At 65.3% G+C, this 55,091-nt stretch carries 57 protein-coding genes, 1 tRNA gene and 1 pseudogene (1 of these 59 running past the window's edge); 21 read left to right on the top strand and 38 right to left on the bottom strand.

Annotation, left to right across the window (positions count from 1 at the left end; all coding sequences use genetic code 11):
- Nucleotides 1–252 precede the first annotated feature (252 nt).
- On the bottom strand, nt 253–465 hold the full coding sequence (locus EAE28_RS08075; protein WP_127105349.1) for a hypothetical protein: 213 nt from the start codon (nt 463–465) through the stop codon (nt 253–255).
- A 368-nt stretch (nt 466–833) separates the two neighbouring features.
- Nucleotides 834–1,046, bottom strand: coding sequence for a hypothetical protein (locus EAE28_RS08080; protein WP_127105350.1), 213 nt, complete (start codon nt 1,044–1,046; stop codon nt 834–836).
- 464 nt (nt 1,047–1,510) lie between these two features.
- Here EAE28_RS08080 and EAE28_RS08085 point away from each other — a divergent pair, with 464 nt between their 5' ends.
- Nucleotides 1,511–2,371: a lytic transglycosylase domain-containing protein gene (locus EAE28_RS08085; RefSeq protein ID WP_425466764.1), complete on the top strand. Its 861-nt coding sequence runs from the start codon at nt 1,511–1,513 to the stop codon at nt 2,369–2,371.
- A 20-nt stretch (nt 2,372–2,391) separates the two neighbouring features.
- Here EAE28_RS08085 and EAE28_RS08090 read toward each other — a convergent pair whose 3' ends face one another.
- From EAE28_RS08090 to EAE28_RS08100, 3 genes are read right to left on the bottom strand one after another with little or no spacing between them, the layout of a single operon-like run.
- Nucleotides 2,392–2,718, bottom strand: coding sequence for an ArsC/Spx/MgsR family protein (locus EAE28_RS08090; protein WP_127105351.1), 327 nt, complete (start codon nt 2,716–2,718; stop codon nt 2,392–2,394).
- Entirely contained in the window at nt 2,709–3,761 is a 1,053-nt protein-coding gene (locus EAE28_RS08095) for a quinone-dependent dihydroorotate dehydrogenase (protein WP_127105352.1), read from the bottom strand. The genes EAE28_RS08090 and EAE28_RS08095 overlap by 10 nt, the downstream gene beginning before the upstream one ends.
- Nucleotides 3,761–4,099, bottom strand: coding sequence for a DUF952 domain-containing protein (locus EAE28_RS08100; RefSeq protein WP_127105353.1), 339 nt, complete (start codon nt 4,097–4,099; stop codon nt 3,761–3,763). Before EAE28_RS08100 ends, EAE28_RS08095 begins: the two co-directional genes overlap by 1 nt.
- 179 nt (nt 4,100–4,278) lie before the next feature.
- On the opposite strand from EAE28_RS08100, the gene EAE28_RS08105 reads away from it, so the two are divergent.
- Nucleotides 4,279–5,892 carry a bifunctional metallophosphatase/5'-nucleotidase gene (locus EAE28_RS08105; protein ID WP_127105354.1) on the top strand — a complete coding sequence of 538 codons (1,614 nt, stop codon included), beginning with the start codon at nt 4,279–4,281 and terminating at the stop codon, nt 5,890–5,892.
- A gap of 120 nt (nt 5,893–6,012) precedes the next feature.
- Here the strand turns inward: EAE28_RS08105 and EAE28_RS08110 are convergent, their stop codons facing one another.
- The gene (locus EAE28_RS08110) at nt 6,013–6,480 is read right to left on the bottom strand and encodes a hypothetical protein (RefSeq protein ID WP_127105355.1); all 468 of its coding nucleotides are present in this window, start codon (nt 6,478–6,480) and stop codon (nt 6,013–6,015) included.
- Nucleotides 6,481–6,608: 128 nt separating this feature from the next.
- Here EAE28_RS08110 and EAE28_RS08115 point away from each other — a divergent pair, with 128 nt between their 5' ends.
- Together EAE28_RS08115 and EAE28_RS08120 are read left to right on the top strand one after the other, a co-directional pair.
- Nucleotides 6,609–7,025 (top strand): SufE family protein, encoded by a 417-nt coding sequence (locus EAE28_RS08115; RefSeq protein ID WP_127105356.1) that lies wholly within the window; start codon nt 6,609–6,611, stop codon nt 7,023–7,025.
- A gap of 2 nt (nt 7,026–7,027) precedes the next feature.
- Nucleotides 7,028–7,846, top strand: coding sequence for a sulfite exporter TauE/SafE family protein (locus EAE28_RS08120; protein ID WP_127105357.1), 819 nt, complete (start codon nt 7,028–7,030; stop codon nt 7,844–7,846).
- 3 nt (nt 7,847–7,849) lie between these two features.
- On the opposite strand, the gene xseA is transcribed toward EAE28_RS08120, so the two are convergent.
- Nucleotides 7,850–9,352: an exodeoxyribonuclease VII large subunit gene (xseA, locus tag EAE28_RS08125; RefSeq protein ID WP_127105358.1), complete on the bottom strand. Its 1,503-nt coding sequence runs from the start codon at nt 9,350–9,352 to the stop codon at nt 7,850–7,852.
- Nucleotides 9,353–9,419: 67 nt separating this feature from the next.
- On the opposite strand from xseA, the gene purD reads away from it, so the two are divergent.
- Nucleotides 9,420–10,682 carry a phosphoribosylamine--glycine ligase gene (gene purD, locus EAE28_RS08130; RefSeq protein WP_127105359.1) on the top strand — a complete coding sequence of 421 codons (1,263 nt, stop codon included), beginning with the start codon at nt 9,420–9,422 and terminating at the stop codon, nt 10,680–10,682.
- A 3-nt stretch (nt 10,683–10,685) separates the two neighbouring features.
- The gene (gene recO / locus EAE28_RS08135) at nt 10,686–11,408 is read left to right on the top strand and encodes a DNA repair protein RecO (protein ID WP_127105360.1); all 723 of its coding nucleotides are present in this window, start codon (nt 10,686–10,688) and stop codon (nt 11,406–11,408) included.
- A gap of 282 nt (nt 11,409–11,690) precedes the next feature.
- On the opposite strand, the gene EAE28_RS08140 is transcribed toward recO, so the two are convergent.
- Nucleotides 11,691–12,917, bottom strand: a complete 1,227-nt coding sequence (locus tag EAE28_RS08140; RefSeq protein ID WP_127105361.1) for a urate hydroxylase PuuD — start codon at nt 12,915–12,917, stop codon at nt 11,691–11,693.
- A gap of 91 nt (nt 12,918–13,008) precedes the next feature.
- On the opposite strand from EAE28_RS08140, the gene EAE28_RS08145 reads away from it, so the two are divergent.
- The 3 genes from EAE28_RS08145 to EAE28_RS08155 are packed head-to-tail and all read left to right on the top strand — an operon-like array spanning nt 13,009 to nt 15,723.
- Nucleotides 13,009–13,998 carry a LysR family transcriptional regulator gene (locus EAE28_RS08145; RefSeq protein WP_127105362.1) on the top strand — a complete coding sequence of 330 codons (990 nt, stop codon included), beginning with the start codon at nt 13,009–13,011 and terminating at the stop codon, nt 13,996–13,998.
- Nucleotides 13,958–14,929 (top strand): diacylglycerol/lipid kinase family protein, encoded by a 972-nt coding sequence (locus EAE28_RS08150; RefSeq protein ID WP_127105363.1) that lies wholly within the window; start codon nt 13,958–13,960, stop codon nt 14,927–14,929. The genes EAE28_RS08145 and EAE28_RS08150 overlap by 41 nt, the downstream gene beginning before the upstream one ends.
- Nucleotides 14,926–15,723 carry a metallophosphoesterase family protein gene (locus EAE28_RS08155; RefSeq protein WP_127105364.1) on the top strand — a complete coding sequence of 266 codons (798 nt, stop codon included), beginning with the start codon at nt 14,926–14,928 and terminating at the stop codon, nt 15,721–15,723. The genes EAE28_RS08150 and EAE28_RS08155 overlap by 4 nt, the downstream gene beginning before the upstream one ends.
- 4 nt (nt 15,724–15,727) lie before the next feature.
- On the opposite strand, the gene uraH is transcribed toward EAE28_RS08155, so the two are convergent.
- Nucleotides 15,728–16,084, bottom strand: a complete 357-nt coding sequence (uraH, locus tag EAE28_RS08160; RefSeq protein ID WP_127105365.1) for a hydroxyisourate hydrolase — start codon at nt 16,082–16,084, stop codon at nt 15,728–15,730.
- Between the two features lie 184 nt (nt 16,085–16,268).
- Here uraH and puuE point away from each other — a divergent pair, with 184 nt between their 5' ends.
- From puuE to EAE28_RS08185, 5 genes are all read left to right on the top strand, one after another.
- The gene (gene puuE, locus EAE28_RS08165) at nt 16,269–17,651 is read left to right on the top strand and encodes an allantoinase PuuE (protein WP_127105966.1); all 1,383 of its coding nucleotides are present in this window, start codon (nt 16,269–16,271) and stop codon (nt 17,649–17,651) included.
- A complete protein-coding gene (locus EAE28_RS08170; RefSeq protein WP_127105366.1) occupies nt 17,648–18,481 on the top strand; it encodes a bifunctional allantoicase/(S)-ureidoglycine aminohydrolase in 834 nt (277 codons plus the stop codon). Before puuE ends, EAE28_RS08170 begins: the two co-directional genes overlap by 4 nt.
- Before the next feature lie 93 nt (nt 18,482–18,574).
- Nucleotides 18,575–19,066: an ureidoglycolate lyase gene (locus tag EAE28_RS08175; protein ID WP_127105367.1), complete on the top strand. Its 492-nt coding sequence runs from the start codon at nt 18,575–18,577 to the stop codon at nt 19,064–19,066.
- A 137-nt stretch (nt 19,067–19,203) separates the two neighbouring features.
- A complete protein-coding gene (locus tag EAE28_RS08180; protein ID WP_127105368.1) occupies nt 19,204–20,607 on the top strand; it encodes a uracil-xanthine permease family protein in 1,404 nt (467 codons plus the stop codon).
- Between the two features lie 45 nt (nt 20,608–20,652).
- Nucleotides 20,653–21,996, top strand: a complete 1,344-nt coding sequence (locus tag EAE28_RS08185; protein ID WP_127105369.1) for an 8-oxoguanine deaminase — start codon at nt 20,653–20,655, stop codon at nt 21,994–21,996.
- Nucleotides 21,997–22,238: 242 nt separating this feature from the next.
- Here EAE28_RS08185 and EAE28_RS08190 read toward each other — a convergent pair whose 3' ends face one another.
- Nucleotides 22,239–23,393, bottom strand: a complete 1,155-nt coding sequence (locus EAE28_RS08190; RefSeq protein WP_127105370.1) for a M20 aminoacylase family protein — start codon at nt 23,391–23,393, stop codon at nt 22,239–22,241.
- 62 nt (nt 23,394–23,455) lie between these two features.
- Here EAE28_RS08190 and mazG point away from each other — a divergent pair, with 62 nt between their 5' ends.
- A complete protein-coding gene (gene mazG / locus EAE28_RS08195) occupies nt 23,456–24,274 on the top strand; it encodes a nucleoside triphosphate pyrophosphohydrolase (protein ID WP_127105371.1) in 819 nt (272 codons plus the stop codon).
- 133 nt (nt 24,275–24,407) lie between these two features.
- Entirely contained in the window at nt 24,408–25,118 is a 711-nt protein-coding gene (locus EAE28_RS08200; protein ID WP_127105968.1) for a sulfotransferase-like domain-containing protein, read from the top strand.
- Nucleotides 25,119–25,356: 238 nt separating this feature from the next.
- Here EAE28_RS08200 and EAE28_RS08205 read toward each other — a convergent pair whose 3' ends face one another.
- The 4 genes from EAE28_RS08205 to EAE28_RS08220 are packed head-to-tail and all read right to left on the bottom strand — an operon-like array spanning nt 25,357 to nt 28,667.
- The gene (locus tag EAE28_RS08205) at nt 25,357–25,545 is read right to left on the bottom strand and encodes a DUF2783 domain-containing protein (protein ID WP_127105372.1); all 189 of its coding nucleotides are present in this window, start codon (nt 25,543–25,545) and stop codon (nt 25,357–25,359) included.
- Between the two features lie 3 nt (nt 25,546–25,548).
- Nucleotides 25,549–27,180 (bottom strand): FAD-dependent oxidoreductase, encoded by a 1,632-nt coding sequence (locus EAE28_RS08210; protein WP_127105373.1) that lies wholly within the window; start codon nt 27,178–27,180, stop codon nt 25,549–25,551.
- Between the two features lie 16 nt (nt 27,181–27,196).
- Nucleotides 27,197–27,712, bottom strand: coding sequence for a DinB family protein (locus EAE28_RS08215; RefSeq protein WP_246022310.1), 516 nt, complete (start codon nt 27,710–27,712; stop codon nt 27,197–27,199).
- Between the two features lie 4 nt (nt 27,713–27,716).
- A complete protein-coding gene (locus EAE28_RS08220) occupies nt 27,717–28,667 on the bottom strand; it encodes an MBL fold metallo-hydrolase (protein WP_127105374.1) in 951 nt (316 codons plus the stop codon).
- A gap of 92 nt (nt 28,668–28,759) precedes the next feature.
- On the opposite strand from EAE28_RS08220, the gene EAE28_RS08225 reads away from it, so the two are divergent.
- Entirely contained in the window at nt 28,760–29,188 is a 429-nt protein-coding gene (locus EAE28_RS08225; protein WP_127105375.1) for a MarR family winged helix-turn-helix transcriptional regulator, read from the top strand.
- A 185-nt stretch (nt 29,189–29,373) separates the two neighbouring features.
- On the opposite strand, the gene hisD is transcribed toward EAE28_RS08225, so the two are convergent.
- From hisD to EAE28_RS08240, 3 genes are all read right to left on the bottom strand, one after another.
- Nucleotides 29,374–30,675 carry a histidinol dehydrogenase gene (gene hisD / locus EAE28_RS08230; protein ID WP_127105376.1) on the bottom strand — a complete coding sequence of 434 codons (1,302 nt, stop codon included), beginning with the start codon at nt 30,673–30,675 and terminating at the stop codon, nt 29,374–29,376.
- A gap of 83 nt (nt 30,676–30,758) precedes the next feature.
- Nucleotides 30,759–31,253 carry a DUF2948 family protein gene (locus EAE28_RS08235; protein ID WP_127105377.1) on the bottom strand — a complete coding sequence of 165 codons (495 nt, stop codon included), beginning with the start codon at nt 31,251–31,253 and terminating at the stop codon, nt 30,759–30,761.
- Nucleotides 31,250–31,441: a hypothetical protein gene (locus tag EAE28_RS08240; RefSeq protein ID WP_127105378.1), complete on the bottom strand. Its 192-nt coding sequence runs from the start codon at nt 31,439–31,441 to the stop codon at nt 31,250–31,252. The genes EAE28_RS08235 and EAE28_RS08240 overlap by 4 nt, the downstream gene beginning before the upstream one ends.
- A 221-nt stretch (nt 31,442–31,662) precedes the next feature.
- Between EAE28_RS08240 and EAE28_RS08245 the strand changes: the two genes are divergently transcribed.
- A tRNA-Thr gene (locus tag EAE28_RS08245) sits at nt 31,663–31,737 on the top strand.
- A 329-nt stretch (nt 31,738–32,066) separates the two neighbouring features.
- Here EAE28_RS08245 and EAE28_RS08250 read toward each other — a convergent pair.
- The 12 genes from EAE28_RS08250 to EAE28_RS08305 form a co-directional block, all read right to left on the bottom strand.
- On the bottom strand, nt 32,067–32,909 hold the full coding sequence (locus EAE28_RS08250; protein ID WP_246022311.1) for a DMT family transporter: 843 nt from the start codon (nt 32,907–32,909) through the stop codon (nt 32,067–32,069).
- Between the two features lie 74 nt (nt 32,910–32,983).
- Entirely contained in the window at nt 32,984–33,748 is a 765-nt protein-coding gene (locus EAE28_RS08255; RefSeq protein ID WP_127105380.1) for an ABC transporter ATP-binding protein, read from the bottom strand.
- Nucleotides 33,745–34,782, bottom strand: coding sequence for a FecCD family ABC transporter permease (locus EAE28_RS08260; RefSeq protein ID WP_127105381.1), 1,038 nt, complete (start codon nt 34,780–34,782; stop codon nt 33,745–33,747). The genes EAE28_RS08255 and EAE28_RS08260 overlap by 4 nt, the downstream gene beginning before the upstream one ends.
- A complete protein-coding gene (locus tag EAE28_RS08265; RefSeq protein WP_127105382.1) occupies nt 34,782–35,789 on the bottom strand; it encodes an ABC transporter substrate-binding protein in 1,008 nt (335 codons plus the stop codon). Before EAE28_RS08265 ends, EAE28_RS08260 begins: the two co-directional genes overlap by 1 nt.
- Nucleotides 35,790–36,083: 294 nt before the next feature.
- Entirely contained in the window at nt 36,084–36,836 is a 753-nt protein-coding gene (gene soxA / locus EAE28_RS08270) for a sulfur oxidation c-type cytochrome SoxA (protein ID WP_127105383.1), read from the bottom strand.
- Nucleotides 36,833–37,150 (bottom strand): thiosulfate oxidation carrier complex protein SoxZ, encoded by a 318-nt coding sequence (gene soxZ, locus EAE28_RS08275; RefSeq protein ID WP_127105384.1) that lies wholly within the window; start codon nt 37,148–37,150, stop codon nt 36,833–36,835. Before soxZ ends, soxA begins: the two co-directional genes overlap by 4 nt.
- Before the next feature lie 2 nt (nt 37,151–37,152).
- Nucleotides 37,153–37,599 (bottom strand): SoxY-related AACIE arm protein, encoded by a 447-nt coding sequence (locus EAE28_RS08280; RefSeq protein ID WP_127105385.1) that lies wholly within the window; start codon nt 37,597–37,599, stop codon nt 37,153–37,155.
- A complete protein-coding gene (gene soxX, locus EAE28_RS08285; protein ID WP_246022312.1) occupies nt 37,596–38,021 on the bottom strand; it encodes a sulfur oxidation c-type cytochrome SoxX in 426 nt (141 codons plus the stop codon). The genes EAE28_RS08280 and soxX overlap by 4 nt, the downstream gene beginning before the upstream one ends.
- A gap of 25 nt (nt 38,022–38,046) precedes the next feature.
- A complete protein-coding gene (locus EAE28_RS08290; protein ID WP_220443911.1) occupies nt 38,047–39,312 on the bottom strand; it encodes an NAD(P)/FAD-dependent oxidoreductase in 1,266 nt (421 codons plus the stop codon).
- On the bottom strand, nt 39,299–39,586 hold the full coding sequence (locus EAE28_RS08295) for a c-type cytochrome (RefSeq protein ID WP_220443912.1): 288 nt from the start codon (nt 39,584–39,586) through the stop codon (nt 39,299–39,301). Before EAE28_RS08295 ends, EAE28_RS08290 begins: the two co-directional genes overlap by 14 nt.
- 64 nt (nt 39,587–39,650) lie before the next feature.
- Nucleotides 39,651–41,822, bottom strand: a complete 2,172-nt coding sequence (locus EAE28_RS08300; RefSeq protein ID WP_127105387.1) for a xanthine dehydrogenase family protein molybdopterin-binding subunit — start codon at nt 41,820–41,822, stop codon at nt 39,651–39,653.
- 10 nt (nt 41,823–41,832) lie between these two features.
- Nucleotides 41,833–42,285 carry a (2Fe-2S)-binding protein gene (locus EAE28_RS08305; RefSeq protein ID WP_127105388.1) on the bottom strand — a complete coding sequence of 151 codons (453 nt, stop codon included), beginning with the start codon at nt 42,283–42,285 and terminating at the stop codon, nt 41,833–41,835.
- Nucleotides 42,286–42,710: 425 nt separating this feature from the next.
- Between EAE28_RS08305 and EAE28_RS24175 the strand changes: the two are divergent.
- Nucleotides 42,711–42,856: pseudogene (locus EAE28_RS24175) on the top strand (IS5/IS1182 family transposase); the annotation flags it as partial.
- A gap of 190 nt (nt 42,857–43,046) precedes the next feature.
- Here EAE28_RS24175 and EAE28_RS08310 read toward each other — a convergent pair.
- From EAE28_RS08310 to EAE28_RS08340, 7 genes are read right to left on the bottom strand one after another with little or no spacing between them, the layout of a single operon-like run.
- Nucleotides 43,047–44,492 (bottom strand): amidase, encoded by a 1,446-nt coding sequence (locus EAE28_RS08310; RefSeq protein WP_127105389.1) that lies wholly within the window; start codon nt 44,490–44,492, stop codon nt 43,047–43,049.
- 16 nt (nt 44,493–44,508) lie between these two features.
- Nucleotides 44,509–45,330, bottom strand: coding sequence for a sulfite exporter TauE/SafE family protein (locus EAE28_RS08315; protein ID WP_127105390.1), 822 nt, complete (start codon nt 45,328–45,330; stop codon nt 44,509–44,511).
- A gap of 57 nt (nt 45,331–45,387) precedes the next feature.
- The gene (locus EAE28_RS08320; protein WP_127105391.1) at nt 45,388–46,467 is read right to left on the bottom strand and encodes a TRAP transporter substrate-binding protein; all 1,080 of its coding nucleotides are present in this window, start codon (nt 46,465–46,467) and stop codon (nt 45,388–45,390) included.
- A gap of 29 nt (nt 46,468–46,496) precedes the next feature.
- Nucleotides 46,497–48,053, bottom strand: a complete 1,557-nt coding sequence (locus EAE28_RS08325) for a TRAP transporter large permease (protein WP_127105392.1) — start codon at nt 48,051–48,053, stop codon at nt 46,497–46,499.
- Complete coding sequence (locus EAE28_RS08330) at nt 48,050–48,535, bottom strand: TRAP transporter small permease subunit (RefSeq protein WP_164736583.1); 486 nt, start codon at nt 48,533–48,535, stop codon at nt 48,050–48,052. The genes EAE28_RS08325 and EAE28_RS08330 overlap by 4 nt, the downstream gene beginning before the upstream one ends.
- 28 nt (nt 48,536–48,563) lie before the next feature.
- Nucleotides 48,564–50,102, bottom strand: coding sequence for a gamma-glutamyltransferase family protein (locus EAE28_RS08335; RefSeq protein ID WP_127105976.1), 1,539 nt, complete (start codon nt 50,100–50,102; stop codon nt 48,564–48,566).
- 50 nt (nt 50,103–50,152) lie between these two features.
- The gene (locus EAE28_RS08340; protein WP_127105394.1) at nt 50,153–50,833 is read right to left on the bottom strand and encodes a GntR family transcriptional regulator; all 681 of its coding nucleotides are present in this window, start codon (nt 50,831–50,833) and stop codon (nt 50,153–50,155) included.
- Between the two features lie 503 nt (nt 50,834–51,336).
- Between EAE28_RS08340 and soxC the strand changes: the two genes are divergently transcribed.
- Complete coding sequence (gene soxC / locus EAE28_RS08345; protein ID WP_127105395.1) at nt 51,337–52,620, top strand: sulfite dehydrogenase; 1,284 nt, start codon at nt 51,337–51,339, stop codon at nt 52,618–52,620.
- On the top strand, nt 52,607–53,137 hold the full coding sequence (locus EAE28_RS08350; RefSeq protein WP_127105396.1) for a c-type cytochrome: 531 nt from the start codon (nt 52,607–52,609) through the stop codon (nt 53,135–53,137). Before soxC ends, EAE28_RS08350 begins: the two co-directional genes overlap by 14 nt.
- 324 nt (nt 53,138–53,461) lie before the next feature.
- On the opposite strand, the gene EAE28_RS08355 is transcribed toward EAE28_RS08350, so the two are convergent.
- Together EAE28_RS08355 and EAE28_RS08360 are read right to left on the bottom strand one after the other, a co-directional pair.
- Complete coding sequence (locus EAE28_RS08355; RefSeq protein WP_127105397.1) at nt 53,462–54,472, bottom strand: zinc-dependent alcohol dehydrogenase; 1,011 nt, start codon at nt 54,470–54,472, stop codon at nt 53,462–53,464.
- A protein-coding gene (locus tag EAE28_RS08360; protein ID WP_127105398.1) for a branched-chain amino acid ABC transporter permease crosses the window boundary here: on the bottom strand, nt 54,469–55,091 show its 3' portion. It continues 382 nt past the right edge of the window; the window shows 623 of its 1,005 coding nt (coding positions 383–1,005); its start codon lies off the right edge, out of view; its stop codon occupies nt 54,469–54,471. The genes EAE28_RS08355 and EAE28_RS08360 overlap by 4 nt, the downstream gene beginning before the upstream one ends.

Here is a 55,091-nt window from a genome sequence, read left to right on the forward strand (position 1 = left end):
AGGTGTTCCTCTCGGCCATCGCCCTCGCTGCGACCGTTCTCTTCTGGCTTTGAAAATCAATGAGTCTGGAACCTAGCGCTTGTCCGGGGTTGTCGTTTAGATCTTGGTTTCTGGACTAAATAGGGATGTGCTCAAAGGCGGTTAGCGCCGGTGAGGTTTGGCGCGGGTGAACGCGATTTGGCAGCGCTGGCGGCGAATACAAAAACGGCCGCTCCCAGGAGCGGCCGTTTATAACTGGTTACTGGCAGAGACTTACTGGCTGACGCCCAGCGTGCCAAGCGATGCAACCGAAGCCGAGCCCAGCTGATCGGAGATCTCCGTGGCCAGCGAGCCAACGCCGGTACGCACCGAGGTCACGACGGCCAGACCCAGGCCGACGATGGCGGCGGTCAGGACAACCCAATCGACGGTGACGGCACCGGATTCGTTGGCGGCAAAAGCTTTGATTTTGTTCAGGACGGTCATGGCAGTCTCCAGGATAAAAGTAACAAGGGCGATGCAGGGTCGACGTGCCGTTCAGGAGTTCGGGTTGTTGAGGGGTTTTGACCGCTCTCCGTTTCGACAAGGCTGTTATCGCGGCGCAAAGGGGCGGCAAAAGGGGCGCAAAACGGCAAAAGAAAGGCAATGTTGGTCTATTAATGTGAATTGTTTATGTTAAAGAAACGGAAGTTGTAGTTGGTGATTATTGATCCTGAAAGAGTGTTTGAATGCGGTTGGTCATCTGGTCCGGGCCGGGTGCGCGACTCACGTCCTTTGTGTTCGGCGCTGGGGATGAAATGCAAAATGGCCGCTCCAGTGGAGCGGCCATTTTTCATTCGACGATGGGGTAGTTGTTACTGGCTGACGCCCAGCGTACCCAGCGAGGCAACCGAGGCCGAGCTCAGCGAGTTCGAGATGTCGGTCGCGAGCGAGCCAACGCCGGTGCGAACCGACGAGATGACGGCCAGCCCCAGGCCGACGATCGCGGCGGTCAGAACGACCCAATCAACGGTGACGGCACCGGATTCGTTGGCGGCAAAGGTTTTGATTTGGTTCAGGAAGGTCATGCGTTTCTCCGGGGTTTAAACTTCGTTTTCAACGTGTCGGACCGGAGCGCGGGAGGTTGAGGGTTTTTGACCGCTCACCGTTTCGACAAGGCCGTTATCGGGGCGCAACGCGGCGGCAAAATGGGTCAAATACAACGGAAGTAAGGCATTCTTGGTGCTTTGTTGTGACTTGATGCTTTTATAGAAACCTTGCAGCTTTTCTTTGTTCTTTAGGTCTAAATTGGCAACAAAAGGCGCTGCAGCGACTCAGGGAATGGGGGGGGGCGCGCGACGTGATCATGCGCCCGAGTCGCCGGGACGCGACGCCCAATCCGCGCAGGTGGAGCCCTGGGGCCAGAACAGCGTGACCGCTGACAGCCCCGATCTTGCGCCCTGATGTGTTAACAAGCTCCTGAGAAGCAAAGATTTGCGAAACCGGCGGTTTTCTGGCACCGTGAGCGCAATAAGACCAAGAAACCGGGGCCATGCCGAGCAGCTTGCCCATTTTCCCAGCGCGAATTGCGGCGGCCCTGACCGGGGCGGTCTGCTTTGTCGTGGCCAGCGCGGCCATGGCCGATGATTTCACCTTTCGCCGCATCGGGGTCGCGCCGCCGTCGGACGGGCCGCGCATCACCGTGCAAGTCGATCCCGAAGAGCAGGCGCGCCGCCTCGCGCCGCCTGAGCCGGTCGCCCCGCTGATCGCGCGCGCCGCGCAGCCGTTGCCAGAGGCGGGGCCGGATGGCTCAAGGTTTGCGTGGTTCTGGGAGAGCGTCTCGCCAAATCTCGATCAGGGCGAGGGGCGCTTTTTGGCCGCGATGGCCGCGCTGCGCGATGCGCCCGAGGAGGCGCGGGTGCCCGAGCCGAGCGTGCAGCATCTGCAAGACATCGCTGCGGCCCATAGCGCTCCGATTCTGCTGGCGACGGTCGGCACGCGGGTGTCACCGGCGCTGGCTCTGGCGGTGATCTCGGTGGAATCGGCGGGGCGGGTCGGAGCGATCAGCCACGCGGGCGCGCAGGGGTTGATGCAGTTGATCCCGGCGACGGCGGCGCGCTTTGGTGTCGAGGACGCCAATGATCCGGCTCAGAACATTCGCGGCGGCGTGGCCTATCTCGACTGGTTGCTGGGCGAGTTCGGCGGCGATGTCGTGCTGGCGCTGGCCGGGTACAACGCGGGCGAGGGGGCGGTGCGCCGCAACGGCGGGGTGCCACCCTTTGCCGAGACCCGCGATTATGTCCCGCGCGTACTGGCGGCGTGGCAGATCGCGCGCGGGCTGTGTGCGACGGTGCCCGAGTTGCCGAGTGATGGCTGCGTGTTCGCGATCCGGGCGGTGCGGACGGCCGGATGATGGCGGATGATTCTGGGGGGTCAGAGGATCCGGTCGATGGCGTCGGTCGGGCGACCAATGACCGCCTTGTCGCCGTTGCGGATCACCGGGCGTTCGATCAGCGCGCTGTCGGCGGCCATGGCGGCGATGATGGCATCCTCAGGCTCAGATTTCAGCGCCGCGCCGTCTTTGCGCAAAAGGTCGGCGGCCGGCAATCCCAGAGACGCAAGCATCGAGCGGATCTCTTCGGGGCTGGGCGGCGCATTGAGGTACAGACGGATCTCGGGCGTCAGCCCTTGGTCTTGCAAATAGGCCAGCGCCTGACGTGATTTCGAGCAGCGCGGGTTGTGCCAGATTTCTAGAGCCATGCGTCTCTCCCGGTGCCGACAGCCTCGGCCACGCTCGCGAAACCGTCGCGCTCAAGCAAAGTGTCGAGCCCGCGCAGGATCTGGCCGACCATCGAGAGACCGCCATAGACCAGCGCCGAATACATCTGCACCGCGCTCGCCCCGGCGAGGATCTTGGCATAGGCGGTCTCGGCTGAATCGACACCGCCGACGCCGATCAGCGGCAGGCGGCCTTCGGTGAGGGTCGAGAGTTGGGCCAGAACGCGCGTGGACTTTTCGAACAGCGGCGCGCCGGACAGCCCGCCCATCTCGCCCTTGTGGGCACTTTTCAGGCCATCGCGGCCCAGCGTGGTGTTGGTGGCGATGATCGCATCGAGACCGGACTCCAGCGCGACACCGGCAAGGTCTGACAATTCCTGAGCGTTCAGATCGGGGGCGATCTTCAGGAACACCGGGATGTGGCGTTCCAGCGCATCGCGCTCGGCCATCACACCGGCCAGCAGACCGCGCAGGGCATCGGCGCCCTGCAGGTCGCGCAATTTCTCGGTGTTAGGGGAGGACACGTTGACCGTGGCGAAATCGACATAGGGGCCGCACAGGCGCAGCACAGAGGCGAAATCGGCGGCACGGTCGGTGCTGTCCTTGTTCGCACCGAGGTTCAGGCCAACAATCGGCCCCGCCTTGCGACGCATGAGGCGGGCGGCAATGGCCTCGGCCCCTTCGTTGTTGAAGCCGAAGCGATTGATGACCGCGCGGTCCCCGGACAGCCGGAACAGGCGGGGGCGGGGGTTGCCCGGTTGCGGGCGGGGCGTGGCCGCGCCGACCTCGATAAAGCCGAAGCCCGAGCGCGCCAGCGGGGCCAAGGCCACGGCGTTCTTGTCAAAGCCAGCGGCCAGTCCCAGCGGATTGGGTAGCTCCAGACCCGCCACGACAGTCCGCAAGCGATCCGAGGTGATCTGACCGGGCAGGGGCACCAGCCCGGCGTTCAGCGCTTTGAGCGATAAACCATGCCCGGTTTCCGGGTCGATGCGGTGCAGCGCCCACAGGCCGAGCTGTTCGATCATCAGATCACCCCTTCGGGGAAGATATGCCCGGCAGCGCCCAGCGGCAGGGATTTGTCCCAGACCACATCGGCGCGGACCATCGCGCGGTAAAGATGGGGGAAGAGTGCGCCGCCGCGGGACGGCTCCCATTTCAGCGCAGGGCCCAACGTGTCGGTTTCGATCGCGAGCAGCACCAGATCGCTTTCTCCGGCGAAATGCTTGGCGACGGTTTCGACAACCTGCTGGGCGGTGGACATATGGATATAGCCATCGGCCAGATCGACCGGCGCACCCTCGGTGTGACCGGCGGCGGCGAAAGCATCCCATTCGGAGCGGCGAAAGATCTTGTACACGAGCATGCGATGCTCTTGCCCAAAGCGCGGCCTCTGGTCAATGGGGCAGCAGGGGGTGAGCGCCGCGCGGGCACTGTCATGCGCCCGTCGCCTTCCCTTGGGAAACCCAGTGACGTGACCTTTGACTCTGCGCCCAAGGCGCGCAATCTTTGACCTTCGGGAAAAATTCCAACAGGGGAAGTCTAATGTCCTTAAAGACCCAGTTCAGGGCCATCCTCGGTTCGACAGCGCTGGCGGCTGCCAGCGCGTTGCCGAGCTATGCGACCGAGTTGCACATCCTGCATTTCAACGACTTCCACAGCCGGGTTGAGCCGATCAACCGCTTCAACTCGACCTGTTCGGCGGGGGATGAGGCCGAAGGCAAGTGCTTTGGCGGCGCGGCGCGGCTGTTCACGCTGATCAACCAGATGCGCGATGCGATCACCGCCGAGGGCAACCCGGTGCTGGTGCTGAGCGCGGGCGACGAATCGCAGGGCTCGCTGTATTTCACCACCTATGGCGGTGCGGTCGAGGCCGAGATGAACCTGCGCATCGGTCTGGATGCAATGGCGGTGGGCAACCACGAATTCGACAACGGCCCTGAGGGGCTGCTGGTCTTCGCCGATCAGGATCAGTACCCGGTCGTCGCTGCCAACATCGACGTGTCGCAGAACAACCTGCTGGCCGGGCGTATCGTGCCCTGGGCCATTCTGGAAACCGGCGGGCTGCGGGTCGGCATCGTGGGGGCGCTGACCGAAGACACGCCCGATATCGCCTCGCCCGGGCCGACCATCGCGTTTTCGAGCGCCGTCGAGTCCGTGGCGCGCTCGGTTGAAGAGCTGCACGCCGAGGGGGTGACGACGATCATCGCGCTGACCCATGTGGGCTATGTCGGCGAGCAGCGCATTGCCGCCGAAGTGCCGGGCCTGACCGCCGTGGTCGGCGGCCACAGCCACACCTACCTGTCGGCCAGCGATCCGCGCCGTGAAGGCCCGTATCCGACATGGGTGGATAACGTCGACGGTTCCATCGTGCCGGTCGTGCAGGCGGGGGCTTACAGCCGCTATCTGGGCCACCTGATTCTGGACCTCGATGACGAAGGCAAGCTGATCTACGCCACCGGCGACACCATCGAGATCAACTCGGAAGTCACCCCCGACCCCGAAATCGCCGCCTGGGTGGCGACGCTGGCCGGTCCGATCGAAGAGACCCGCAGCGAGCTGGTTTCCGAAGCGGTTGAGGCTATCGACGGCGACCGGACGACCTGCCGGGCGATGGAATGCACGATGGGCAATCTGGTGACGGACGCCATGCTGGCCCGCGTTGCCGGCCAGGGCATCACCATTGCTATCCAGAACGGCGGCGGTCTGCGGGCCTCGATTGGCGACGGCACGATCACCATGGGCAACGTGCTGGAGGTTCTGCCGTTCCAGAACACCATGGCCACGTTCGAACTGACCGGTGAGTATGTCATCGAAGCGCTGGAAAACGGTGTGAGCCAGATCGAGGAAGGCGCGGGGCGCTTTGCGCAGGTCGGTGGCCTGACCTATGCCTTCGACGCCTCGGCACCGGTGGGGTCGCGGGTCAGCGACGTCATGGTCATGCGTGAAGGCGCGTGGGTGCCGATTGACCCGGCCGCGACCTATGGTCTGGTGACCAACGACTATGTGCGCAACGGCGGTGACGGCTATGCGGTGTTCCGCGACCACGCCACGAACGCCTATGACTTTGGCCCGGATCTGGCCGATGTGCTGGCCGAGTATCTGGCCGAGCATAATCCCTACCAGCCCTATACCGACGGTCGTATCACCGTGAAGTAACGGGAACGCCGGGGGCCGGGCAGGGCGCAAGGCCCCGCCCGGCCCCCGGCAGCAAAACGCGCGCCTGAGGCGCGCTGTGACGGGGGCCTTGCGGGGCCCCCGTTTGCGTGAGCGGAGAGGTCAGCGCCGGGCGCGGCGGGTGTTCTCGGCACCGATGACCACGATGTCGGCGGTGGTATCCAGCTGCGCCTGCGTCAGCGCGTAGACCGCGACAATCGTCCGGGCACCGGGGTTTTGTCCGGCCACGGGGGTGCGTGGCGGGATGGCGACAAAGCGGAAGCTGAGCACACCGCCGCTGGGGCGGCCGTAGTTTTCGGGCACCAGCTCGGCGTCCCACCAGCCAGCCGAGGGCATCACCGCCGAGGCGCGCACGATGGCGCCGGACGAGGTCCGCTCGATCACCATCTCGCTGACCTGCGGCACCAGCGGGCGCGGGTCGTCGACAAGGGTGGTCGGGCCCAGATCGGGGCGCTCTTCAACGCTCGACGCGCCGAACCAGTTGCGCGGGTTCATCCGCGAGTCGCTGAAGCCCCCGCACGCAGACAGGGCCAGCGACGACATCAGCAAGGCAGCAAGCGGAGTTTTCATAGGGCTTCCCTCGGTGCAAAACGCGCGCCAGACCTAGCGCAAAGCGGTCCGCTTGAAAAGGGCAAGGGCTGGACCTTTGGCGCGTCTCGGCCTAGGTCTGAACCCGCAACGACAGCAGCGGAGCAGGCATGGCACAGGACGAGTTCAACGAGCTGGCCGAGACCTTCGATTTCCTTGACGACTGGGAAGACCGCTATCGCCACGTCATCGAACTGGGCCGCGAGATGCCCGAGATGGACGAGGCGTTGAAGGTTCCCGCCAACAAGGTAAACGGCTGCGCCAGTCAGGTCTGGCTGTACCCGAATATCGAAAACGGCATTTTTGATTTCTATGGCGAAAGCGACGCGATGATCGTGCGCGGGCTGATCGCCGTCTTGCACACGCTTTACGCGGGCCGCCCGCTGGCCGAGGTGCCGGGGCTGGACGCGCAGGCCGCCCTGAAGCGGCTGGGGCTGGATGAGCATCTGTCCTCGCAACGCTCGAACGGGCTGCGGGCGATGGTGGAACGCATCCGGCTGGTCGCCACCGAAGCGCAGGAGAGCTGAGCATGCCCGATCCCGGCCTTCTGGCGCTGATGGTGGCTTTGCTGGCAGCAATCGGCGCGGTGGCCGGGGTGATTGCGGGTTTGCTGGGGGTCGGTGGCGGCATCGTGCTGGTGCCTGCCTTCTTCTACGCCTTCACGGCGCTGGGCTACGGCGGGCCGCATCTGATGCAGGTCTGTCTGGCGACCTCGCTGGCGACGATTGTCGTGACATCCGTCAAATCGGTGCGCGCGCATCACAAGCGCGGCGCGGTGGACTGGGAGATCCTCAAGCGCTGGGCCCCGTGGATCGCGGGCGGGGCGCTTCTTGGGATGATCGCGGCCTCGGGGCTGCGCTCGGTGATCCTGCAGGGCATCTTTGGCGTGCTGGGTCTGACCGTGGGTCTGTATCTGGCCTTTGGCCGGGCAAGTTGGCGGCTGGGCGACGCAATGCCGGGCGGGGCGAAGCGCGGCATCATGGGCTCGGTCATGGGGTTCTTGTCGGTGCTGATGGGGATTGGCGGCGGCTCGTTCGGGGTGCCGCTGATGACGCTTTATGGCGTGCCGATCCACCGGGCGGTGGCCACGGCGGCGGGGTTCGGGGTGATCATCGCCGCGCCCTCGGTCGCCGGGTTCCTGTTGCTGGGGGTCGAGGGCGCGCCGCCCTATACGCTGGGCGCGGTGAATATCCCGGCATTTCTGGTGGTCATCGCCATGACCATGATCACCACCAGTTGGGGCGTGAAACTGGCCCATGCGATGGACCCCAAGCCGCTGAAACGCGTCTTCGCGGTGTTCATCATGGTCATGGCGCTGAACATGCTGCGCAAAGCGCTGGGCTATTAACCCTTAGAACAGCGAGCCTTGCCCCGGCCCCGGCTCGGGTGCCTTCTTGCGCGGGCGGGGCGGGGCGGTGACCGGCACGGCTTCCAGCGTGCCATCGCGCAGCTCGACGCTGAACTGCGTTTCCTTGCGGGCTGCCGCTGCGGTGGTGAGCGGTGCGCCGTCACTGTCACGCAACACGGCATAGCCGCGCGCCAGCGTCTCAGGGTAGCCCAGCGAACGGCGCATCCGGTCCAGAGATTCCAGCTTGTCGCGCTGCCGCGCCAGTTGCTGCGCAAGCGCCGCGCCCGCCCGTTCGATCAGCCGGGGGCCGGTCAGACGCTCGGATTTGCGCACCAACCCCTGCTGGAGCGCCGGAGTCAGCCGCACCCCCGCCCGCACCAGTGCCTCGGCCCGCCGCTCAGCTCGGTCGCGCAACACGCCCGGACGCAGGCCCGCCGCCGCCTTGTTCAGCTCCAGCGTCTTGCGTTGCGCCAGCGCCCGCAGCGACCCGGCAAAGCGGTCGGCGGCGCGGTCGTAGCGCTGCATGGGTGTGGCCAGCAAAGCCTCGGGCCGGGGCAGGGCGCGCGACAGATCGCGCAGCCGCTGCGCGCGCTGCTGCGTGCCGCCGGTCCCGGCTCGGTGCAGGCGCGCGCCCAAATTCGCCACATGCGCCAGCAGATCGGCGCGCACCGGCACGGCCAGTTCGGCGGCAGCGGTGGGGGTGGGCGCGCGTAGATCGGCGGCGTGGTCGATCAGAGTCGTGTCGGTCTCATGGCCCACCGCCGAGATCAGCGGGATGTCACTGGCCGCAGCGGCCCGCACGACCGCTTCATCGTTGAAGCCCCACAGATCCTCGATCGAGCCGCCACCGCGCGCCACGATCAGCACATCGGGGCGTGGCACCGGGCCGCCCGGCCTGATCGCGTTGAAGCCTTCAATTGCGCGCACCACGTCGCGCGGGCAACGCTCGCCCTGCACGGCGACCGGCCAGACGATCACCCGACGCGGGAAACGATCCGCCAGCCGGTGCAGAATATCGCGGATCACCGCCCCGGTCGGCGAGGTGATCACGCCGATCACTTGCGGCAAAAACGGGATCGGACGCTTGCGCGCGGCATCAAACAAGCCCTCACCGGCCAGCGCCTTGCGCCGCGCCTCAAGCATGGCCATCAGCGCGCCAGCTCCGGCGGGTTCGACGTTCTCGACCTGCAACTGGTACTTGGATTGCGGGCCGAACGTGGTCATCCGCCCGGTGGCGATGACCTCCATGCCTTCCTCAGGGCGCACGGCCATACGTGCGACCTGACCCTTCCAGCTGACCGCCGAGATCACCGAGCGGTCATCCTTGAGGTCGAAATACATATGCCCGGTGCGCGCGATCATCACGCGGCCCACCTCGCCGCGCACCCGCACACGGCCGAATTCGCCCTCGATCACCCGCTTGACCGCGCCCGAAAGCTCGGAAACGGTGAAGTCATGCGCGTTGCCGCGCGGCTCGGGGCCGTCGTCGTCGTCCAGAAGGTCCATGTCTCTCGCTTGTGTCGCCTCGCTGCAGACCTTAGAACGCCCGCCAATGGTGGCCAAGGGGTGAGCGATGAACATTCTGGTTCTGGGCGGCGGCGGGCGCGAACATGCGCTGGCCTGGGCAATCAAGCAAAACCCGAAATGCGACCGGCTGATCGTCGCGCCGGGCAATGCCGGGATCGCCGCAATTGCTGAATGCGCGCGGCTGAATCCTGAGGACGGGGCTGAGGTCGTGACCTTCTGCGAAGAGAACGCGGTGGATTTCGTGGTCATCGGACCCGAGGCGCCGCTGGCCGCCGGTGTCGCCGACGCGCTGCGCGACGCGGGCATCCTGTGCTTCGGGCCCTCGGCGGCGGCGGCACAGCTGGAAAGCTCCAAACGGTTCACCAAAGAGATCTGCGATGCGGCGCAGGCGCCAACGGCGGGCTGGGCGCGGTTCTCGGATGTTGAGGCGGCGAAAGCCTATGTCCGCACGCAAGGCGCGCCGATTGTCGTCAAGGCCGACGGGCTGGCGGCGGGCAAGGGAGTGATCGTTGCGATGACGCTGGACGAGGCGCTGGCGGGCCTCGATGAGATCTTCGGCGGAGCCTTCGGCGCTGCAGGGGCCGAGGTGGTCATCGAAGAGTTCATGAGCGGCGAAGAGGCCAGTTTCTTTGTGCTGGTCGATGGCGAGACCGTGCTGCCCATCGGCACGGCGCAGGACCACAAGCGCGTCGGTGACGGGGATACCGGGCCGAACACCGGCGGCATGGGGGCGTATTCGCCCGCGCCGGTGCTGACCGACGCGATTGCCGAGCAGGCGCTGGAACGCATCATCCGCCCGACGATGGTGGAAATGGCGCGGCGCGGGACACCGTATCAGGGCGTGCTCTATGCCGGACTGATGATCGAGAACGGCGTGGCGCGGCTGGTGGAATACAACGTCCGGTTTGGCGATCCCGAATGTCAGGTGCTGATGCTGCGCTTGGGTGCGCAGGCGCTCGACCTGCTGCTGGCCTGCGCCGAAGGCCGGCTGGAAGAGGCACGGGTCAACTGGGCCGACGACCATGCGCTGACGGTGGTGATGGCGGCCAAGGGGTATCCGGGGACCTATGCCAAGGGCACGCCGATCAAGGGGCTCGAGGCGCTGCCCGAAGACAGTTTCAACATGGTTTATCATGCCGGGACCAAGGCCGATGGTGCCGCCATCCTTAGCAACGGCGGGCGCGTGTTGAATGTCACCGCGCGGGGGGCAACGCTGGCCGAGGCGCATCAGCGCGCCTATGCGATGGTGGACCGGATCGACTGGCCCGAAGGGTTCTGCCGCCGCGACATCGGCTGGCGGGCGCTGTAAGCGATGGACTGGACGGGCGACGGCATCCTGCTGAGCGCGCGTCCGCATGGCGAGAACACCGCCATCATCGAGGTGCTGACCGCCGAGCACGGGCTGCACCGCGGCGCGGTGCGCGGCGGCACCGGGCGCAAGCTGACGCCGGTGCTGCAACCGGGGAACACGCTGGCGCTGAGCTGGCGGGCGCGGCTGGATGACCATCTGGGCAACTTCACGGTTGAGCCACTGCGGGCGCGGGCAAGCACCATCATGCTCGACGCCGAACGGCTGGCGGCGCTGAACGCGCTGAGCGCGTTGGCGGTCTTCGCGCTGGCCGACCGTGACCCCCAGCCGCGGCTGTATGCCCTGACCACCGCGCTGCTCGACCGGCTGGCCGAGGGCGACGCGTGGTTCGGTACCTATCTGCTGTGGGAGCGCCTGTTGCTGGACGAGACCGGCTATGGTCTCGACCTGAGCGCCTGCGCAGTGAGCGGAGAGATCGACGGGTTGGCCTATGTCTCACCGAAGACCGGGCGCGCGGTGACGGCTGAAGCTGCGGGCGACTGGGCCGACCGGTTGCTTCCGTTGCCGCCTCTGCTGCTCGACGCCGCTGCACCGGAAAGCCGCGAACAGATGGCGCAGGGGCTGCAAACGACCGGGCATTTCCTGCGCGAGGTGTTGGCCCCTGCGCTGGGAAACAAACCTCTGCCCCAAGCCCGCAACCGCCTGGCGTCGCGCTTCGCCGGATGAGGTGTTTCGCCCTCGGTCAAGAGCCTTGCAGGCTCTGGCCCTTGGGCGACCGGGCAGGGGGGCCTTGCCCCCCTCTTGGCCTGGCGGCCAATTCACCCCCCAGGATATTTAGGGACAGATGATAAGGGTTCGTTAACTACGCTCCATCATCTGTCTGAAAATATCCACGGGGGTTTCCAAAGGGGGGCCGTGGGTCCCCTTTGGCGAGGGGGTGCGGGGGGCGCGCAGCCCCCCGGCCGTCGCTTCGAGCCAGGAACTGGTGTCAGGTGTCTTGGACGCGGATCAGCCGAGCGTGCCAGCGACGCTTTGATACCACTGCCGGATCAGCGCGCGCTCGTCTTCCTCCATCCAGCTGACATTCGCCGGGGGCATGGCGTGGGCGCGCCCGGCTTGCAGATAGACCAGCCGCGCCGCGCGGGCGACCTGGGCTTCGGTGTCCAGCATCAACCCGTGCGGGGCCCAGTTGATGCCGGGATAGACCGGATACTCGGAATGGCACATTGAGCAGCGGCCGACGACGACATTGTGGACCTCGGAAAACTCCTCGGCCTGCGCGAAGCGGGCGACCGAGGGCGGGAGCGCGGCGAGGTCTTCCTCGGCGCGCATCGCGGGGGCAATCGAGAGCCACATGATGACGATAAAGATCACCGCCGTCACTGCCCAGGTCCAGGTCGGGTTGCCTTTGCGCGCGTGTTTGGAGTTGAAATAGTGCCGGATCGTCACGCCCATCAGGAACACCAGCGAGGCGATAATCCAGGTGTATTGCGTACCAAAGGCCAGCGGGTAGTGGTTGGACAGCATCAGGAAGATGACCGGCAGCGTCAGGTAGTTGTTATGCGTCGAGCGTTGTTTGGCGATCTTGCCGTATTTGGCGTCCGGTTTGCGCCCGGCCTGCAGGTCGGCCACGACGATCCGCTGATTGGGCATGATCACCATGAACACATTCGCCGTCATGATCGTCGCCGTCCACGCGCCAAGATGAATCATCGCCGCGCGCCCGGTAAACACCGACGTATAGAAATACGCCATGCCGACCAGCACCACATAGAGCGCCACCATCACAAGCGTCTGGTTCGAATTCACGAAGCGGCGGCAGATCTGGTCATAGACCAGCCAGCCGAAAGCCAGCGACACCAGCGAGATCCCGATCGCCTGCCAGGGGGCCAGATCCATCACCGCCGGGTCGATCAGGTAAAACTCGGACCCCAGATAATAGACCATGCACATCAGTGCAAAGCCCGAGATCCAGGTCATGTAGCTTTCCCATTTGAACCAGATAAGGTGGTCCGGCATCGTTGCGGGCGCGACCAGATATTTCTGGATATGGTAGAACCCGCCGCCGTGGACCTGCCATTCCTCGCCATCCGCCGGGCCGGGGATGTTGCGGTTCAGGCCCAGATCCAGCGCGATGAAATAGAACGACGAGCCGATCCATGCCATGGCTGTAATCACATGCAGCCAGCGCAGGGCGAACTCGGCCCAGGCCCCGATGATGGCGAGTTCGAACATCCCTGACTCCTTTGTTTTGGGCAGGCTATACCGCCGCTGGTCTTTCTGTTAGTCCGTCAAATCTCTGAGGACTTTCAAGCGGGGCCTGAAAATGTCCTATGTCAACATGGTCCGGATGTTCGTGCGTGTCTATGAATTGGGCAGCATGTCGGCCGCTGCCCGGGATCAGCGCACCTCGCCCGCTGTGGCGTCAGGGCGGATCAGCGAGTTGGAAAAACATCTGGGCGTGCGGCTGTTCAACCGCACCACGCGCAAATTGCAACCGACCGAAAACGGCCGCATCTTTTACGAGGGCGCGCTGGGTATCCTGCAAGCCATTCAGGACGCGGAATCCGCCGTCGCCGATGCCACGCAGAACCCGCGCGGCGTGTTGTTCGTCGGCGCGCCTTTGGGCGTGGGTCGGCGGTTCGTCGGACCGTTCGTGCCCGCCTTCAAGGCCGCCTATCCGCAGATCGACCTGCGCCTGCGCCTGTCGGACCGGATCATCGACGTCACCGCCGAGGGGCTGGACGCCGTGCTGCATCTGGGCCGGCTGGAGGACAGCGCGCTCAAGATGCGGGTGATCGCGGAGTGCCCGCGCGTGCTCTGCGCCGCGCCTGCGTATATCGAGCGCCGGGGCAATCCGGCGGATGGCGCGACGCTGATCCGCGAGCGGCACGATTGTCTTAATCTGCGCTATCCCGGGGCAAAAGAGTTCCAATGGGCGCTGCAAACGCCCCAAGGTGTGCAGAAATACGACATTTCCGGCCCCTACGAATCCGATGACGGCGACGTGCTGACCGACTGGGCCTTGTCAGGTCACGGGATCGTGTTGAAACCCCTGTTCGAGGTCGGCGCTTATCTCAGGTCGGGCGCGCTGGTTCCGGTGGCGCAGGCCACGCCGCCGCTGTCCGTCTCGTTGAGCCTGCTGACCCCGCACCGGCGGCTGCGCGATCCAAAGGTGCGGTTATTCGCGGATTTCATCGTCGGGCGCATTCGCTCGGATATGGCCGCTCAGGTTCAGGGGCTGGTGCTGCCAGACCCCACGCAAGGGAGCGGTGATGACCGCACAGCGAGCGATACGGCGACCGATCCAGAGTAGCGACATCTGCGTTATCGCCAATCCGAAATCGGGGCGAAACAGCCGTGATGCGCAGGCCATCGAGCGGGCCATGGCCGTGCTGGGGGTCGAGGCGCAGCTGCGTCGGTGGACCGACGACAACGGGCTTCAGGACGAGGTCCAGCGCGCCATCGCCGACGGCTATCGCATCATTGTCGCCGCGGGCGGCGATGGCACGGTTACCGGCGTCGCGCAAGCACTGCTGGGCGATGATCTGCGTCAGGACGGCGATGAAGCCGGGGTGAGCATGGGCGTGCTGCCGCTTGGCACCTTCAACTATTTCGCCCGTGGGCTGGGTTTGCCCCAAGACCCCGAAGAAGCCGCACGGGCGATCCTGAACGGCAAACGGCACAACATTTCAGTCGGCTCGGTCAACGGTCAGGTGTTTCTCAACAACGCCTCGATCGGCCTGTACCCCGCCGTGCTGCGAGCGCGCGAAGACATTTACCGGCGCTGGGGCCGTTCGCGGCTGATGGCTAACTGGTCGCTGTTGCGCACTTTGATCCGCTTCCAGCGGCCCTATAAATTGACGATGCAGGCCGACGATGGCCAGATCCGGCATGTGCGTACGCCGTTGATCTTTGTCGCACGTTCGGCCTATCAACTGGCATATTTCGGCCTCGACGGGGCCGATGCCATTCACGATGACCAGTTCGCGGTCTATGTCGCCAGGGGCGGTACGCGAACCCATCTGGTCAATCTGGCGCTCAGGCTGGCGACGGGAACCATGCAGGCCGGGCGCGACATCGACCTGATCGCCGCCCGCGAGATGCGGATCGACACCGCGCATCGTCGCCCGCATGTCGCCTATGACGGAGAAAAACGACGCATGTCCGCACCCCTCAACTTCAAGATTCACGAGCAATCGCTCAGCATCATCGTGCCCGATGATGCCGATCAAGTGGCCGCATGACCCGGATAGTACATCTTTCGGACCTGCATTTCGGTGCGCACGAGCCTGACCTGATCGACCCTCTGCTCGCAGCCGTCGAGGCCGCGCGCGCTGATCTGATCGTCGTGTCCGGCGATCTGGCGCATCGCGGCACGCCCGGCCAGTTCCGGCTGGCCAAGGCGTTTCTGGACCGTGTACCGGGGCCGCTGCTTTGCGTGCCCGGCAACCACGATCTGCCGCATTGGAACCCGCTGCTGCGCGTCTTCGGCCCTTACCGGCGTTATCACCGCGCGGCGGGGCCCGAGATGGCGCCGGTCTGGCAGAATGCCGATACGCTGGCAGCAGGGATCAACACCGCCGACCGCTGGCAGTGGAAGCGTGGCTACGTGTCCGACGCGCAGCGCGCCAAGTTGAGCGAGACCTTCGCAACCGCCGAAGACCGCAGCCGTGTGCTGGTGATGCACCACCCGCTGGAACACGCGGCCCTCAGCGTCGATCCCCTGATGCACGGGGCGAAAGACACGCTGGCCACGCTGACCGAGGCCGGGGTTCAGGTCGTGCTCTCAGGTCATGTGCATGTCAGCTATTCCGGCCCGTTCCGCGACGCCCCCGGCGTGCTGTTTGTGCAGGCCGGGACCGCGCTCAGCACCCGGCGGCGCGGGGAGGCGAACGGGTTCAGTCTGCTCGACCTGAGCGCCGACCACGCGCAGGTGACGATCCACCGCGCGGGGCGCACCGGGTTCGAGCCGGTTGTGGTGGACGACTTCCAGCGCCATGACGGCGCGTGGCAGCGCCTGCCGTCCTGGGCAGCCTGAGCGCTCAGCTGCCGCGATAGGTGGAATACCCGTAGGCCGACAGCAGCAGGGGCACATGGTAGTGGGCCTGCGCGTCGCTCATGCCGAAGCGGATCGGTATCTGGTCCAGAAACAGCGGTGCGTCGCCGGCCTGACCCGTGGCAGTCAGGTAATCCCCGACAAAGAACACCAGCTCATAAGTGCCGGTCTTGAACGCCTTCTCCGGCAGGATCGGGCTGTCCGTGCGCCCGTCCGCGTTGGTGACCGTCTCGGCGATCTTGCGGTGGGAATTGCCGCTGACGCTGTAAAGCGCGATCTTGATGCCCTCAGCCGGCACCCCGCGCGCCGTGTCCAATACATGCGTGGTCAGATATCCGGCCATGACGCTCTCCTGTTCAAAGTCTTGCCTATTTTGCCTGTGCGGCGCGCAATGACCAGTATGCTGCAAGCGCAAAGGTCTTTCAGGCAGAAATTGATAAACCCGCCGATTTTTTCGTCTACCTTGACAATAAGACTGCCTTTGAAGGATCGCTCCCGTGACCGACGCTCCCCGCTACCCCCGCAACATGATCGGCTATGGCCCCCGCGCTCCCCAGGTCGTTTGGCCCGGTGGCGCGCGCGTCGCGATCTCTTTGGTGCTGAACTATGAAGAGGGCGGTGAAAACAACGTCCTGCATGGCGATGGCCAGTCCGAGGCCTTTCTGTCCGACATCGCCGGGGCCGCGCCCTGGCCCGGTCAGCGGCACTGGAACATGGAGTCGATCTATGACTACGGCGCCCGCGCCGGGTTCTGGCGGCTGCACAAGCTGTTCACCGAGCGCGGCTTGCCGCTGACCATCTACGGCGTCGCTTCGGCGCTGGCCCGCTCGCCCGAACAGGTCGCAGCGATGATCGACGCGGGCTGGGACATCGCCAGCCATGGCCTGAAATGGGTCGAGCATAAGGACATGCCCGAAGCCGAGGAACGCGCCCAGATCGCCGAAGCGATCCGCCTGCATACCGAAGTCGTCGGAACCCCGCCGCGCGGCTGGTACACCGGGCGCTGCAGCGTGAACACCGTGCGGCTGACCGCCGAGACGGGAACGCTGGACTGGATTTCCGACACCTATGACGACGATCTGCCCTACTGGCTTGAGGCGGGCGAGCGCGACCAGCTGGTCATCCCCTACACGCTGGAAGCCAACGACATGCGCTTTGCCACGTCGCCGGGTTGGGTGACGGGGCAGGATTTCGGCCAGTACCTGATCGACAGCTTCGACACGCTGCATGCCGAGGGCGGGCGCATGTTCTCCATCGGCCTGCACTGCCGCCTGATCGGGCGTCCGGGCAAGCTGGCCGGGCTGTTGCGCTTTCTCGATCATGTGGCGCAGCAGGGCGGCGCGTGGTTCGCTACCCGCAGCCAGATCGCCGAATTCTGGGCGGCCAACCACCCGCATCAGCGCTATACGCGGCCTAGCCAGATGGACCGCGACAGCTTTGTCGCCGCCTATGGCTCGATCTTCGAGCATTCGCCGTGGATCGCCGAACGGGCGTACCAGCTCGAACTGGGCCCGGCGCATGACACGGCGCTTGGCCTGCACAACGCGCTCGCCCGCATGTTCCGCAGCGCCAGCGAGGCCGAGCGCCTTGGCGTGCTCAACGCCCACCCCGATCTGGCGGGCAAGCTGGCGCAGGCCAAGCGGCTCACGGCGGAATCGACCCACGAGCAGTCGTCAGCGGGCCTCGATGCGCTGACCGATGACGAGCGCTCCGAGTTCCAGCGCCTCAACACCGAGTACGTCGCCAAGCACGGCTTTCCCTTCATCATCGCCGTGCGCGACAACACCAAAGCCAGCATCACCGACGCTTTCCACACCCGTATCGCCAACGACACTGCCACCGAATTCGCCACGGCCTGCCGTCAGGTCGAGCGTATCGCGCAGATCCGCCTGAAAGATCTCCTCCCATGAGCACCTATGGCCTGCCCGCCGATGGCCTGCCGCCGCAAACCGCGCTGCACACCGGCCGCGCCGTGTTTACCGAAAGCTACGCGGTTATTCCGCGCGGCGTGCAGCGTGACATCGTCACCAGCTACCTTCCGGGCTGGGACAAGACCCATGTCTGGGTACTGGCCCGCCCGCTGTCGGGCTTTGCCGAAACCTTCTCGCAATACGTCCTGCGGATCGACCCCGAGGGCGGCTCGGACACGCCCGAACCGGACGACGGCGTGGAATCGGTGCTCTTCGTCACCGATGGCCGCCCCGTCCTTACCCTCGACGGGCGCGAGCATGCGCTGGCGCCGGGCGGCTATGTCTATCTGCCCCCCGGTGCCAACTGGCGCCTGCACAACCCGCAGCGCATGGAGGCAACCGTCGTCTGGGTGCGCAAGCTCTATGAGCCCGCGCCGGGCCTCGCCGTGCCTGACGCCATCATCACCAACGAACAGCACCATTCGCCCGCCGCGATGCCCGGTACCAAGGGCGACTGGGCCACGACCCGTTTCGTCGAGCCGCAAGACCTGCGCCACGACATGCACGTCAATCTGGTGACCTTCCAGCCCGGCGGCGTGATCCCGTTTGAGGAAACGCATGTCATGGAACACGGCATCTACGTGCTCGAAGGCAAGGCGGTCTACAAACTCAACCGCGACTGGGTCGAGGTCGAGGCCGGCGATTTCCTCTGGCTGCGCGCCTTTTGCCCACAGGCCTGCTACGCCGGCGGCCCCGGCCCGTTCCGCTACCTGCTCTACAAGGACGTCAACCGCCACCCCCGCCTGCGCGGCCCCTGGGCTGGCAGGTAGGGTGCAAACGCAGCCTGATCATCTGTCCGAAAATATCCCACGGGGGTCCGGGGGTGTGAAACCCCCGGCCTCTCAACTTTTGAGACGCCCGACATGACGCGCACGATCCCAAGCCAACTCCTCACCGCCGCCGCCTTCGCCCCTTTCGGCGACGTGCTCGACGTGACGGGCACACCGGACAAGATTATCAATCAGGGCCTGTGCGGTCGTCACCACGACCGCGCGACGCTCGATTTCGGGCCGCAGGGCCGGGCGGGGATCTCGCTGTTCAACGCCGAACCCCGCGAGTTGCCCTACCGGCTTGAGATGGTCGAGCGTCACCCCGAAGGCTCGCAGGCCTTCATTCCGATGCACCAGCACCCGTTTCTGGTCATCGTCGCCCCCGATGAGGGCGGCGTGCCCGGCACCCCGCTGGCCTTTGTCACCGACGGCGCGCAGGCGATCAATCTGCACCGGGGCACCTGGCACGGCGTGCTGACGCCGCTCGCCGCGCCCGGGTTCTTCGCCGTGGTCGACCGGATCGGCACCACGGCCAACCTGCAGGAACACTGGTTCGACGCACCCTACACCGTCACCGGGCGCTAAAACCCCGGCCCCCCTAAAGGGGGCCGCAGTCATAAAGATCCGGGTCAACCCGGGCCTCTAACCGGACCGCTGCCTTGGGGGAGGACGCGGAGACGGCGCGAATAAACAAACAAAAACCCCCAGGGAAAGGAACACGAATGGCCAAGTCTTCGATTGGAACGCCAGAGCAACTGGCAGACCCGAATTACACGCCGCCGCTCGGCATGGCCGTGCCGCTCGGCATCCAGCATGTGCTCGCCATGTTCGTCGCCAACGTCACCCCGGCCATCATCGTCTGTGGCGCTGCAGGGATCGGCTTCGGCTCGGATCAGGGGGCGCTCGGGTTTCCGGACATGACCTATATGATCCAGATGTCGATGCTCTTCGCCGGTATCGCCACGCTGTTTCAGACCATTGGCCTCGGCCCGGTCGGTGCGCGTCTGCCCATCGTGCAGGGCACCTCCTTCGCCTTTATCCCGATCATGATCCCCGCTGTGGCGGGCTTGGGCACTGCCGGTCTGTCGGGCCTGATGACGGGCGTTCTGATCGGCGGCATGTTCCACTTCTGCCTTGGCTTTATCATCGGCAAGATCCGCTTCGCCCTGCCGCCGCTGGTCACCGGGCTGATCGTGCTGATGATCGGCCTGTCGCTCGTCAAGGTCGGCATCCAGTACGCCGCCGGTGGTGTGCCGCTGATGGGAACCGAGGCCTTCGGCTCGCTCGCCAAATGGACCCCGGCGCTGGTCGTCGTGTTTGTGACCTTGGGCATCAAGTTCTTCACCGATGGCTTTGCCTCGGTTGCCTCGGTGCTGATCGGCATCATCTGCGGCTATCTGGTCGCGCTGGCGATGGGGCAGGTCAGCTTCGTCTCGCTCGACCGTGCCGACTGGTTCATGGTGCCGACGCCCTTCCACTTCGGCTTCAGCTTTGACTGGGCGATCGTGCTGGGCATGTGCTTCATGGCCGTGGTCTCGGCCATCGAGACCGTGGGCGATACCTCGGGCATCACCAAGGGCGGCGCGGGGCGCGAGGCCACCGATACCGAGATCAAGGGCGCGACCTTCGCTGATGGTCTGGGCACGGCGGTCGGTGGGATGTTCGGCGGCTTGCCCAACACCTCGTTCAGCCAGAACGTCGGATTGATCGCCATCACCGGCGTGATGAGCCGCCATGTCGTGACCTTCGGGGCGCTGTTCCTGATCCTGTGCGGGCTGGTGCCCAAGGTGGGTGCCTTCATCAACACCGTGCCGATCAACGTGCTGGGCGGCGGCGTGATCGTCATGTTCGGCATGGTCTGCGCCTCGGGCATCTCGATGCTGGCCGATGTCGACTGGAACCGGCGCAACATGGTGATCTTCGCCGTCGCCCTGTCGGTCAGCCTTGGCCTGCAGCTGGAACCCTCGGCGCTGCAACACCTGCCGCGCACGCTGCAGATCCTCCTGACCTCGGGCCTGCTGCCTGCCGCTGCTATCGCGGTGACGCTGAACCTGCTGCTGCCCAGCCCGCTGGGCGCCACCGCGACCGAGGAAATCTCGGGCGGGATGGCTGGCCACGGGCGTTGAGTTTCGCGCGGGCCTTCGGGCCCGCGCCGTTTTCAGGAGCGTACCATGACTCAGACCCTGATCCGCAATGCCGATGTCGTTGTCACCATGGACGCCACCCGCCGCGAACTGGCAGGCGCGTCGGTTCTGATCGAGGACGGCGCGATTGCCGCCGTCGGCAGCGGCCTGACGGCGCCGGGGGCCGAGGTGATCGACGCCGCCGGCTGCGTGGTGACGCCGGGTCTGGTGAATACCCACCACCACCTCTACCAGACGCTGACCCGCGCGGTGCCCGGCGGACAGGACGCGCTGCTGTTTGGCTGGCTGAAAACGCTCTACCCGATATGGGCGCGTTACACGCCCGAAGATATGCATGTTTCCACCCAGCTGGGCCTCGCCGAACTGGCGCTGAGCGGCTGCACGATGTCGTCCGATCACCTCTACCTCTTCCCCAACGGGTCGCGGCTTGACGACACGATCCACGCGGCACGCGAAACCGGGCTGCGGTTCCACGCCACGCGCGGCGCGATGTCGATTGGCGAATTCAAGGGCGGGCTGCCACCGGATTCTGTGGTCGAGGACGAACGCGCGATCCTTGAAGACAGCATCCGCGTCGTGGACGCTTTCCACGACACCAGCCCCAATGCCATGACCCGCGTCGGGCTGGCACCATGTTCACCCTTCTCTGTCTCGCGGGAGCTGATGCGCGACGCAGCGCTGCTGGCGCGCGACAAGGGCGTGATGCTGCACACCCATCTGGCCGAGAATGACGAGGATATCGCCTATTCCCTGTCGCAATTCGGCTGCCGCCCGGGACAATACGCCGAGGATCTGGGCTGGACCGGCCCCGACGTCTGGCACGCGCATTGCGTCAAGCTGGATGAGAGCGAGATCCAACTGTTTGCGCGCAGCCTGACCGGGGTGGCGCATTGCCCCTGTTCGAATTGCCGCCTCGGCTCAGGCATCGCGCCCGTGCGGCCGATGCGAGACGCAGGCGTCAGGGTGGGGCTGGGGGTGGACGGCTCGGCCTCGAACGACGCGGGCGACCTGATCGGCGAGGCGCGGCAGGCGATGCTGATGCAACGCGTCGCGCGCGGCGCGGACGCGATGAACGCCCGCGAGGCGCTGGAGATCGTCACGCTGGGCGGCGCGACGGTACTGGGGCGGGCGGATGTTCTGGGTTCGCTCGAACCCGGCAAGCGCGCCGATCTGGCGATCTGGGACCTGCGTACCCTGCCGGCCGCGGGCTCGTGGGATCCGGTCGCCGCACTGGTTCTCTGCGGCCCACACCGGGTGCGGCACCTGCTGGTCGAGGGACGGCAGGTTGTGCGAGACGGCCATATGCTGACGCTCGACACCGAGGCTTTGGCACGCGATACCCGCCGGGCGACCGAACGCCTGATGGGGTGACAGGGGGTTTCGCCCTTGGCCGAGACGGCTGTCGCCGCCGCGCCCTCGGGCGACCGGGCAGGGGGGCCTTGCCCCCCTCTGCGGCTGACGCCGCATTCACCCCCCAGGATATTTAAGGACAGATGATAAGGGTTCGTTAACCACGCTCCATCATCTGTCTGAAAATATCCACGGGGGTTTCCAAAGGGGGCGCGTGCGTCCCCTTTGGGCAGGGGGTTTGGGGGGCGGCAGCCCCCCAACGGCTAGAACCGGGGTTGCGTGCGCTCGACCAGCCGGGCGAAGAAGCTGGCACCGACCGGGGCGACAGCGTCGTTGAAGTCGTATTTCGGATGGTGCAGCCCGGCGCTGTCGCCTTGCCCGAGGAACAGATAGGCGCCTGGGCGGCTTTCAAGCATGAACGAGAAATCCTCTGCGCCCATCACCGGTTCGCAGTCGCCCGCTTCCGAACCGATCTCGGCTGCGACTGAAAGCGCTACGTTGAACTCGCGCTCATGGTTGACGGTGGCCGGATAGCCGCGTTGGAATGTGATCTCGGCGCTCACACCCATCGCTGCTGCCACGCCCTGCACGATCTCGCTGCAGCGGCGTTCGACCATGTCCTGTACGGCCTTGTCATAGGTCCGCACCGTGGCACAGAACCAGCCGGATTCCGGGATGATGTTATCGGCGCTGCCGGTGTGGATCTGCGTGACGCTGATCACCAGCGCGTCGGTGCCCTTGCGGTTGCGGCTGACGATGGTTTGCAGGGCGCTCACCATCTGCACGAGTGCTGCAACCGGATCGACAGTTTCTTCGGGATGCGCACCATGCCCGCCGCGCCCGGTGACCGTCACCGTCAGCGTATCCACGGCCGCCATCAGCGGCCCCGCCCGGCCCTCGAACCGTCCCAGCGCCACGCCCGGTGCGTTGTGCAGCGCATAGACCTGGGCGATACCGAAGCGCTCCATGATGCCCTCTTGCACCATGACCTCGGCCCCGCCGCCCCATTCCTCGGCCGGCTGGAAAATAAGCGCCACGCGCCCGGCGAAATTCCGTGTCTCCGCCAGATACCGCGCCGCCCCCAGCAGCATGGTGGTGTGCCCGTCATGCCCGCAGGCGTGCATCTTGCCCGGCACGGTCGAGGCATGCGGCAGCCCCGTCTCCTCGGTGATCGGCAGCGCGTCGATATCGGCGCGCAGACCGATGGTCGGCCCGTCGCCTTGCCCCTCGATGATCGCCACGATGCCGGATTGGGCGATTCCCTCATGGATCTCGGTGATGCCGAAGTCCCTCAAGCGTTGGGCGATGAACCCCGCTGTCGCTTCGCAGTCAAAGCGCGTTTCGGGGTGCTGGTGCAGATATCTGCGCCATTCGGTCATCTGCGGGGCGTAATCGGCGATGCGGTTGAGGACGGGCATGGTGGACTCCGGGGCCGGGCTTTGGGATATACCGACCATCGGCAATTAACCGGGTGGGCGCAATGGCCGACGATCTTGGTGGGAACGACTCAATCCTGAATGACCCCGACGGCGGCTTGCCGCGGCTGGCGCATATCATGGCGCGGCTGCGCGCGCCGGTTGGCGGCTGTCCGTGGGATCTGGAACAGGATTTCGCCTCGATCGCACCCTATACCATCGAAGAGGCCTATGAAGTCGCCGATGCCATCGAGCGGCAGGACTGGGACGGACTGAAGGGCGAGTTGGGCGATCTGCTTTTCCAGTCGGTATATCATGCGCAAATGGCCGAGGAAGCCGGGCATTTCACGCTGGACGATGTGCTGCGGGGCATCGCCGACAAGATGATCGCCCGCCATCCGCATGTGTTTGGCGACGAACAGATCGACTCGGCCGAAGCGCAGACCGAGGCCTGGGAAGCCCGCAAGATGCGCGAGCGGGCGGCCAAGGCGCAAACCGGGGTGCTCGATGACGTGCCGGTGGGGCACGCCGGGCTCACGCGGGCGATCAAGCTGCAGAACCGTGCGGCGCGGGTGGGGTTTGACTGGCCTGAGGTCGGGCAGGTGGTCGACAAGATCGCCGAAGAGGCGCGCGAGTTGACCGAGGCCGCGCCCGAAGACCAGTTCGAGGAATACGGCGATCTGCTCTTTGTCATGGCCAATCTGGCCCGGCATCTGGATATCGACCCCGAAGCGGCCCTGCGGGCCGCGAACGCCAAATTCACCCGCCGGTTTCGGTCGATCGAGGCCGCGCTTGCCGCGCAGGGGCGCAGCCCCAGGGACAGCGATCTGGCGGAAATGGATCTGCTCTGGGATGCGGCGAAAGCGGCAGAAAAGCAGCGCTAGAGGACGCGGCTCAGGGGCGCGGGAGCGGCAGCGACGGGTCGCTCTTGCGGTGCGAAGGGCGAACAGGCATTTTGCGCGGATCCCAGCGTCAGGAGCGCCGCATGCTGTCGAATAGAAAGTCCGCCCGATGACCGTGCGGATCGCCATGTGGTCGGGGCCGCGTAACCTGTCGACAGCGATGATGTATGCCTTTGCGGCGCGCGGCGATTGTGCCGTCAGCGATGAGCCGTTCTACGCCGCTTATCTGGCCCTCACCGGGCTGGAGCACCCGATGCGCGCACAGATTCTGGCCAGCCAGCAGCAAGACCCGGAAAAGGTCGTGGTCACCGGGGACGCCCCCGGTGCTGCGCCGATCTGGTATCAAAAGCATATGACGCATCACATGGTTCCCGGCATTCCGCTGGACTGGATGACGCGGTGCCGGCACGCGTTCCTGATCAGGCACCCGGCGCGGGTGGTTGCCTCGTACGTGCGTAAACGCGAGGCACCGGTGCTTGAGGATCTGGGCTTCCCCCAGCAGCGCGCGCTGTTCGAGCGGCTGATCCAGACGACGGGCGAGACACCACCGGTGCTCGATTCTACCGCCTTGCGCGCGGCTCCCCGCGAGAAGTTGAGCGCGCTTTGCGCGGCGCTTCAGATCCCGTGGACCGAGCGGATGCTTTACTGGTCCAAGGGAAGCAAGCCCTATGACGGCGTCTGGGCCGCGCATTGGTATCACGCGGTGCACGACTCCACCGGCTTCGACGCAGCCGAGGGGCCGCTGCCCGATCTGCCGCCCGAATATGCCCGATTGGCGGAGGCGGCGCTCCCGGCCTACGAGGCGCTGGCACAGCACGCGCTCTGACCCTTCATTGTGGTTGGGACGGGGCAGGGGGGCTCTGTGCCCCTCGTTGGCACAGCGGAATTCACCCGCATGGAAACTTTCCACGCAAAGCGGGCGCCTTAACAAAAGCTTAACCCCGCCCATTTTCTGTCTGAAAATATCCTCCAGGAGGGTTCGGGAGGATGGAAAATCCTCCCGAGCGGGTGCGGGTGGCAACCCGCGCAGGCGGCGGCGGGCTCAATGCCCGCCGCCGCCTGCCTTACCCTTCCGCGACCTTCAGGGCCTGGGCGATCACGTCGGCGTCACCGATATGGTTGATCAGCGTCAGGATCAGCCGGGCGTTGAAAGCATCGCTTTCGGCCTTGGTCTTGCCCTCATGCGCGTCGATCAGCATCTGGTAGACGTCATCGGCGCGCGGCGTGTTGCGGGTCGTGTTCAGCATGGTCATGGTTCAGGCCTCCTTGCCAAGGGCGCGGCTCAAAGCCGCGTCCACGGCGCTTGCGTCCCAGGTCTCCCACCGGGCGGCGACATGCTGGTCAGGGCGGATCAGGTAGACCGCCGATTTGACGTCACCCAGATAGCGGGCGGTCAGGCCGGGGGCGGTCTGGGTGTTCAGCGCGATGATCTCGCAGGGCAGCCCCTGCGCGGTGAAACCCGTCGGCACCTCGGCATCAATCGCCAGGATCTGGAAGCCCGGCGCGCCTCGCGCCCCGAGCCGGTCAAGCAGGAACCCGTCGCCCAGCGGCAGGTCCAGACAGGGTGAGCCGGGGCGCGACCGGGCAGGCCCCTGCGGCAGCGCATCCGGCGTGTTGAGCGGAGAGCCGTCATAGGTGCACGGCACCGACAGCCGCCCTGAGTTGACGAAGGGCCGGGCGAAATCCTGCGTCTCGGCCAGATCCAGAACGGCATCGCGGAACAACCGGCTGGTTTCGGATTTCGGCGTGATGAAGTCGGTCGAGCGGGTGGAGTTGAGGATGTTCTCCTTGGCCCCGTGCACGCGCTCGACGTCGTAGCTGTGCAGCAGGCGCTCATCCGCCGTGCCGTCCAGCACCAGCTTCAGTTTCCATGCCAGATTGTCGATGTCCTGCACACCAGAATTCGCCCCCCGCGCGCCAAAGGGCGAAACCTGATGCGCCGAATCCCCGGCAAAGATCACCCGGTCGTGCACGAAGCGCTCCATCCGGCGGCACTGGAAGGTGTAGATCGACGACCATTCCAGCGAGTACTGGATCTCGTCACCCAGCATGGCGCGTAGGCGGGTGTCGATGTTTTCAGGCCGCAGTTCCTTGTCGCGGTCGATGTCCCAGCCCAGCTGAAAATCGATGCGCCAGACGTTGTCGGGCTGCTTGTGCAGCAGCGCCGACTGACCCCGGTTGAAGGGCGGGTCGAACCAGAACCAGCGTTCGGTGGGGAAGGGGGCGTCCATCACCACATCGGCGATCAGGAAATTGTCCTCGAACACCTTGCCGACGAAATCGAGCCCCAGCATCTGCCGCACCGGCGAGCCCGCACCGTCGCAGGCGATCAGCCAGTCGGCAGTGATCGTGTAAGGGCCTTCAGGCGTGTCGATGGTCAGGACGACATGGTCGGCCTTTTGATCTACCGATGTCAGACGATTGCGCCCGCGCAGGCTGACGGGCGCACCCTCGGCCTGCATCTCGGTCGCGCGTTTAACCAGCGCTTCCTCGAAATAGTACTGTTGCAGGTTGATAAAGGCCGGAAAACGGTGGCCATCCTCGGGCAACAGGTTGAATTCGTACACTTGCCGGTCGTCGAAGAACACTTTGCCAAGGTTCCATACCACGCCCTTGTCGACCAGCGGGCGACCACAGCCCAGCCGGTCCAGAATCTCGAGCGGGCGCTTGGCGAAGCAGATCGCCCGGCTGCCAAAGCTGACCTTGTCATTGTCGTCAAGCACCAGCACCTCGACCCCTTGCTGCGCCAGATCAAGCGCGACACCCAGTCCCACCGGCCCGGCCCCGATCACCACAACGGTATGGCGCGCTGGGGTCGCGGCGTCCTGATCGGCACTGCGGGCATAGGGGTAGAGCGGGATCTCGAAGATCTTTTGCGGGGCGGTCATTGGGGGTCCTCCGGGCTTAGCCGAAATAAGCCTGCGCGCTGGGCACGCGGCCATAGTCGAGATGGAAATCATCCAGTTGCGGCGGTGCAATGCCTGCGTCGCCGATCATCGTATGCGCCTGACCCCGGTGGTGGATCTGGTGCTGGAAAAGATGCAGCAGCAGCGGGCCGACGCGCTCGGTCACCGGGCCCTCGGGCCGGTCGGTGACGCGCGGGGCGTCCAGCATCGCCGGGGTCAGCGACTGGCAAAAGCTTGCCAGTCGCATATCCGCCGCCGCCTGCGCCGATGCCAGGGTGGCAACGCTGCCCGCTTCCTGTGTGTCAAAGACCGACCTCCCCAGCCCGCCCTTTTCCAGCGCGTCGATATAGTACAGATCGACCAGCCAGATGTGATTCAGCGTCGCCTTGAGCGAGGGAAAGAACCCCGGTCTCGGGGCGGCGAACGCCTCGTCCGGCACGTCCTTGAGCGACGCATAGAGCGTTGCGTTCGCCCAGGCATTGTTCAGGGCCATGGTCAGGAACGGGTCGCGCACGGGGTCAGCCCTGCAGGTCTTTCCACATCTGCTGATCGCGCTCGGCGGTCCAGATGCGGGGGGTGTCGATGCCGCGGGCCTCGTCATAGGCGCGGCCGACGTTGAAGGGCAGGCAATGCTCGTAGATCGCGTAATCCTTGAACTTGGGGTCGCATTCGGCGCGCACCGCGTCCCAGGCCTCTTTCAGCGAGCCGCCGCGCGCCGCGACGCGCTGCACTGGGCGGTAGGTGCTCTCGACGAAATCGCGGGTGTTGGCCAAGGCGCTCGCGACCATCTCGCGGCCAACCAGCGCATCGCCCCGACCCGGCGCGATGGCGATCGGGTCATAGGCGGCGATGGCGTCCAGCGTATTGCCCCAGTCGGCAAAATGCCCGTCCCCGCAATAGCAGGCCGAGTGGTATTCGACGATATCTCCGGTGAACATCACGCCCGCGTCGGGCACCCAGACGACGGCGTCGCCCGCCGTGTGGGCGCGGCCGGGGGTCAGGATCTCGACCTTCCGGTTGCCCAGATAGACGGTCATCGAGTCGCTGAACGTGGTGGTCGGCCAGGTCAGGCCGGGGATTTCCTCATGGCCCTGAAACAGGCGCGGGAAGCGGCCGAATTCGCTGTCCCAGTCTTCCTGACCGCGCTCGACCACCATGGCGCGGGCGGTGTCGGACATGATGATCTCGGGCGCGCCGTAGGCTGAGGCACCGAGCACGCGGACGGCGTGGTAGTGGGTCAGCACGAGGTGGCTGATCGGCTTGTCGGTGACCGAGCGGATGCATTCCACCACCTTGCGCGCCAGACGCGGCGTGGCCTGCGCTTCGATCACCATCACCGACTCGTCGCCGATGATGACGCCCGAGTTGGGATCGCCCTCAGCGGTGAAGGCATAGAGGCCCTCACCCACTTGCGTGAAGGAAATCGCTTTTTCCGCCATGTCGCCGGCAGAGGCAAAGGCCTTGCTCATGGGTGTCTCTCTCTTTGTTTCTTGTCTATGCGAATCATCTTTGGGCAGGATATTGGTTGAAAATGTAACTATCAACGGGGAAGGTCAGTGCTATGTTTTTGAAGGGATACTTACCCTACAGGCTGAATCTTCTGGCTGAGTTGACTTCGGAAAAGACCCGCGAAATCTATCGCCGCCGCCATGATCTGACCCGGCCTGAGTGGCGTGTGCTGGTCAATCTGGCCGAGGCCCCTTCGCTCACCGCCAGCGCGCTGTGTGAACGGGTGCCGGCGCACAAGACCAAGGTCAGTCGTGCGCTGGCAGCGCTGGAGCAGCGCGGCTGGGTCACGCGCCAGACCGATCCCCTGGACCGGCGGGTATCGCATGCGGCGCTGACGCTGAAAGGCAAACGCGCCTTTAACCACATCCGCCCGGAAATGGAGGCCGCGACCGAGGCCATGTTGGCCCCGCTCAGCGCAGAGGAACGCGCAACCGTGGACGCGGGGCTGAAAGTGCTCGAACGTCTGTTTGGCCAGACCTGAAGGCAGGGGGCCTTCAGCCCCCTCTTCGGCTATAGCCGAATTCACTCCCCGAGGATATTTAGAGCATAAAGTTGGGCGTTAGGGTTTTGTTAACCACGCCGCATTTTCTGTCTGAAAATATCCTCCGGGAGGGTCCGGGAGGGTGGAAAACCCTCCCGGGGGTCACGCCTTCCTGCCGGTCGGGGTCAGTCGTTCAGTTTGTTCAGGCGCGCGCGGACGCTCAGGCCGTGGGCTTGCAGACTTTCGCTGATCGCCAGCGTTTCTGCCGCCGGACCGATGGCGCGCAGGGCGTCGGGGGTCATGCGGGCCAGCGTGGTGCGCTTCATGAAGTCGAGCACCGATAGCCCTGACGAAAACCGCGCCGAACGGGCAGTAGGCAGGACGTGGTTCGGGCCGCCGACATAGTCGCCAATGGCCTCGGGCGTCCAGTGGCCGAGGAAGATTGCTCCGGCGTGCTGGATCGCGGGCAAGAGCGCGTCGGGATCGTCGACGCAAAGCTCCAGGTGTTCCGGCGCGACGCGGTTGGAGAGCGCCGCCGCCTGCGCCAGCGTCTCGACCACCACCACAGCGCCGTAGTCGCGCCAGCTGGCACCAGCGATCTCGCGCCGTTCGAGCACCTGCAGATGTGCCTCGACGGCTGCGATCACCGCGTCGGCCTCGGCCTGCGAGGTGGTAATCAGGATCGATTGCGCGACCTGATCGTGCTCGGCCTGACTGAGCAGGTCCAGTGCGATCCAGTCGGGATCGCCCGTGCCATCACCGATCACCAGAATTTCGCTGGGTCCGGCGATCATGTCGATGCCGACGCGCCCGAAGACCCGCCGTTTGGCCGCCGCCACATAGGCGTTCCCCGGCCCGGTGATCTTGTCAACCGGCGCGATGCTGTCGGTGCCATAGGCCAGCGCTGCAATCGCCTGTGCGCCACCGATGCGGTAGATCACATCGACGCCCGAGATCTTCGCCGCCAGAATGACCAGCGGGTTCACCGCACCGCCCGGGGTGGGGCAGGCGATGGCGAGGCGTTCAACCCCCGCCACCTTGGCCGGGATCGCGTTCATCAGCACCGAGGACGGATAGCTCGCCTGTCCGCCGGGCACATAGAGCCCGGCCGCCGAGACCGCCGACCAGCGCCAACCCAGCTCGGCGCCCGTGGCATCGGTCCAGCGCGCATCGTCGGGCTTCTGGCGCGCGTGATAGGCGCGGATGCGTTCGGCGGCGAGTTCGAGTGCTGCACGGTCCTTTGGCGTGACCTGCGCGCAATAGGCGTCGATCTCGGCCGGGGAGAAGGCCAGTGTTTCGGGCGTCAGCTCCAGCTTGTCGAATTTTGCCGTCAGCTCGATCACCGCCGCATCGCCGCGTGTGCGGACATCGGCGATGATGGCCGCCACGGTGGCATCCACATCGGGGCTGTCTTCGCGCTTCATGCCCAGAAGGGCGGTGAAGCGGGCCTCGAAATCGGCGTCGGTGCTGCTAAGGATCTGGGGCATGGCGGGTCTCCTGCGTCCGGGTCGGGATAGGGGATCACGCCGCGCGGGGCAAGCGGGCGCAGCGTCGCGCCCCGCGCCGTGGTTCATTCGGGGTGCCTGGGGGCCTGCCGCGAGGGGGCGACATAGGGCCGGGTGACGTCACTCAGCTCGACCTCGAGGCATTCTACCGTCAGTGCCAGAGCGCCGTCGCCCGCGAAGGTCAACACGACGCGGCCGGGGCCGGCGGGTTCGCCCTCAGCCGTATCGGCGTCGGGGGTAAAGTCGATCGAGAGCAGGGACAGCACGGTGTCCTCTTCGCGCGACAGGCCCTGATGCGCGACCGCTGTCACATCGCCAAAGTCGAGCACTGCGCGTACCCGCTCGAACTGGCGTCCGGCCGAGCGCGCTTGTGATTCGTCTTCCCAGCGGAACCGGTTCAACAGCAGCGAGAATCGCCGCCGGTTTTTGGCATAGCGCAGATCGCTGCCGGTCAGGACGGCATCCTGTGCCAGTGCCGAGAGGATGCGCAGATCGGCGCTGTCGCGCGCAATCAGGCGCAGGGGCTTTTGCGCCCCGTCTTCAAATGTCGCGTCGCTCATACGTCTGTCTCACCTTCGTTGCGGGCGCGGGACTGTGCCTTGCGCCTTGCGATATTGGCCTTGAGCGCGGCCTTGACCCGGGCTTCCTTGCTCGGATCGCCCTTGGTGCCTTTGACCGATTGCACCTTGCGCGCTGCGGCCGCAAGCGGTGCGGGTTGCGAGGGATCGGTGTCGGTTTGCTTGGTCATGACGCTTGTCTTACCCTGTGATGAAAAAACCGTCCAGATGGGCTTGCGCGGCGCGCGCTTTGCGTCTAATCAGCCGCCCGTGGCGACGTTGCAAAAACCGGGTGCCAGAGCACTGCTCGAGACCCGGACGAAAGCGTCGCTAACAGACTGAAAAGAGAGTGGTTCTTCCAGATCGCTCTTGCCTTGGGATCGTACCTGAGGTTAAGGACTGGAAACAAGATGCTGTGGTAGCTCAGTGGTAGAGCACTCCCTTGGTAAGGGAGAGGTCGAGAGTTCAATCCTCTCTCACAGCACCATATTTCCCTGTATTCACAAAGAGATACCTAGCATCGATCCGTCACCCGCAAGGTGCCGCGCGTCCCCTTTGCGTGGGCACCTTGGCGCTGTCCGGCGGTGGAACTGCGTTCATTGAGGGTGCTCCCGAGCGTTCAATCGGACGCGCAGAGGTCGACTGGCTTCAAGCAGCGCCCCTCAGGGCATTGATGGCCGCGACGCGGCTTACGCCGGGAGCAGTTCTGACCTGCCTCCCTGTCATCCCGCAATCTCTGACCCGTTCGCGATGTCGGATCGTCTGGAAACCTGTCGCTTTAGCTTCCGCAGCGCCCGAATTGCCTTCGGTATGCGCTTATCGTGGCCTGCCGGACCGCGCGACGATAGCGCCGACAAGAATCAGAGGCCCCGCCACAAGAAAGGCCAAACCGGGCACTTCGGCGAAGACGATAAACCCCAGAGCAACGGCCCAGAGAACCGACAGGTATTCGAACGGCGCCAGTGCAGAAGCGTCCGCGTGGCTGAAGGACAGCGTCATCAAGATATGGGCGAGCCCGCCCGCGAGGCCGGTTGCGATCAACAGGGTCAGGCCTGCGGCACCTGGCCAGACCCATCCCCACGGAAGGGTGGCGAGGCCGCAAAGGGCGGACACGATGGCAAACCAGAACGCAATGGCCCCGGCGCCTTCACCCAGCAGCGTCAGCCGGCGCACCTGGATCAGCGCGCCTGCCGTCAGGACAGCCGTCAAAAGGCCAAGCGCCACCCCCAACCCGCCCGCATCCGGCAACACACCGGCTGAGGCTGGCAGGAAGAAAACGGCCGCGCCAGCGAGGCCGAGCGCCACGCCACCGATCCGCCGCGCGCTCAGTTGCTCCCTGAGAAGAACCCAGCCCAGCACCGCGAGCATGACCGGTGACAAGTAGGACAGCATGGTCGCTTCGGCGAGCGGCAACAGGCGGATCGTCGCGAAGGACGTGAACATGGCCACCGCGCCCATCAGGCAGCGCCCGATATGACCAAAGGGCCGAGAGGTCACAAGCCCCCGCGGCCAGTCGCCACGCCACCACAGGAACACCACCAAAGGCAGCAGCGCGACAGCCGACCGGAAGAACACCAACTGCCCCAGGGGTACAGTGTCGCCGAGCGCCTTGACGCAGACCCCCATCAGGGCAAAGGCCAGCGTCGACAGGATACGCAAGGTGATGCCGAGCGTTTCACTTGCCTCCGGTGCGCGCGTTACGACGGCTGGAGGCGCCTTTGATCCTGCGCGATTCATTGAGGGCTGAACCGGATATGGGGCCGGCCGTTCTCGGGCGATCCGCTGACATGGGCGGTGACGCGGAACACGTCGCGCAGGATCTTTTGTGTCAACACCTCTTCGGGCGTGCCGCAGGCGCGAACGGCCCCTGCGTCGAGCACCACGATCCGGTCGCAGAACATGGCGGCAAGGTTCAGATCGTGCAGCGCGATGACGCTGGTCAGATCAAGCGCGCGCACCATGCGCAGGATCTCGATCTGGTGATGTATGTCGAGGTGGTTGGTCGGCTCGTCGAGGAACATGACCTGCGGTGCCTGAGCCAGCGCCCGGGCGATATGAACCCGCTGCCGCTCGCCCCCCGAGAGTGTTTGCCACGCCTGCTTTCGGCGTGTCGCCATTTCAACGCGGCCAAGCGCCTGGGTCACCGCGGCCTCGTCGGCCTCGGACCAGCCTGCGAGCGCCGAGCGGTGTGGCGTCCGGCCCAGCCGCACCACATCGGCCACCGTGACATTGGTGTCGGTCGCTGCGCTCTGCTGGACAAAGGCGACCTGTCGCGACAGAGCCTTGCGCGATACCTGCGCGATGTTCTGGCCGTTGATCTCGACACGGCCCGAGGCGGGGCGGCGCAGCCCGGCCAGAAGCCGCAGCAGCGAGGATTTGCCCGATCCGTTCGGGCCGATCAGGCCCAGCGTCTCGCCCGGCGCGACGCTGAGCGAGACATCCTGCACGATCATGCGACGCTTCACGCCCCAGCTCAGGTTTTCCGCGATGACGCTCATGCCTGCGGCCTCGCCCGGTAGAGGATGATGGCAAAGAAGGGCACGCCGACCAGCGCCGTGACGACGCCGATGGGCACCGTCTGCTGCGCGGCGATCACGCGCGAGGCGATATCGGCGATCACCATGAAGACCGCGCCGACCATGGCGCTGGCGGGCAAAAGCCGCATATGCATGGGCCCGACGACGTAGCGCGCGGCATGCGGCACCACGAGACCGACGAAGCCGATGGCGCCGACCATGCTGACGATGGTCGCGGTCAACAGGGCGGTCACGCCGAACAGCACCAGACGGATGCGCACCACCGGCACGCCGAGGGCTGCGGCATCTTCGTCTCCAAAGGTGAAGGCGTCGAGCGACCTTGCCATGAGGATGCAGATTGCGAGGCTGACGATCACGACGCCCAGCAGAAGCTGGAAATCCGGCCAACGCACGCCGCCGAAGCTGCCCAGAAGCCAGAACATCACATCCCGCGCCTGCTGCGCATTGCCCGACGTGGTGACGATGTACGAGGTCAGCGCGTTGAAGAGTTGCGACGCGGCGACCCCTGCCAGAATGGTGTGGTTCGGCCCGCTGGTCGCACCGTTCGACAGCAGCGCCACCAGCGCGAAGGCGGCGAAAGCCCCGGCGAAGGCGCCCAGCGACAACGACAGGCTGCCCGCACCGATCCCCAGCACGATCACGCAGACCGCCCCGGTCGAAGCCCCGGCCGAGACGCCCAGCACGAAGGGTTCGGCCAGCGCGTTGCGCAAAAGCGCCTGCAGGATCGCCCCGCAGAGCGCGAGGCCCGCCCCCGCAAGCGCCGCCACCAGCGCCCGGCTCAGGCGCAGGTTCCAGATGACGCTCTGTTCGATGGGGGCGATCTCGGCCCCGGTCAGGCCCAGTTCGTTGGTGACCGACAGGAAAACCGTGCGCAGCGCGATGTTGTAATCGCCGATCGCCGTCGCGGCGGCGACGGCGAGGATCAGGGTCAAGAACGACAGGCAAAGGAAAAGGACGAGGCGCGCGGCCCCGTCCTCGGACGTATCGGAAGACATCACTGCTGATCGCTTGCTTGCAGCTGCTCTGCCACCTGCTCGGCCCCGTAAAGCGTCCGGATGCTGGGGTTCATCGCCGCCCCGCTCATCACCACGATCCGGCCGTTGCGGACCGCGTCCATCTGGCTGACGGTGGGATCCGAGGTCAGAAACTCGATCTTGGCCTCGGCCGTGTCCAGATTCCAGCGGTTGCGGTCGACCTGCGCCGCCACGATCACCGTCGGATTGGCGGCCATGATGCCCTCCCAGCCGACGGCGGGCCAATCGGCTTCGGTCCGGATGGCGTTCGAGCCGCCGAGCAGATCCGCGATATAACCCGAAGGCCCATTGCCGCCGCCCAGATAGGCATCATCCGCCGGCGAGGGGCTGGAGAACCAGAAAAGGAAGGTCAGGCCCTCGGTCTGAGAGAATTGCGCGCGCAAGGCTGCCTCACGCGTCCGGAAATCCTCGATCAGCGCCGCGCCACGGTCGGTCACGTCAAAGATGCGCGAGAGATCCTCGATCTCCTTGTAGAGCAGGTCCATGCTCCACAGTTCCCCGCGCGAGCCATAGGCATCGCCAGCATTGAGCGTCGTGGAACAAGCGCTTGGCGACAGATAGGTCGGAATGCCCAGCTCTTCGAAATCCGACCGGTTGGCGACGGTGCTGTCCGGGCCCATCAGCGTCGTCAGCATCGCGGCGACGAAATCGGGCTGGCGCGAGAGCACGGCTTCCAGTGTCGGGAATTCGACGGTCAGCACTTCGACCTCGGCATTCGCCTCGGCCAGCTCGGGCAGAACCGAGTTTGGCCAGAAGGCGCTGGCCGCCATCCGGTCTTGCAGCCCCAGAAGCAGCATGATCTCGGCGCTGTTCTGACCCAGCGCCACTGCATTCTGCGGCGCCTGACTGAAAGTGACGGTTTGGCCACAGTTTTCAAGTGTCAGAGGATACACCGTCTGAGCCTGAGCCGCAGCCGTCAAAGAGGCCAGCGCGGCGACTGCAAGTGTAAAAGCGGAAGTGTTCGGCATCGAAGACGTCTCATTTTCGAGTAGTTTTGTCGGGATTTGGGTACAAGCCTCCGCTGGCATTTACAAGAGTGTTTTTGTCAGGATTTCATCAGGCGCACGAGGTGCCCAAGGATGCCTGGTTTTTACCCTGAGAAGGCAGAGAGCACCGCGTGAGGGAACGGGAGCCCGACATGCTAAAAAATGGCCGCAGCGTTCCGCGATGGGTTCAAAGATCGAGGTCCAGCCATTCATACCCGACCGCCCGGTTGTAGCGTTCGACGCAAGGGTTCTGCTGCGGTTCAGGTGGGTCCGCCGTTACGGCCGGATTGGCAGCGTTTCGACCTGAAGGCCGGCGGCGCGGCTTTGAAGATAGAGGGCCAGCGCGATAAAATCCGCCGATCCGGGCGCGAAGGGTTCCGCCCTGACCCCGGTCAGGCACCCCCGGATTCGGCGTTCCAGCGTGCCCAGCGTCTCCCATTCCAGCCGGTATTGCGGATAGCCGGTCGGATGCCCCTGCGGGATCAGCGCCGCGGCCAGATGGCCGCCGGAATTGTCGTCATGGCATTGCGCGCAGGACAGGTTCAACTGGCCCATGCGCGTGGTGAACAGCGTCTCACCGCGCGCGCGGGCAGGGTCAAGCCGGGGATCGGGATCAGGCGTCAGCGGCATGCCGCGCGACTGGTGCGTGACATAGGCCAAGAGCGCCAGAATGTCGGGATCGGCGCGATCCTGTGGCCCGGCACCCTGATGGCGGTCGCGGCACAGGGCGATGCGGCCGTTCAGATCGACCGGCGCCGCTTGCTCTTCGTCCCAGGCCGGGTAGCGTGCGGCGACGCCCGCCATGCTGTCTTCGGCAGCATCGTGGCAATCGGCGCAGCTTTGGCCACGGGTGCCCGCCGGTTCGGACCATAGAGCCTCGCCGTCGATCAGCCAGAAAGCTGCCGGGTTCATCGGATCGTCCTGCATCGCCTGCAGGGCAGGGCTCATGTCGTCATAGCCCGTGCGGCGGTCCTGTGCCCCGGCGGGCAGGGCAAGGACGATACCGGCAAGAACGGCGGCGCGGATCATGCGACAGTCAGCAACCGGCCATCGCGCGCGGTGACGCCGGAATTATCGGTCCAGACAAATTCTACCCGCCCGGTTTCCCCGGCGCGCAGATGAAAGCTGAGGATCGGATTGGCGGTGATCGCCGGGAACAGGTCGGCGCGAAACACTTCCTCGCCCTGATACAGGCAGGCGACGCTTTCGATGATGTCGCGCGGCACCAGCGCGCCATCGCGCCCGGTGCGAAATCCGGTCTCCATCGGGTGCTGGATCAGGATGCGGATCGTCACGATCTCGCCGGGGGCGGCGGTTTCGGGGACGTTGATCAGGACGGACATGCTCAGACCTCGCGGCAGGCTGGGGCGGTGACGATCACCTCGGTCGCGGCGGACCAGAAGCTGCCGTCGCTCAGGCGGGCGATGGCGTGCACCGTCTGGCTGCCGTTCAGGCGGATGCGCGTCTCGACCGTGGCAAGGCCCGACCGCGGGGTGAGATGAAAGCGCGCCGTGTCGGGCAAGGGGTTGATCTCGTTGAAGATGGCAATCTGTTCAACAAAATCGTCCGGCGTCATCGGGCTGTCGACGGAAACGGTGAGGGGCACGGAATTGCCGTTCTCGACCAGCAGCGGGATGCGCAAAGTGACCCGGCCTTCGGTGATATCGGCGCCGCCGGTGAACCCGTCGATCGCGGTTTGCATCGTTTCCGGCGTCGCCGCCGCAGGGCCGAACCGCAGCACCAGCGGTCCCCCGATCAGCGTGGCAAGCGTCGTACGGCGGGTCAGGATCATGGCGTGTCTCCAGTCAACGTGGCAAGATAGGCAACGACGTCTTCGACCTCTTGCGCTGTCATCAAGGTAGTGCCCTGCCAGCGTTCGCCCACCCGGTTCAGGCCCTCAGTCGAATGATAGGGCGGCATGATCGTGTCGGGATTGGCCCGGCGGCTGTCGACGATCTGCTGGCGCAAGTCCGCCAGCGTGCGCCGCGCGCCGACGCCGGTCAGGTCCGGCCCCAGCGTGCCGGTGAAGGCCACCTGCGGGAACGGCCCGGCGTGGCACAGCGTGCACAGCCCGTGCTGCGGATCGGTAACGATCTGTGCGCCGCGCGCCGGATCGCCGGGCGTGGCGGTCAGGGGCGTGGCCAGCCCGTCGGCCCCGGCCGCCGTCCCCGAGAGCGCCAGCACGGCCAGCGTAGCCCGTAAGGTGGGGTTCAACCCCACCTTACCCCGCCGCCGCTTCTCAGCCGCCAAAGGCTTCGCGCACCGTCGCCGCATACCACGACCTCGCATAATCCGCCTCCTGCGCGCGGTCTTGCGCCGGTGCCTCCAGCGCCGACAACCCGCCAGCATCCGCAAGCTCGGTCAGCTTTCCCTCCGCCTCGGCATAGACCCCGGCGACGGAAAAGCCGAAATCCGGCGCGGCGAGGCTGTAGCAGGTGTTGATCAGCCGCGGACTTTGCGGCTCTTCCCCCCGGAACAGCGCGTCCAGCGCCTGCGCCAGCACCTTGGCCTGCGCATTCGCGGAAAACGCCGATTTAGGCATGGCCCCCGGCGCGCAGGCGTCGCCGATCACATGAATGCCGGGCACCAGATCGGACTCGAAGGTCACGCCGGACACCGGGCACCAGCCGGTCTCGTCCCTGACCCCGGCCACCTGCGCGATGGCCCCGGCGCGCTGGGGCGGGATCACATTGGCGACGGCGGCGGCGACAGTGCCGAATTCGGTCTGCAGGGTCATTGCCGCGGGATCGACGCCGATCACCCGCCCGCCCATTGACGGCGGACGAAACTCGATCATGCCGGGATAGAGCCGCGCCCAGGCCTCTTGGAACAGCGGCTGCTTGGAAAAGGTCTCCTTGGCATCCAGAATCAGGATCTTCGACGCGGGTTTGGCTTGCGTCAGGTAGTGCGCGATCAGGCTGGCGCGTTCATAGGGGCCGGGCGGGCAGCGGAACGGGTTGGCGGGCGGTGCGATGACCACTAGCCCGCCATCCGCCATCGCCTCAAGCTGCGCGCGCAGCAGCGCGGTCTGCGGACCGGCTTTCCACGCATGCGGCATGCGCTCGGCCGCGGCCTCGTCATAGCCGGGCAGCGCGTCATAGAGGAACTCGACACCGGGCGAGAGCACCAGCCGGTCCCACTCCAGCACCTCGCCGCCCGCCAGTGTCAGCGTCCGGGCCTCAGGGTCGACGTCCACGGCGCTGTCTTCGATCAGCCGCATGCCGTCCAGCGTGGCGCCCGCCAGCGGAAAGCTCAGCGACTCCAGTTCCATAAACCCGCCGAGCACGGCATTCGAGAACGGACAGGTCACATAGGTGGCATCGCGTTCCACCAGCGTCACCTCATGCCCCAGCCGCGCCAGCGTGCGCGCCGCCGTGGCGCCGCCAAAGCCGCCGCCGACCACGACGACGCGGCCCCGGTCCTGCGCGGACAGGCGGCGGGGCAGGGCCAGTGCGGCCACCGCGCCACCGGCTGCGACGATCATCTGGCGTCTATCGAGTGTCATGGCGCATCCCCCCTGCGGCGATCCAGTCGGCAATGGCCGTGATGTCCTCGTCCGAGAAACCGGCGGCGAGACGGGGCATCAGCGTGGCGGGGCGACTGCCGTCCTTGAAGCCAGCCATCGCTGCGATAATTTCTGCCGCGGTCCAGTCGTCCAGCGGCAGGATGCTGCCCTCGCCATGGCAGCCCGAACACATCGTGGCACCCGGCGGAGGCACCTGCGCCTGCGCCCCGCCTGCGGCAAGGCACAGCAAAAGAACCAGCAAACTGCGCATCATGGATTCCTTTTTCCCGAGGGAACTCGGACGGGTGGCCCGCAACGGGGCCACCCGCAGGGCGCCGTTATTGCGGCGTCAGGTCGTGCTTGCTGAGCGGCAATTCACGGATCCGCTGGCCGGTGGCACGGTAGACCGCGTTCATCACGGCGGGCGTGGCGACGAAGATCGTCGGCTCGCCCACCCCGCCCCAGAATCCGCCCGAGGGGATCAGGTGGCTTTCGACGGCGGGCATCTCCCACATGGACACGATGGGATAGGTGTCGAAGTTCTCTTCCTGAACCCGGCCTTCCTCCATCGTCACCTGGCTGAGAAGCCCGGCGCTGAGACCATAGGCGAACGAGCCTTCGATCTGCGCTTCGACTTGCTGCGGGTTGACGACATGGCCGCAATCGGTGGCGGCAACGATCTTGTGGATCGTCAACGCGCCACGGTCATCGACGGACACCTCGGCCGCCGCCGCCACATAGGAGCCATAGCCCATGTGCTGGCACAGGCCCCGGAACCGGCCTTCAGGCGCGGGCGTGTCCCAGCCGATGCCCTCGGCCACCTTGTCGAGCACGGCAAGGTGCTTGGGGTGGTTCTGCATCAGGCCCCGGCGGAACTCCAGCGGATCCTTGCCCGCAGCATCCGCCAGCTCGTCCATGAAGCTTTCCAGATAGAACGCGTTCTGGTTGTTGTTCACCCCGCGCCAGAAACCCGGACGGACCGGCGGATTGCGCATTGCGTGATCAACCAGCAGGTTCGGCACGGTATAGCCGAGCTGCCCTTCGGGGCCGTCGGCCTGCAGACCCTGGAAGGTCAGCGGGTCCATGCCGTTCTGCAGGGCAAAAGGCATCAGCCCGGCGAAGATGGACTGCCCCGAGATCCGCATGTGCAACGCGGTCAGGTTGCCATCGGCATCCAGCGCACCGCGCATCCGGGCCTTGGTGGTGGGGTGATAGGTGCCATGCGTGGTGTCTTCCTCACGGCTCCAGATCACCTTGACCGGCGTGCCCTTCATCTCCATCGCCACCTTGAGCGCGACGACGGTGTAATCCGCCGCCGAGGCCCGCCGCCCGAAACCGCCACCCAGGTTGATGCGGTGGATCTCGCATTGCGGGATTTCCAGCCCGGTGGTTTCTGCCGCCACCGCCAGATCCGTCTCGGCGTTCTGGGTAGGCACCCAGACCTCGCAACTGTCGTCGGTGACAAGCGCCATGGCGTTCATCGGCTCCATGGTCGCGTGATGCTGCCAGGGGTAGTGATAATCGGCCTCGAGGACCTGCGCGGCACTCTCGAACGCGGCGGCGACATCGCCGGACTGGTTGCCGACAAAGGCCTCGGTGGCGCTGAGCCCCTCATCCAGCATGGCCTCCAGATCGGCCATGCCAAAGCTGGCATTCTCGCCCAGATCCCATTCGATCGGCAGCGCATCCAGCGCGGTCTTGGCGCGCCACCAGGTATCGGCGACGACCACAACGGCCTCGTCGCTGATCTGCACCACGCGTTGCACGCCGGGCATGCCCATCACGGCGTCGGCGTCGATGCTGGCAATCTTGCCGCCCATGACCGGCGTTTGCTTGATCGCCGCCAGCATCATGCCGTCGACTTTCAGGTCGATGGCGTATTTCTGGCTGCCGTCAAGCTTGCCTGTGGTATCCAGCCGCAGCACCCGGGAGCCCGCGATCGTCCAGTCGGCGGGATCCTTGAGCGCCACCTCGGTCGGCACCTCAAGATTGGCCGCATCTGCCGCAACCTCGCCATAGGTCAGCGTCTCGCCGCCCGGCCCGGTGATCACACCCTTGGATACGCTCAGCGTGCCGGCATCGACGCCCCAGCGGTTCGCGGCGGCCTGCACCAGCATCATTCGCGCCGCGGCGCCGCCTTCGCGCACCATCTGGTGCGAGGTGCGGATGCCCTGGCTGCCGAAGGTGCCGAATGAGCCCCAGACCCGGCTGCGCGCGACGTTCTCGCCCGGAGTCGGATAGCTCCAGGTGACGTTGTCCCAGTCGCATTCCAGTTCTTCGGCTACCAGCTGGGCAAGGCCGGTCAGCGTGCCTTGGCCCATCTCGATCTTGGCGACCCGGACCACGACGGTGTTGTCGGGGTTGATGACAACCCAGGCGTTCATCTCGGGGATATCCCCGGTTGGGGCGTCCTGCGCCAGCGCGGGCAGCGAAAAGCCCAGCGACAGCCCGCCTGCAGCGGCGGTCCCGGCCAGAAACGACCGGCGGGACAAGGTGAAGCGATGTGTCATGGTGTCCCCCTCAGCTGAGTTCGGCGGCGCGCTTGATGCCCGCCTTGATCCGGTTGTACGTCCCGCAGCGGCACAGATTGGTCATGTTCTGCTTGATGTCCTCGTCCGTGGGTTCGGGGAAATCGTGCAGAAAGGCTGCGGCGGCCATGATCTGACCTGACTGGCAATAGCCGCATTGCGGCACGTCCAGTTCGGCCCAGGCCTGCTGGATCGGATGCGAGCGGTCGGGCGACAGACCCTCGATTGTGGTGATCTCCTCGCCCGGGCGGATGTCCTGGATCTGCATCTGGCAAGACCGGGTGGCGATTCCGTCGATATGCACGGTGCAGGCGCCGCAAGCAGCGACGCCGCAGCCGTATTTGGTGCCGGTCAGGCCCAGCTGCTCACGCAGGACCCACAGCAGAGGGGTATCGGGCTCGGCATCGAAATCCATGCTGGTCCCGTTCACGACGAGTGTTGGCATCTTGGCTATCCTCCCATGCGCGCCTCCCATGCGCGCTCAACTCAGGCTAGCGCGCGGCGGGAAACGAGGCCAGATATTTGTTGAGTCATAAACCATCATTAAGTGCATGCAGCTAAAGGGCATTGATTTTATTGAAGTTTCCAACGGCCGCGCGTTGCGGATCGCGTCGCCAGGGAGGTGCGTCGCTCGCTGGCTTGAGTGCCGAGTCTTGCACGAGGGAAGCGCCGCATTGCCCGGTGAAAATGAAATCATCGATGGCAGATGCATGTTTTCGCGGAGATTTGAGCGTAGTTACAGTAGCTTCGGTCTGGATCAGAGGATGCAAGGCCCGTGGCCCCCGCTGCAGGCAGAAGTCAGCGCGGACGTTCGCCAGAAAATCCGGGGGGCTGGCCGCTGAAACGGTGGAACTGACCACTACTCAGAGCGGTCGCACCAAGGGCGCGATGAACTTCAAACTCCACACGGTGACCGACACAGAAGGGCGCCTTATCAGGTTCTTTTTATGTCTGCTGGTCAGGTCAGTGACTACACTGGAGTGCATGCCTTTCTGTGCATTCCGCCGACTGCGCAGTGACTACGCGCTGACCAAGGCTCTGATGCCGACGCCTGGGTGGCAAAGCCGAAACCAACCGTGGCGAAGGTCAGACAGATCGTCCTCTCGCGGTGTCCTTTGGTTCCTCTGTTGCGCGGGCCAGACGGACGGCCACGACCGGAGAGCCGGCGGGAACCCGGGCATCTCTCTCGCCTGAGAAAAGACCCGCCTAACCGTGGCGGACCACCGGGTCGATCGCGGGCAGGGGGCCTCCGAAAACCAGTTCGACGCTGCGCGCTGCGGCAATCAGATTCCGCTCGCCGCGCGGCTTGCCGATCAGTTGCAGTCCCACCGGCATCCCCGCCGCATTGCGGCCCACCGGCACCGAAAGGGCGGGCAGGCCAAGCGCGGTGGCAAGGAAACCGCAATCCAGCCAATCCATGTAGAACGTCAGCTCTTTCCCGTCGATCCGGCGTACCCATTCTTCCCCGACCGGGTGCGGCATCGTCCCCACCACCGGGCAGGCCAGCACGTCGACATGGTCAAAGACCGCCTGCACGGTGTCGTAAAGCCGCGACCGGATCAGCTGCGAGTCGATGATGTCATCCATGGTCAGCGCCAGCCCGTCGCGCAGGTTGCCCTCAAGCGTCGGTTTGAACTCTGCCCGGACCGCAGGGTCGATGTCGCGCATGAGCGTCGCCCACAACAGGCCGCGCTGCACATAATAGGCGCGGCGCATGCCCGACAGGTCCGGGGTCACCGTATCGACCGTCGCCCCCGCCGACGCCATGCGGGTCATCGCCGTGTCGATATGATCGCGCATCTCCGGGTCGACGGCGCTTTCGCCGGACAGGTCGGGCAGGTACCCGATGCGCAGGCCGGCAGGCTCGGCACGGGTGACGGCGTCCCGGTAGGGCGCGGGATCGGCGGGGTATGACAGCGGGTAGCGCGGGTCGAACCCGGTCATCGTGTCGAGAAACAGCGCAAGGTCCGTGACCGACCGGGCCATCGGCCCCTGCACACCCTCGGTGATGTAGCCCGCCTGCGCGGGGCCGCCCGCCACCACGCTGGGACTGGGGCGCAGGCCGACGACACCGCAATACGCGGCCGGTGTGCGCAGGCTGCCCCCGTGATCGGATCCATGGCTCAGCCACGTTTGGCCCACCGCCAGCCCGGCTGCCGCCCCGCCCGACGACCCCGCCGGATTGAGCCGCGTGTCATGCGGGTTGCGGGTCGCGCCGAAGATGGCGTTGAAGGTATTGGCGCCAGCGCCGAACTCCGGGGTGTTCGTCTTGCCGATGACAAGACCGCCGCGTCGTTCGATCAGCTCGACCAGAGGGTCTGACGCCTCAGGCACGTAGTCTGCAAGCGCCGCGGTGCCCCAGGTGGTGCGCACCCCCTCGACCGCGGTCAGGTCCTTGATGCCCACGGGCAAACCATAGAGCGCGCCGCGCGTCTCGGAGGGCACCGGCAGCGACCGGGCAGCCTTGCGGGCACGGTCGAAGCAGGTGGTCGGCATGGCGTTGATGGCCGGATCCGTTTGCGCGTGACGGGTTTCTGACGCGGCGATCAGTTCCTCTGGCGACACGTCACCGCGGCGCAGCAGGTCGACCACCGCCACCGCGCTCAGGGCGCACAGGTCGGGGCCGGAATAGGCAGGGGTATCGGTGGTCATGGCTGTCTCATCCATGTCAGAGCCCAAGCGCGCGGCGCAGCATGTTGAGCGCAACCAAAATCAGGAACACACCGAAAATGCGTTTCAATAAAACGGGTTGCGTCGCATGCGCCAGGCGCGCGCCAAGGGGGGCGGTCAGAAGCGTCATCGACACCACGACCAGAAAGGTTGGAATATTGATGGCCCCCAGTGTCAGGGGCGGATGGACGGCAATGGGAACAAAGGCAAATCCGATCACGGACGGCACCGCGATCAACAGGCCGAAGCCTGCAGCCGTTGCCACCGCGCGGTGAATGGCGACCCCGTGCAGCGTCATGAACGGGACGCCGAACGATCCGCCGCCGATCCCCATGAGCACCGACAGGAAACCGATCAGCGGCGAGGACGCGGCCCGCACGAAACCGCCGGGCATCTCGGGGGCAAGCCGCCATTTTTCGCGTCCGAACGCCATATACAGGCCGACGATCAGCGCCAGCACACCGAAGATTCCCTGCAACGTGGTGGAGCGCAATTGCGCCGCCACAAACACCGCGATGGCCGCGCCGATCAGGATGCCGGGCGCCCAGCTCTTCAGAACGGACCAGTCGACGGCACCGCGTTTGTTATGGGCGTGAAGCGACCGGCCCGAGGTGACGACGATCGTCGCAAGCGATGTGGCGATACAGATCTGCATCAGCTCGTCGCTGCCAAAGCCCAGAAGCGTGAAACCGTAGTAGAAGGCCGGTACAAGCACGATGCCGCCGCCAACGCCGAGAAGGCCCGCCAAGACGCCGGCAAACGCGCCGATAACCAGCAGCAGCAACACCAACTGCACAAGCAGCACAGGATCCATGGTCATGAAGGGGTGTCTTTCGATCTGGGGTGGACCCGCCTGACGACGGGTCCGCCCTTGGTGTCACGCGAAGAAGTTCTGACGACGCACCATGAACCCGGTATCGTAGAATTGCTTGTAGCCGGTCGCTTGCCGCACATAGTCGTAGTAGGCATCGACGAAGCGGCGGTGGAATGCGCTCGTCTCCTTCACTTCTTCGATGACTTCGGCGCAGGCCGTCTCGATCCCGTCCCAGACATCGTCGGGGAACTCAGCAATGGTCAGGTCGGGATTCGACCGCAGCCTTTCGAAGGCGGCGAGATTCGCATGGAACGTGTCGGCAGAGGATCGGTTGGCTTCTGCCTCGGTGATCGTTTCGACCATGAGCCGCTGACTGTCGGTCAGCGCTTCCCAGGCCTCCATGCCGATCCCGAACTCGATGCCGCCATAGATTTCGACAGGCGACGGGGCATACATGTAGCCTGCGACGTTTTGCAGGCCGAAGGCGAGGTCGTTGGACGGCCCCACCCATTCGGCCCCGTCCAGCGTACCAGCCTGAAGGGCTGCGAAGATGTCACCGGGCGGGATCGAGGTCGGGTTCACGCCCAGTTTGCGCAGCACTTCGCCGTAGAGCCCGGCGGCGCGGAAGTTCAGCCCCTGAAGGTCGTCGAGCGAGGTGATTTCCCGCTTGAACCAGCCGGCGGTCTGAACACCCGAGCCGCCGCCAATGAAGATCTTCAGGCCCCGGTCGTTGGTGAATTCGTCCAGAAGCTCCTGCCCGCCGCCGAAATACATCCAGGCGTGCATCTCGTCATAGGTCAGGCCAAACGGTGCGGCGGTGAAGAAGGCATGCGCGATGTCTCGGCCCGAGAACCACGTCCCGGAGCCGTGATAGACCTCGGCCGTGCCGCTTTCGACAGCCTCCTGCGTGGCAAAGGGTGCGACGAGCTCACCTGCGCCAAACACCTGAACGTTGATCGCGCCGTCGGAAATCTGCGTGATGCGCTCGGCCCAGCGTTGGGCAGAAACACCCGGCCCGGGCAGGCCGCGCGGCACTGAGGTCACGAGTTTCCAGTTATGTTGCGCCTGCGCGCGCGCAATCGTGGGGGCCGCAAGAGCCGCCGGAGCGACCGCTGCGCTGGAGAGGAACGTTCTTCTTTTCATTGTCTTTTGATCCCTGTTGTCTGCGCCGTTCAGTGGTAGATCGCGTTCGGCAGCCACGTCGCGAGGTCAGGGACCAGGAAGACGATGGTCAGCGCGACTATCTGCAAGAAGATGAACGGCACGATCCCCTTGTAGATGTCGATGGTTTGCACGGCCGGAGGTGCGACGCGCCGGAAGTAGAAGAGCGCGTAGCCGAAGGGCGGTGTAAGGAAGCTGATTTGCAGATTCAGGCTTACGAGGATGGCGAACCACACCGGGTCGACCCCGGCGGCCATCAGCGGCGGACCGGCGATCGGCACGACGATGAAGATGATCTCGACATATTCGATGATGAAGCCGAGCACGAAGATGATGGCCATGACGACCAGCACCGCCGTGATGCTGCCGCCCGGAAGCCCGTGGAGAAATTCCTCGACGATGGCTTCACCATGCAAGCCCCGGAAGACCAGCGACAGCATGGTCGCCCCCAGCACGATCAGCGTCAGCATGGACACCATGCTCGCAGTGCTCAACGTCACGTCCCACATGCCGCCGCGATGAATTTCCTGCACCAGCGCGGCAAGGGTGCCGATGCTCAGCGTCACCAGCGCCACGGTGCCGATTCCGGCGATCAGCGGTGAGGCCTGTGCCCCGCCCAGAACCTTGACCAGCACCAAGGCGAACGCGGCGGGCAGGACTGTGGCCATGAGCGCCCACCGCCAGCGGGGCACCCCGTCGCGGTCCATCGCCGTCATGACCAGCGCTCCCGCGGCCCCAAGCGCCGCGCTCTCGGTTGCGGTGGCGATCCCCCCAAGGATGGACCCGAGAACGATCAGGATCAGAAGCAGCGGCAGAACCAGCGAATAGGTCACTTCGCCCAGACCGGGCCGGGTTCTGTTTCCCTGTTCGTCGCGCTGGATCACCGGCGGGCAGCTTTCGGGGCGGCGCAGCGAGGTGACGAAAATATAGACAAGGTAAAGCCCGACCAGCATCAGGCCCGGAATGAAGGCACCCGCGAACAGGTCACCAACCGAGACCGGCTCAACCGCCCATTCCCCGGCCGATCGCCGCCCGGCCTGATACGCTGACGAGATCTGATCGGTCAGCAGGATCAGCAGGATCGATGGAGGGATGATCTGCCCCAGCGAACCCGAGGCGCAGATGACGCCCGAGGCCAGCGACTTGGAATACCCTGCCTGCAACATGGCGGGCATCGCGATCAGACCCAGCATGAAGATGGTCGCGCCGATCACCCCGGTCGAGGCGGCGAGCAAGGCACCGACGATCACGACCGCATAGGCCATGCCACCCCGTCGGTTGCCGAACAGCGCCCCGGCCGTCAGCATCATCCGTTTGGCGATGCTCGAACGCTCCAGCAGCCCGCCCATCAGCACGAAAAGCGGCACCGACAGGAAGACGTCGTTGGTCAGAATACCAAAGGCCCGCGACGGAAAGGCCGAGAGAAAGGCAAGGTCGAAGACGCCGAGCGATGCCCCCAGAAACGCCACCAGCGTCGGGACACCCAGCAGGACGAAGCCGACGGGCGCGCCGGACAGGATGCCGCCCAGCAGCAGAACACCGAGAAGAGCAAGAAGCACAGCGCTCATCTGTCGTCTTCCTTTCCGTAAAGACTGGGGCGCAGGCCCACGATCAGCGCAACCAGTGCGAGCGTGGCGAACACCAGCGCCATCACTGTCTTGAGGATAAAGAAGCCCGGCAGGCCGCCGAGGGTGGGCGAACTCTCGAGAACCCGCCACGATGTCCGCACCATCGGCACCGAGGTCCAGGCGGCCCAGCCTGCCGCCGGGAACAGAAGGCCCAGCAACGCGATCCGGTCGATGGCGCGGCGGGTGCGCGGCGAGAACCGGTCACTGAACACGTCGACCCTGACGCTCTCATTGTTCAGGATGACCCCGGCCAGCGGCAGCGACACGATGAGGAAGAACAGATAGGCGAGCAGATCCGTCGCCCATGGCGCCCCCAGCGAGAAGACATAGCGCAGGGCGACGATCACGATCTGCGCCATCAGCAGAGAGACGACGGCAAGGGCAGCAACCCCGCGCAGCGTCCCGGAAAAACTGATTTTCATACGGGTTCTGGGGGGCTGCGTGGTCATTTCAGATCCCCAGCGCCAGGCCGTCTTTGCGCGGATCGCTGCCGCCGGTCAGAAGCCCGGTCGCGGCGTCCCGCCGGATCGCCTGCGCCCCGCCCATTCCGATGGCTGCACGCGTTACGGTGTGCCCCATCTCGGCAAGCTTGGCCGCGACCGCGTCGTCGAAGGTGCTTTCGATCTCCAGCTTGCCCGACGTGATGTCGAGGAAGCTGCGCGGCGCGTCGATCGCTGCCTGAACATCCATTCCGTAATCGACGAGGTTCGAAACGAAATGGGAGTGTCCCGTCGCCTGATAGGCGCCGCCCATCACGCCGAAGGGCATCGCATACTGGCCCGGAACCTCAAGCAAACCGGGCAACAGGGTGTGCAGCGGCCGCTTGCCGCCGACCAGCTCGTTCACATGGCCTTCCTGCAAGGTGAACCCGGCACCGCGATTTTGCAGCGGAATGCCGAACCTTTCGGACGCGAAACCCGATCCGTAAGGCCAGAAGAGCGAGTAGATCAACGAAACGCACAGGCCCTCGCCGTCGACCACGGTGATATAGACGGTGTCCTTGTGAAGCGCCTCGGGGCGGGGCGTAAGGGGCGACCCTGCGCGCGTCGGATCGATCTGGGCTGCCATTTCGTCGATGGCCGTTTCGGAAAGCATCCCGTCGAGGTTCAGCGCTCCCTCTCCCGGATCGCCGATGAAACGGTTGCGCGCGCCATAGGCCAGCCGCGTCGCTTCGGCCTCGATATGGACGCGCTCGGCGCCCTTCGGATCGAGACGGGCGATATCGAACCGCTCCAGAATCCCGGACAACAAAAGCGCGGTTGCTCCCTGACCGTTCGGCGGAAGTTCGACAAGGTCATGGCCGCGGTAGGCGCGCCGGATCGGTGTGACCGGGGTGGCCTCGGTCTTTGCGAAATCCTCGGCCGTGTGCAGGCCGCCCGCTGCGCGAAGCGTGGCGAGGATGTCTTCCATCACCGGGCCTTCGTAGAAGGCGCGCGCGCCCTCGCGGGCAATCAGACGCAGCGCCTCTGCCTGCCCGGGGGCGGTGAAAACGTCGCCCTCGCGAAAGCTCTGGCCGTCGCGCAGGAAGTACTGTCGCCCTGCGCCCTTCAGCCGGCCCGCAAACGTCGCCCCGTCGATGGCGGTGCGGCGATGGACCGGCACGCCGTGCTCGGCCACGCGGATCGCGGGCGCGAGCACGGTGGCCAGATCGAGCCGCCCCTCCTGCGCGATCAGCCGGTCGAAGGCGTCGACGGCGCCAGGCACGGTCACGGCATGGATCGAGTCGAGACCCACCGCCGTCATTCCCCGGTCCCGCAGATCGGCAGCTTGAAGCGCGGCAGGTGCGCGGCCCGATCCGTTCAGCCCCCGGCTTTCCCCGGTCTTTGCATCGTGGATCAGCGCGAAGACATCGCCGCCCAGCCCGGCCATCGCGGGTTCACAATACCCCAGCACGACGGCACCGGCGACTGCGGCATCGACGGCGTTACCGCCTTGGGCCAGAATGTCGAGGGCAACGCGGGCCGCCGCGGGATGCGACGTGGCGCACATCGCCTCGGTGGCATACATCGGCGCGCGTCCGGGCCCTTGATACGAGTGTGTCACCTGACTTCGCCTTTCACTTTGGGAGCGTCTGACCGCGACTGCGTGTCTTCAAAGAATTGCTGGAGCGAGATAAGCGCCTGCGCGATGTGTTCGCGCATCAGCCGCGCGGCTTCCTTGCCATTTCCGGCCAGAACAGCGTCGGCGATAGCCGCATGTTGCTGATGCGGGAGTTCAAGATCGGCGTTGTAGCCTTCCATCATGAAAAGCGCGGCGCTGTAGGGTGTGATCCGGAGCCGCGTTTCCTCGGCCACGGTCTTGAGCATCCGGTTGCGCGCGCCGTCATGCAGATGGCCATGGAATTCGAAATCCAACTCAAGCGCGGCGGGCCTGTCATTGCGCTGGCTGACATCCTGCGACGCGGCCATGAGCGCCCGCAGCTTCAGCCGTTCGGCTTCGTTCATGCGCACGGCGGCCAGAGACGCGCACAGGGCTTCGATCTCTCCCATCGCCTCGAAGGCTTCGCTCAACTCGGCCCGGTCAAAGCTCCGTACGACAGCGGAACGGCGAGGCCGGATCTCGATCAGGCCGGAGGCGCCGAGTTGCCTGATAGCCTCGCGTATCGGGGTCCGGGACACGCCGAAGCGGTCGGCAAGTGAAAGTTCTTCCAGCCGGTCGCCCGGCTTCAGCTCTCCTTTGATAACGAGGTCAGCGATCTTCTGGCGCAGTGTATGAGGCATGATTTCTCCTGTCTCGATACGCTAAACCAGCATTTTGCATTCTGTAAAGAAAAATTGCATACAATTTTGATGTTTGTGATGCATTTTCATAAGGATCTGTTATCGCGATGTTTTCTGGGGAATCTCACCCAGAGATTTGGGCGTCCAACCGGGAAAACCGGTTGCTAGGCGCCCGGAAAAGCCCGGTGGGTTTCCTGCATCGGTATGCACGGGGCTGACGTTCCGAAACCTGCTGTCCGCCAGATTCGGCAGAAGGCGTCCCGTCGCGGCGCATGTCATCGGAGGGCTAGTCACTTCAGCGGGGATCAAGGCCGGCGTTCAGCGCGTCCATGTATCGACGCGTCGGTCGGACGGGCGCAGGCAGAGTGCATTTTTCTGTAACATGTTAAATTTTTCCTTGAATTGATATGCGTTCGGCCCACCATCTTTCCGGTGTCGGGCCGAGGTTTGGGCCTTCCAAACCGGCGGGCCGACCGACCTTGATTTCTTTCTGGGAGGAAAAAATGGATGAGTTTGCGGACCGTGATGTCGATGTGGATCAGCCCTCTCGACGAAACTTCCTGAAAGGCAGCACTGCAGCAATCGGAGGTGGCATCGTCGGCGTAGCGGGGCTGGCAACTGCGGCCCAGGCCCAGCAGGCAAACAACCTGCCGCCGAACGTGCCGGAGTGGATGACCTACCCGGGCGACGATACGGCGCATAACCCTTACGGGCTGCCTTCACCTTACGAAGAACACGTCGTCAGAAAGGTTCTCGGCACGCCGAAAACCTATTCCGCGGCGTCGTCGCGGACGCCCCTGCAAGATCTGGACGGGATCATCACTCCCAACGGCTTGCACTACGAGCGTCACCATGGCGGCATCCCCGAGATTGATCCCGCGCAGCACAGGCTGATGATTTTCGGTCTCGTGGACCGTCCGCTGGTTTTCACCATGGACGATTTGAAGCGCTTCCCGTCGGTCAGCCGCATTCACATGATGGAGTGTTCGGGAAACCAGAGTTTTACCGCGACCGGACGGAATACTGCGCAAGAACTCATGGGGCTTGTAAGCTGTGCGGAGTGGACGGGTGTGGCGCTCAAGACAGTGCTGGAAGAATGCGGCGTGCAAAGCAATGCGCGCTGGGTTGTTGCCGAAGGGGCCGATGCCGCCGCGATGACGCGATCCATTCCGTTGGAAAAGTGCCTTGACGACGTGATCCTTGCCTATAGCCAGAACGGTGAGCGTATCAGGCCAGAGCAAGGCTATCCCCTGCGCATCTTCGTGCCGGGTTACGAAGGCAACATGTCGGTAAAGTGGCTTCGCAGCCTACAGGTCCGCGAAGAGCCGATATACTCCCGTGAAGAGACGTCCAAGTATACTGATCTGCTACCGGACGGTCATTCACGCCAGTTCAGCTTCATGATGGAGGCGAAGTCGATCATCACATACCCGTCCGGCGGCCAGCAGCTTTCCGCGCAAGGGTATCATGAGATCAGCGGCCTCGCGTGGAGCGGCTATGGAAAGATTGAGCGCGTCGAAGTGTCCGTCGATGGCGGCGAGACCTGGCAAGAGGCTCAGCTACAAGACCCGGTCCTGCCTATATGCTTGACGCGCTTTCGTCTGCCGTGGGCCTGGGAGGGAGAGCCGGTGACGATCATGAGCCGCGCCATAGATGAAACTGGCTATGTGCAGCCCACCTTGGAAGCACTGCTTGATGCGCGGGGTCGAAACTCGGTCTACCACAACCACGCGATTCAACCCTGGGCTATCGCGGCAAATGGGGAGGTCAGCAATGCGAATGCGTGATGGACTGCTGAGTGCTGCGATTGTGCTCGCCTCGACCGCAGCCGCTTTGGCCGATTATGGCATAGGGACACCGGCAACCCCGGAAGAGATCGCCGGCTGGAATATCTCGATCGGTCGCGACGGTGACAATCTCCCTGCGGGCAGCGGTGACACTGTCGCGGGCGCTGAGGTCTTTGAACAACGGTGCTCTGCCTGCCACGGAGAGTCCGGAGAAGGGGGCATTGGAGATCGGCTCGTTGGCGGTCAGGGAACCCTGAGTGATGAGAGGCCGATCAAGACGGTGGGGAGTTACTGGCCGTATGCCACGACGCTTTTCGACTATATCCGACGCGCGATGCCCCTCGACTCGCCGCAGAGCCTTTCCGCCGACGAAGTCTACGCGGTTTCTGCCTATATCCTGATGTTGAACGGTATCGTCGACGAGGGGACCGTTCTGGACGCTGACAGCCTCCCGGCCATTGAAATGCCGAACAGGGATGGGTTTGTCCTCGATGATCGACCGGATGTCGGCCAATAAGCCGTTCGTCGACAAAGGAAACCGGTGCGGCGGCTGGGTATCAGCCGCCGCACGGAACCGCGCCGAGGTCGCCGGAGGCTGATTTCGGTCAGTCGTGCAGCCATGGGTTCAGCGTTGAGAGCGCCGTAGAAGGTCGGCTAGGCTTCGGCCCGCGCGATGCTCCCGGCGGGTTCGAACAGCCGGTGGTTGCTGAACCCGACGATCCAATCGAGTCTGGCGTCCTCAACGGTCTCGAAGCGACACCACGCCCCGGTGGTGGATAGTCCAGGCCCTGAAAAGCCCGTTGATCGACTCTGCCATTCCTCAGGCCAATCCTTGGGTATGTCACCCGAACGGGTCGATCAGCACCTTGCACTGGGTCGTCCGCTGCCGCAGCGCCTCGAAGGCAGCCGGTGCCGTGTCGAGTCCGACCACATCAGACACCAGATGCTGCGGCGCAAAGCGGCCCTTGTCCAGTGCGTCGATCGAGGTGCGGAATTCGTGCATGTCGAAGAACACTGACATGATGACCGTCACCTCTTTCGAGATCGCGCGGAAGCTGTCCAGCCGGTCGGTCCCGGTGCAGAGCCCCAACACGCAGACCGTCCCGCGCGGGCGCACGAGGTCGATGCAATGGTCGATCAGCCCGACCTTGCCCACGCATTCGAACACGATGTCGGGCGCAGCCCCGCAGGCCTCGGCCACGCGCTGCGCCATGTCCGGCCCCGATTGTACGAAGGCCGTGGCACCGAGGCTGCCTGCGCGGTCCTCCTGATGGCGGTGCAGGTCGGCCGCGACGACCGTCTGTGCCCCGAGCCTGCGCGCCCAATAGACCACAGCGAGGCCGATGGCCCCGGCCCCTACCACCAGCACGCGGTCGCCGGGCTTCATGCCCGAGCGCATCACCCCATGCAGGGCAACCGCCAGCGGTTCGGCCAGCGCCCCATCGGCCAGCGAGACATCGACCGGCATCTTGCGTAGCTGATGATGCGCGAGCGCCGTAAACTCGCCGTAGCCGCCGCCGATCAAGGTCATGCCCATCTCGCACCATGCAGGCTGCCCCTCGCGGCAGGCGGGGCACGCGCCACAGCCGCGGATCGGTGCGGCGGCGACCAGATCGCCGGGTTTCAGCGTCGTGACCTCGCGCCCGACCTCCAGCACTTCGCCCGCGAATTCATGGCCGATGACCTCGCCGCCCTGCAGGCCAAAGGTCTGATCCTCGGTCATGTGCAGGTCGCTGCCACAGATGCCGCAACGGCAGATCTTCAGCACCACCTCATCCGCGCCGCAGGTGGGGTCTGCCACTTCAGCCTTGCGCAACGGTTGGCCGAAGGCGTCGAACACCAGCGCTTTCATGCCTTGTCTCCGTCCAGCCGGATCAGCCGTCGTCTTGTGGGGAACCATGGTGCCTCGACCCATTTCGACCACAGGCCCCAGATCCCGCCCCGGAAGTACAGAGCGCAGACGAGGGTCAACAGGCCCAGCACGATCAGGTAGCTGGCGCCGTATTCGCCGAACCAGCGGTCCGCGAAGAAATAGATCACCGCACCGATGATCACGCCTTCGAGGCTGCCGATGCCGCCGACCATGACGATGAAGATCGCAAGGTTTGCCCAACTTGCGTCGAAGGCGGACGGCGGGGTGATACGCAGTTGCGCCATGAAATAGACCGCGCCCGCAAAGCCCGTACCGACGGCGGTGGCGATGAAGATCAACAGCCGTAGCCGTCCCACATCGACGCCCTGACTGGCCGCCGCGACAGGGTTGTCGCGCATAGCCGTCAGCGCGATGCCATAGCGAGAACGGAGCAACAGATAGCTGCCGCCGAGCGTGACCAGCAACAGCGCCGCCGCGAGCAGGGACGAGGCGACGGCCCGCTCATGTGCCGAGAATTGGGTCATGACACGCAGGCTCATGCCCGCCCCGCCGTTCAGCATCGACATGTTGGTGGCGACAAGGCGCAGCGCCTCGGCCA

It is taken from the genome of Pararhodobacter zhoushanensis, assembly GCF_003990445.1.
GTDB classification, from domain to species: Bacteria; Pseudomonadota; Alphaproteobacteria; order Rhodobacterales; family Rhodobacteraceae; genus Pararhodobacter; species Pararhodobacter zhoushanensis.

Coding starts and splice junctions, on each gene's coding strand:
- EAE28_RS08075 (WP_127105349.1), bottom strand. CDS start 465: ATGACCGTCCTGAACAAAATCAAAGCTTTTGCCGCCAACGAATCCGGT.
- EAE28_RS08080 (WP_127105350.1), bottom strand. CDS start 1,046: ATGACCTTCCTGAACCAAATCAAAACCTTTGCCGCCAACGAATCCGGT.
- EAE28_RS08085 (WP_425466764.1), top strand. CDS start 1,511: ATGCCGAGCAGCTTGCCCATTTTCCCAGCGCGAATTGCGGCGGCCCTG.
- EAE28_RS08090 (WP_127105351.1), bottom strand. CDS start 2,718: ATGGCTCTAGAAATCTGGCACAACCCGCGCTGCTCGAAATCACGTCAG.
- EAE28_RS08095 (WP_127105352.1), bottom strand. CDS start 3,761: ATGATCGAACAGCTCGGCCTGTGGGCGCTGCACCGCATCGACCCGGAA.
- EAE28_RS08100 (WP_127105353.1), bottom strand. CDS start 4,099: ATGCTCGTGTACAAGATCTTTCGCCGCTCCGAATGGGATGCTTTCGCC.
- EAE28_RS08105 (WP_127105354.1), top strand. CDS start 4,279: ATGTCCTTAAAGACCCAGTTCAGGGCCATCCTCGGTTCGACAGCGCTG.
- EAE28_RS08110 (WP_127105355.1), bottom strand. CDS start 6,480: ATGAAAACTCCGCTTGCTGCCTTGCTGATGTCGTCGCTGGCCCTGTCT.
- EAE28_RS08115 (WP_127105356.1), top strand. CDS start 6,609: ATGGCACAGGACGAGTTCAACGAGCTGGCCGAGACCTTCGATTTCCTT.
- EAE28_RS08120 (WP_127105357.1), top strand. CDS start 7,028: ATGCCCGATCCCGGCCTTCTGGCGCTGATGGTGGCTTTGCTGGCAGCA.
- xseA (WP_127105358.1), bottom strand. CDS start 9,352: ATGGACCTTCTGGACGACGACGACGGCCCCGAGCCGCGCGGCAACGCG.
- purD (WP_127105359.1), top strand. CDS start 9,420: ATGAACATTCTGGTTCTGGGCGGCGGCGGGCGCGAACATGCGCTGGCC.
- recO (WP_127105360.1), top strand. CDS start 10,686: ATGGACTGGACGGGCGACGGCATCCTGCTGAGCGCGCGTCCGCATGGC.
- EAE28_RS08140 (WP_127105361.1), bottom strand. CDS start 12,917: ATGTTCGAACTCGCCATCATCGGGGCCTGGGCCGAGTTCGCCCTGCGC.
- EAE28_RS08145 (WP_127105362.1), top strand. CDS start 13,009: ATGTCCTATGTCAACATGGTCCGGATGTTCGTGCGTGTCTATGAATTG.
- EAE28_RS08150 (WP_127105363.1), top strand. CDS start 13,958: ATGACCGCACAGCGAGCGATACGGCGACCGATCCAGAGTAGCGACATC.
- EAE28_RS08155 (WP_127105364.1), top strand. CDS start 14,926: ATGACCCGGATAGTACATCTTTCGGACCTGCATTTCGGTGCGCACGAG.
- uraH (WP_127105365.1), bottom strand. CDS start 16,084: ATGGCCGGATATCTGACCACGCATGTATTGGACACGGCGCGCGGGGTG.
- puuE (WP_127105966.1), top strand. CDS start 16,269: ATGATCGGCTATGGCCCCCGCGCTCCCCAGGTCGTTTGGCCCGGTGGC.
- EAE28_RS08170 (WP_127105366.1), top strand. CDS start 17,648: ATGAGCACCTATGGCCTGCCCGCCGATGGCCTGCCGCCGCAAACCGCG.
- EAE28_RS08175 (WP_127105367.1), top strand. CDS start 18,575: ATGACGCGCACGATCCCAAGCCAACTCCTCACCGCCGCCGCCTTCGCC.
- EAE28_RS08180 (WP_127105368.1), top strand. CDS start 19,204: ATGGCCAAGTCTTCGATTGGAACGCCAGAGCAACTGGCAGACCCGAAT.
- EAE28_RS08185 (WP_127105369.1), top strand. CDS start 20,653: ATGACTCAGACCCTGATCCGCAATGCCGATGTCGTTGTCACCATGGAC.
- EAE28_RS08190 (WP_127105370.1), bottom strand. CDS start 23,393: ATGCCCGTCCTCAACCGCATCGCCGATTACGCCCCGCAGATGACCGAA.
- mazG (WP_127105371.1), top strand. CDS start 23,456: ATGGCCGACGATCTTGGTGGGAACGACTCAATCCTGAATGACCCCGAC.
- EAE28_RS08205 (WP_127105372.1), bottom strand. CDS start 25,545: ATGACCATGCTGAACACGACCCGCAACACGCCGCGCGCCGATGACGTC.
- EAE28_RS08210 (WP_127105373.1), bottom strand. CDS start 27,180: ATGACCGCCCCGCAAAAGATCTTCGAGATCCCGCTCTACCCCTATGCC.
- EAE28_RS08220 (WP_127105374.1), bottom strand. CDS start 28,667: ATGAGCAAGGCCTTTGCCTCTGCCGGCGACATGGCGGAAAAAGCGATT.
- EAE28_RS08225 (WP_127105375.1), top strand. CDS start 28,760: ATGTTTTTGAAGGGATACTTACCCTACAGGCTGAATCTTCTGGCTGAG.
- hisD (WP_127105376.1), bottom strand. CDS start 30,675: ATGCCCCAGATCCTTAGCAGCACCGACGCCGATTTCGAGGCCCGCTTC.
- EAE28_RS08235 (WP_127105377.1), bottom strand. CDS start 31,253: ATGAGCGACGCGACATTTGAAGACGGGGCGCAAAAGCCCCTGCGCCTG.
- EAE28_RS08240 (WP_127105378.1), bottom strand. CDS start 31,441: ATGACCAAGCAAACCGACACCGATCCCTCGCAACCCGCACCGCTTGCG.
- EAE28_RS08255 (WP_127105380.1), bottom strand. CDS start 33,748: ATGAGCGTCATCGCGGAAAACCTGAGCTGGGGCGTGAAGCGTCGCATG.
- EAE28_RS08260 (WP_127105381.1), bottom strand. CDS start 34,782: ATGTCTTCCGATACGTCCGAGGACGGGGCCGCGCGCCTCGTCCTTTTC.
- EAE28_RS08265 (WP_127105382.1), bottom strand. CDS start 35,789: ATGCCGAACACTTCCGCTTTTACACTTGCAGTCGCCGCGCTGGCCTCT.
- soxA (WP_127105383.1), bottom strand. CDS start 36,836: ATGATCCGCGCCGCCGTTCTTGCCGGTATCGTCCTTGCCCTGCCCGCC.
- soxZ (WP_127105384.1), bottom strand. CDS start 37,150: ATGTCCGTCCTGATCAACGTCCCCGAAACCGCCGCCCCCGGCGAGATC.
- EAE28_RS08280 (WP_127105385.1), bottom strand. CDS start 37,599: ATGATCCTGACCCGCCGTACGACGCTTGCCACGCTGATCGGGGGACCG.
- EAE28_RS08290 (WP_220443911.1), bottom strand. CDS start 39,312: ATGACACTCGATAGACGCCAGATGATCGTCGCAGCCGGTGGCGCGGTG.
- EAE28_RS08295 (WP_220443912.1), bottom strand. CDS start 39,586: ATGATGCGCAGTTTGCTGGTTCTTTTGCTGTGCCTTGCCGCAGGCGGG.
- EAE28_RS08300 (WP_127105387.1), bottom strand. CDS start 41,822: ATGACACATCGCTTCACCTTGTCCCGCCGGTCGTTTCTGGCCGGGACC.
- EAE28_RS08305 (WP_127105388.1), bottom strand. CDS start 42,285: ATGCCAACACTCGTCGTGAACGGGACCAGCATGGATTTCGATGCCGAG.
- EAE28_RS08310 (WP_127105389.1), bottom strand. CDS start 44,492: ATGACCACCGATACCCCTGCCTATTCCGGCCCCGACCTGTGCGCCCTG.
- EAE28_RS08315 (WP_127105390.1), bottom strand. CDS start 45,330: ATGACCATGGATCCTGTGCTGCTTGTGCAGTTGGTGTTGCTGCTGCTG.
- EAE28_RS08320 (WP_127105391.1), bottom strand. CDS start 46,467: ATGAAAAGAAGAACGTTCCTCTCCAGCGCAGCGGTCGCTCCGGCGGCT.
- EAE28_RS08325 (WP_127105392.1), bottom strand. CDS start 48,053: ATGAGCGCTGTGCTTCTTGCTCTTCTCGGTGTTCTGCTGCTGGGCGGC.
- EAE28_RS08330 (WP_164736583.1), bottom strand. CDS start 48,535: ATGAAAATCAGTTTTTCCGGGACGCTGCGCGGGGTTGCTGCCCTTGCC.
- EAE28_RS08335 (WP_127105976.1), bottom strand. CDS start 50,102: ATGTGCGCCACGTCGCATCCCGCGGCGGCCCGCGTTGCCCTCGACATT.
- EAE28_RS08340 (WP_127105394.1), bottom strand. CDS start 50,833: ATGCCTCATACACTGCGCCAGAAGATCGCTGACCTCGTTATCAAAGGA.
- soxC (WP_127105395.1), top strand. CDS start 51,337: ATGGATGAGTTTGCGGACCGTGATGTCGATGTGGATCAGCCCTCTCGA.
- EAE28_RS08350 (WP_127105396.1), top strand. CDS start 52,607: ATGCGAATGCGTGATGGACTGCTGAGTGCTGCGATTGTGCTCGCCTCG.
- EAE28_RS08355 (WP_127105397.1), bottom strand. CDS start 54,472: ATGAAAGCGCTGGTGTTCGACGCCTTCGGCCAACCGTTGCGCAAGGCT.